32 protein-coding genes and 1 tRNA gene are annotated in these 41,603 nt (G+C 62.1%); 18 read left to right on the plus strand and 15 right to left on the minus strand.

Annotated elements, in window-relative coordinates:
* The 5 genes from VGO04_RS03345 to VGO04_RS03365 form a co-directional block, all read left to right on the plus strand.
* On the plus strand, positions 1 to 343 hold a 343-nt coding region (locus VGO04_RS03345), incomplete at its 5' end, for a carbohydrate ABC transporter permease (protein WP_327494539.1).
* A 28-nt stretch (positions 344 to 371) separates the two neighbouring features.
* A complete protein-coding gene (locus tag VGO04_RS03350; RefSeq protein WP_414650505.1) occupies positions 372 to 2,024 on the plus strand; it encodes an alpha-glucosidase family protein in 1,653 nt (550 codons plus the stop codon).
* A gap of 59 nt (positions 2,025 to 2,083) precedes the next feature.
* A complete protein-coding gene (locus VGO04_RS03355; protein ID WP_327494541.1) occupies positions 2,084 to 3,172 on the plus strand; it encodes a sn-glycerol-3-phosphate ABC transporter ATP-binding protein UgpC in 1,089 nt (362 codons plus the stop codon).
* Positions 3,173 to 3,460: 288 nt separating this feature from the next.
* On the plus strand, positions 3,461 to 3,871 hold the full coding sequence (locus VGO04_RS03360; protein WP_327494542.1) for a hypothetical protein: 411 nt from the start codon (positions 3,461 to 3,463) through the stop codon (positions 3,869 to 3,871).
* 76 nt (positions 3,872 to 3,947) lie between these two features.
* Positions 3,948 to 4,313, plus strand: coding sequence for a Gfa-like protein (locus VGO04_RS03365; RefSeq protein ID WP_327494543.1), 366 nt, complete (start codon positions 3,948 to 3,950; stop codon positions 4,311 to 4,313).
* A gap of 100 nt (positions 4,314 to 4,413) precedes the next feature.
* On the opposite strand, the gene edd is transcribed toward VGO04_RS03365, so the two are convergent.
* The 5 genes from edd to VGO04_RS03390 all read right to left on the minus strand — a co-directional run bounded on the left by edd (position 4,414) and on the right by VGO04_RS03390 (position 11,448).
* Positions 4,414 to 6,234, minus strand: a complete 1,821-nt coding sequence (gene edd / locus VGO04_RS03370) for a phosphogluconate dehydratase (RefSeq protein WP_327494544.1) — start codon at positions 6,232 to 6,234, stop codon at positions 4,414 to 4,416.
* Positions 6,235 to 6,430: 196 nt separating this feature from the next.
* Complete coding sequence (pgl, locus tag VGO04_RS03375) at positions 6,431 to 7,129, minus strand: 6-phosphogluconolactonase (protein WP_327494545.1); 699 nt, start codon at positions 7,127 to 7,129, stop codon at positions 6,431 to 6,433.
* Between the two features lie 8 nt (positions 7,130 to 7,137).
* On the minus strand, positions 7,138 to 8,613 hold the full coding sequence (zwf, locus tag VGO04_RS03380; RefSeq protein WP_327494546.1) for a glucose-6-phosphate dehydrogenase: 1,476 nt from the start codon (positions 8,611 to 8,613) through the stop codon (positions 7,138 to 7,140).
* A gap of 96 nt (positions 8,614 to 8,709) precedes the next feature.
* On the minus strand, positions 8,710 to 9,996 hold the full coding sequence (locus VGO04_RS03385; protein ID WP_327494547.1) for an FAD-binding oxidoreductase: 1,287 nt from the start codon (positions 9,994 to 9,996) through the stop codon (positions 8,710 to 8,712).
* Between the two features lie 15 nt (positions 9,997 to 10,011).
* Positions 10,012 to 11,448: a glutamine synthetase family protein gene (locus VGO04_RS03390; RefSeq protein ID WP_275022772.1), complete on the minus strand. Its 1,437-nt coding sequence runs from the start codon at positions 11,446 to 11,448 to the stop codon at positions 10,012 to 10,014.
* Between the two features lie 125 nt (positions 11,449 to 11,573).
* Here VGO04_RS03390 and VGO04_RS03395 point away from each other — a divergent pair, with 125 nt between their 5' ends.
* The 3 genes from VGO04_RS03395 (at position 11,574) to VGO04_RS03405 (ending at position 16,015) form a co-directional block, all read left to right on the plus strand.
* The gene (locus VGO04_RS03395) at positions 11,574 to 12,758 is read left to right on the plus strand and encodes an NAD(P)/FAD-dependent oxidoreductase (protein WP_327494548.1); all 1,185 of its coding nucleotides are present in this window, start codon (positions 11,574 to 11,576) and stop codon (positions 12,756 to 12,758) included.
* 234 nt (positions 12,759 to 12,992) lie between these two features.
* Positions 12,993 to 13,139 carry a hypothetical protein gene (locus VGO04_RS03400; RefSeq protein WP_327494549.1) on the plus strand — a complete coding sequence of 49 codons (147 nt, stop codon included), beginning with the start codon at positions 12,993 to 12,995 and terminating at the stop codon, positions 13,137 to 13,139.
* A gap of 350 nt (positions 13,140 to 13,489) precedes the next feature.
* Positions 13,490 to 16,015, plus strand: coding sequence for a HAMP domain-containing methyl-accepting chemotaxis protein (locus VGO04_RS03405; protein WP_327494550.1), 2,526 nt, complete (start codon positions 13,490 to 13,492; stop codon positions 16,013 to 16,015).
* Positions 16,016 to 16,111: 96 nt separating this feature from the next.
* On the opposite strand, the gene VGO04_RS03410 is transcribed toward VGO04_RS03405, so the two are convergent.
* Complete coding sequence (locus tag VGO04_RS03410) at positions 16,112 to 16,315, minus strand: hypothetical protein (protein WP_327494551.1); 204 nt, start codon at positions 16,313 to 16,315, stop codon at positions 16,112 to 16,114.
* 89 nt (positions 16,316 to 16,404) lie between these two features.
* Between VGO04_RS03410 and VGO04_RS03415 the strand changes: the two genes are divergently transcribed.
* Positions 16,405 to 17,286, plus strand: a complete 882-nt coding sequence (locus VGO04_RS03415) for a LysR family transcriptional regulator (RefSeq protein WP_327494552.1) — start codon at positions 16,405 to 16,407, stop codon at positions 17,284 to 17,286.
* 38 nt (positions 17,287 to 17,324) lie between these two features.
* Here VGO04_RS03415 and VGO04_RS03420 read toward each other — a convergent pair whose 3' ends face one another.
* From VGO04_RS03420 to aceA, 3 genes are all read right to left on the minus strand, one after another.
* Complete coding sequence (locus tag VGO04_RS03420) at positions 17,325 to 18,434, minus strand: helix-turn-helix transcriptional regulator (protein ID WP_327494553.1); 1,110 nt, start codon at positions 18,432 to 18,434, stop codon at positions 17,325 to 17,327.
* 271 nt (positions 18,435 to 18,705) lie between these two features.
* Positions 18,706 to 18,942, minus strand: coding sequence for a hypothetical protein (locus VGO04_RS03425; RefSeq protein WP_327494554.1), 237 nt, complete (start codon positions 18,940 to 18,942; stop codon positions 18,706 to 18,708).
* Between the two features lie 82 nt (positions 18,943 to 19,024).
* Positions 19,025 to 20,314, minus strand: coding sequence for an isocitrate lyase (gene aceA / locus VGO04_RS03430; RefSeq protein WP_327494555.1), 1,290 nt, complete (start codon positions 20,312 to 20,314; stop codon positions 19,025 to 19,027).
* A 229-nt stretch (positions 20,315 to 20,543) separates the two neighbouring features.
* Between aceA and VGO04_RS03435 the strand changes: the two genes are divergently transcribed.
* On the plus strand, positions 20,544 to 21,953 hold the full coding sequence (locus VGO04_RS03435) for a helix-turn-helix domain-containing protein (RefSeq protein ID WP_327494556.1): 1,410 nt from the start codon (positions 20,544 to 20,546) through the stop codon (positions 21,951 to 21,953).
* Here VGO04_RS03435 and VGO04_RS03440 read toward each other — a convergent pair.
* Entirely contained in the window at positions 21,947 to 22,915 is a 969-nt protein-coding gene (locus VGO04_RS03440; protein WP_327494557.1) for a fatty acid desaturase family protein, read from the minus strand. The genes VGO04_RS03435 and VGO04_RS03440 overlap by 7 nt on opposite strands.
* A gap of 59 nt (positions 22,916 to 22,974) precedes the next feature.
* Positions 22,975 to 23,166, minus strand: coding sequence for a hypothetical protein (locus VGO04_RS03445; protein ID WP_327494558.1), 192 nt, complete (start codon positions 23,164 to 23,166; stop codon positions 22,975 to 22,977).
* A gap of 84 nt (positions 23,167 to 23,250) precedes the next feature.
* Here VGO04_RS03445 and VGO04_RS03450 point away from each other — a divergent pair, with 84 nt between their 5' ends.
* The 4 genes from VGO04_RS03450 (at position 23,251) to VGO04_RS03465 (ending at position 27,327) form a co-directional block, all read left to right on the plus strand.
* Entirely contained in the window at positions 23,251 to 24,345 is a 1,095-nt protein-coding gene (locus tag VGO04_RS03450; protein ID WP_414650506.1) for a polyamine ABC transporter substrate-binding protein, read from the plus strand.
* 104 nt (positions 24,346 to 24,449) lie between these two features.
* Complete coding sequence (locus VGO04_RS03455; RefSeq protein ID WP_327494559.1) at positions 24,450 to 25,592, plus strand: ABC transporter ATP-binding protein; 1,143 nt, start codon at positions 24,450 to 24,452, stop codon at positions 25,590 to 25,592.
* Between the two features lie 4 nt (positions 25,593 to 25,596).
* Positions 25,597 to 26,508: an ABC transporter permease subunit gene (locus VGO04_RS03460; protein ID WP_327494560.1), complete on the plus strand. Its 912-nt coding sequence runs from the start codon at positions 25,597 to 25,599 to the stop codon at positions 26,506 to 26,508.
* Positions 26,509 to 26,511: 3 nt separating this feature from the next.
* A complete protein-coding gene (locus VGO04_RS03465; protein ID WP_327494561.1) occupies positions 26,512 to 27,327 on the plus strand; it encodes an ABC transporter permease subunit in 816 nt (271 codons plus the stop codon).
* 59 nt (positions 27,328 to 27,386) lie between these two features.
* Here the strand turns inward: VGO04_RS03465 and VGO04_RS03470 are convergent, their stop codons facing one another.
* Positions 27,387 to 29,213, minus strand: a complete 1,827-nt coding sequence (locus VGO04_RS03470) for an AsmA family protein (protein ID WP_327494562.1) — start codon at positions 29,211 to 29,213, stop codon at positions 27,387 to 27,389.
* A gap of 185 nt (positions 29,214 to 29,398) precedes the next feature.
* On the opposite strand from VGO04_RS03470, the gene VGO04_RS03475 reads away from it, so the two are divergent.
* Entirely contained in the window at positions 29,399 to 31,351 is a 1,953-nt protein-coding gene (locus VGO04_RS03475) for an acetoacetate--CoA ligase (protein ID WP_327494563.1), read from the plus strand.
* Positions 31,352 to 31,638: 287 nt separating this feature from the next.
* On the opposite strand, the gene VGO04_RS03480 is transcribed toward VGO04_RS03475, so the two are convergent.
* Positions 31,639 to 33,321 (minus strand): iron ABC transporter permease, encoded by a 1,683-nt coding sequence (locus tag VGO04_RS03480; RefSeq protein WP_327494564.1) that lies wholly within the window; start codon positions 33,319 to 33,321, stop codon positions 31,639 to 31,641.
* 90 nt (positions 33,322 to 33,411) lie between these two features.
* Entirely contained in the window at positions 33,412 to 37,026 is a 3,615-nt protein-coding gene (locus VGO04_RS03485; RefSeq protein WP_327494565.1) for an ATP-binding protein, read from the minus strand.
* A gap of 231 nt (positions 37,027 to 37,257) precedes the next feature.
* Between VGO04_RS03485 and VGO04_RS03490 the strand changes: the two genes are divergently transcribed.
* The 3 genes from VGO04_RS03490 (at position 37,258) to VGO04_RS03500 (ending at position 39,942) form a co-directional block, all read left to right on the plus strand.
* Entirely contained in the window at positions 37,258 to 37,707 is a 450-nt protein-coding gene (locus VGO04_RS03490; protein ID WP_327494566.1) for a phasin, read from the plus strand.
* A 187-nt stretch (positions 37,708 to 37,894) separates the two neighbouring features.
* Positions 37,895 to 37,971, plus strand: a tRNA-His gene (locus VGO04_RS03495).
* A gap of 207 nt (positions 37,972 to 38,178) precedes the next feature.
* On the plus strand, positions 38,179 to 39,942 hold the full coding sequence (locus tag VGO04_RS03500) for an adenylate/guanylate cyclase domain-containing protein (protein WP_327494567.1): 1,764 nt from the start codon (positions 38,179 to 38,181) through the stop codon (positions 39,940 to 39,942).
* A gap of 605 nt (positions 39,943 to 40,547) precedes the next feature.
* Here the strand turns inward: VGO04_RS03500 and VGO04_RS03505 are convergent.
* Positions 40,548 to 41,429, minus strand: a complete 882-nt coding sequence (locus VGO04_RS03505; RefSeq protein ID WP_327494568.1) for a LysR family transcriptional regulator — start codon at positions 41,427 to 41,429, stop codon at positions 40,548 to 40,550.
* Positions 41,430 to 41,603 lie beyond the last annotated feature (174 nt).

Here is a 41,603-nt window from a genome sequence, read left to right on the forward strand (position 1 = left end):
GCGCGAAATCATGGAATCCGCCCGCGTCGACGGCGCCAGCGATTTCGATATCTTCGTCAAGATCATCCTGCCGCTGTCCTTCCCGGCGCTCGCCTCCTTCGCGATCTTCCAGTTCCTGTGGACCTGGAACGACCTGCTGGTCGCGATCGTGTTCCTGGGCGCCGGCCCCGATGAGCTGGTCCTGACTGGCCGGCTCGTCAACCTGCTCGGCTCACGCGGCGGCAACTGGGAGATCCTGACGGCCTCCGCCTTCATTACCATCATCGTTCCGCTGATCGTCTTCTTCAGCCTGCAGCGCTATCTCGTGCGCGGCCTGCTGGCGGGTTCGGTCAAGGGCGGCTGACATCCAAGGACTTCCAGAGACAATGAGCATGACCGAAATGAGCACTTCCACATTGCAGGCCGATCGGGACTGGTGGCGCGGCGCGGTGATCTATCAGATCTATCCGCGCTCCTACCAGGACTCGAATGGCGACGGGATCGGCGACCTCAAGGGCATCGTTGCCCGGTTGCCGCATATCGCCGCCCTTGGTGCCGACGCAATCTGGATTTCGCCATTCTTCACCTCGCCGATGAAGGACTTCGGTTACGACGTCTCCAACTACACCGATGTCGACCCGATCTTCGGCACGCTTGCTGATTTCGATGCCGTCATCGCCGAGGCGCACCGCCTCGGCATCCGGGTGATGATCGACCTCGTCCTCTCGCACACCGCGGACCAGCATCCCTGGTTCGTCGAAAGCCGGTCGAGCAGGACGAATGCCAAGGCCGACTGGTATGTCTGGGCCGACTCCAAGCCCGATGGCACGCCGCCTAACAACTGGCTGTCGATCTTCGGCGGTTCGGCCTGGGCCTGGGATCCGACGCGACTGCAGTATTATCTGCACAACTTCCTGACCTCGCAGCCGGACCTCAACCTGCACAATCCGGAAGTCCAGGACGCACTGCTTGGCGTCGAGCGTTTCTGGCTGGAGCGCGGCGTCGACGGCTTCCGTCTCGACACGATCAACTTCTACTTCCACGACAAGCAGCTGCGCGACAATCCGGCGCTGGTGCCGGAGCGCCGCAACGCGCAGACGGCCCCTGCGGTCAACCCGTACAACTACCAGGAACATCTCTATGACAAGAACCAGCCGGAGAACCTGGAATTCCTGAAGCGCTTCCGCGCCGTCATGGACGAGTTCCCGGCAATCGCCGCAGTCGGCGAGGTGGGCGACAGCCAGCGTGGCCTGGAGATTGCCGGTGAATACACCTCCGGCGGCGACAAGATGCAGATGTGCTACGCCTTCGAATTCCTGGCGCCGGAGCCGCCGACGCCGGCGACAGTTGCCGAGGTTCTGCGCAATTTCCAGAAGGCGGCCCCCGAAGGCTGGGCCTGTTGGGCTTTCTCCAACCATGACGTCGTGCGCCATGTGAGCCGCTGGGGCGCCGGCGTTGCCGATCGCGACGCGCATGCCAAGCTGCTTGCAAGCCTGTTGATGTCGCTGCGCGGCTCGGTCTGCATCTACCAGGGCGAGGAACTGGCGCTGTCAGAAGCCGAGCTTGCCTATGAAGATCTGAAAGATCCCTATGGGATCCAGTTCTGGCCCGATTTCAAGGGCCGCGATGGCTGCCGCACGCCGATGGTTTGGGATGGTTCCGCAGTCAACGGCGGCTTCGGCAGTGCGAAGCCCTGGCTGCCGGTTCCCTCAGAACATCTGACACGCGCCGTGTCCGCACAACAGGGTAATGAGGCGTCGGTGCTCGAACACTACCGTCGCTTCCTGCATTTCCGCAAAGCGCATCCGGCTTTCGCCAAGGGCGAGATCGAGTTCGTAAGCACGGACGGACCCGTGCTCGCCTTTGTCAGGAGCCACGGCAACGAGAAGCTTTTCTGCCTGTTCAACATGAGTGGCGCGCCGGCGACGGCCACACTGCCGAACGAACCGATGGCAGCACTCGAAGGGCACGGCTTCAAAGCCGAGGTGAAGGACAGAACGGTCAGCATGCCTGCTTGGGGCGCTTATTTCGCGCGGCTGGTGTGAAGGTCGGCTGGCTCTGATGAGACGAAGAACTGACGGGAAGAACCGAAGGGGAGGGTGCAATGACAGGTCTGCTGCTTAAAGATATCCGCAAGTCCTACGGCGCGGTCGATGTCATCCACGGCATCAATCTCGACATCAAGCAGGGCGAGTTCATCGTCTTCGTCGGCCCGTCCGGCTGCGGAAAGTCGACGCTTCTGCGCATGATCGCGGGTCTGGAAGAAATCACCGGCGGCGACATGTTCATCGACGGCGAACGGGTCAACACCGTGCCGCCGTCGAAGCGCGGCATCGCCATGGTGTTCCAGTCCTACGCGCTCTACCCGCACATGACCGTCTACGACAACATGGCCTTCGGCATGCGCATCGCCAAGGAGACGAAGGAGGAGATCGATCGTCGCGTGCGCAACGCCGCCGATATCCTCCAGCTCACCAAGTATCTCGACCGGTTGCCGAAGGCGCTGTCCGGTGGCCAGCGCCAACGCGTCGCCATCGGCCGCGCGATCTGCCGTGACCCGAAGGTCTTCCTCTTCGACGAGCCGCTGTCGAACCTCGACGCCGCCCTTCGCGTCGCCACCCGCATCGAGATCGCCAAGCTCAGCGAACAGATGGCGGATACCACGATGATCTACGTCACCCACGACCAGGTGGAGGCGATGACGCTTGCCGACCGCATCGTGGTGCTGTCGCAGGGGCATATCGAGCAGGTCGGCGCCCCGCTCGAGCTTTACGAACGTCCGGCCAACCTCTTCGTCGCGCGCTTCATCGGCTCGCCGGCGATGAACATCATTCCCTCGACGATCACCGCCACCGGTGCGCAGACGACGGTAAAGCTGACCGGCGGCAAGAGCGTCACGCTCGATATCCCGACGGACGGATCGCAGAACGGCAAGACGGCGAGCTTCGGCGTTCGGCCCGAGGACCTGCAGACGACGACCGGTGAGGATTTCCTGTTCGAAGGTACGGTCGCCATCGTCGAGGCGCTCGGCGAAGTCACGCTGCTCTACATCGAAGGTCTGGTCGACAAGGAGCCGATCATCGCGAAGATCCCGGGCATCCTGCCGGTGCATCGCGGCGACAAGGTTCGCTTCACCGCCGACAAGGCGAAGCTGCACCTGTTCAACGCCGACGGGCGCAGCTATCGCGTCTAAAGCAACTCCAGGAAAAGTGCGAAGCGGTTTTCCGTCCGGAGTTGCGACTTAGGCGACCAAGTCCAGGAAAAGTGCGAAGCGGTTTTCCGTCCGGAGTTGCGACGTAGACGACCAAGTCCAGGAAAAGTGCGCAGCGATTTCCGTTTGGAATTGCGTAACCAAGAATCCTTTTCTTCACCTCGTCCCGCCCGGTTTTCCGGGCGGTTTTTCATCTCATCGCCGGATCGAACCGTCTGTTAAATCTCTGCCGCTAGTCTGTATCAAAAGGGGATATGGAAAGGCATTTCGATGAACGGGGCGGCACCTGTCTTGCAGCAGCACTTCCTGAATAAGGAAGAGTCCTTCATGTACGATCGCGAGACCAGTTTCGCGATGGAGGACACGCGGAATGAGGCGCGCATCGAGTATACCGAGAAGGGCATGACGCAGTTGAGCTCGCGCCGCTGCGAGATCATCAAGCTGTCGAAGAGCGGCGCCGTGCTCGGCATCCTCACCAAGTACCAGTTGCCGCAGAATTTCTATCTGGATATTCCAAGCGCGCGCATCCAGATGGTCGGCTGCCTGTTGAAGCGGGTGCATGCGAACAACATCGTCGAAGCGCGCTTCCTGCGGCTTTTGACCGACCGCGACCTCAACCGCATCTTCGTCTACAGCACCCACCCGAACCACCGCAACCGGACGCTCGACATCTATCGCTGAGACTGGAGCGCGGGCTTGACTGCGCCGCTGCTGCAAGGAATGGTTGCGTCCATTTCAGCAGACGAGGACCGGCACCATGCAGCGACCCTATCGGCTTTCCTGCCATTGCGGCGATATCGCTTTCGAGGTTGACGAGGAGCTCGCCGGTCTTGTCGACTGCAATTGCTCGACCTGCCGCCGTTCGGGTTTCCTGCATTGGAAGGTGGACGCAGCCAACGTAAAGCTGCTCACCGAGAAGCGTCGCCTCACCAGCTACATCTGGCGCGGTCTCAATGAGGGTCACCAGTTCTGCCCGACCTGCGGCGCGCCGGTGCTGCGTAGCGGCTATCCGGACAACAAGGTCTCGATCAATGCGCGCTGCATTGAGGGCGTTGATGTCTTCGCGCTTGAAATCGAGCGCTACGACGGCCGCAACGACATGTTCCCTGGCCCGTTGCCGTAAGCGGCCTCGTCGCAACACCGTTCGAATGGATCTAATGACAAACGCCGCTCCGAGGGAGCGGCGTTCTGTCTCTCGGGATCTCTGCGTGCGCAGAGGCTCTCTAGTGGAAGAGAACGCTCGCCCCGTGATCGGCCGCACCCGCGATTGCGCGGAACGGCGCAAACAGCTCTCGGCCCATGCCGAATTCGTTGTCCGAGAGATCGGCATGCGCCGGCACGCGCGTCTTCAGCGCGATCTCCTCGACCAGCACCTCGATCGTGCCAGCGACTGCGTCGATGCGGACGATATCGCCTTCCTGGATGCGAGCGATCGGGCCGCCGTCCTTGGCCTCCGGCGTCACGTGGATCGCCGCAGGCACCTTGCCCGATGCGCCCGACATGCGCCCGTCCGTCAGGATGGCGACGCGCTGGCCGCGGTCCTGCAGGATGCCGAGCACGGTCGTCAGCTTGTGCAGTTCGGGCATGCCATTCGCCTTCGGGCCCTGGAAGCGAACGACGGCGACGAAATCGCCCTCGAGCTTGCCGGCCTTGAAGGCAGCGTTCAGTTCGCTTTGGTCATGGAAGATCTTGGCCGGGGCCTCGATGATGTGGCGGTCCGGCTTGACGGCGGAAATCTTGATAACGGCCTTGCCGAGATTGCCGGTCAGCATTTTCAGGCCGCCCGTATGCTGGAACGGATGGTCGATGGTTGCGAGCACCTTCGGGTCCGCACTCTCCTTCGGCGTCGGCACGCGCTCGACGTTGCCATCGGCGCCGAGACGGACGTCGATCTTGTAGGCGTCAAGGCCCTGGCCGACGACGGTGCGGACATCGTCGTGCAGCAGGCCGCCGCGAAGCAGCTGGCTGATCAGGAAGCCCATGCCGCCGGCGGCGTGGAAGTGGTTTACGTCGGCAAGCCCGTTCGGATAGACGCGCGCAAGCAGCGGCACAATGTCCGAAAGCTCGGAAATGTCCTGCCAGGTGAGCACGATGCCGGCGGCACGCGCCATAGCGACAATGTGCATGGTGTGGTTGGTCGAACCGCCGGTCGCATGCAGGCCGACGACGCCGTTGACGATCGAGCGCTCGTCGATCATTTCGCCGGCCGGCGTGAACTCGTTGCCCATCGCGGTGATCGCGAGAGCCCGCTTGGCGGCTTCCTTGGTCAGCGCGTCGCGCAGCGGCGTGCCGGGATTGATGAAGGAGGCGCCGGGCAGGTGGAAGCCCATGATCTCCATCAGCATCTGGTTGGAATTGGCGGTGCCGTAGAAGGTGCAGGTGCCAGGGCCGTGATAGGATTTGGACTCTGCCTCGAGCAGTTCTTCGCGGCCGACCTTGCCTTCGGCAAACAGCTGGCGGACCCGCGCCTTCTCGTCGTTCGGCAGTCCCGTCGTCATCGGCCCTGCCGGAACGAAGATCGCAGGCAGGTGGCCGAAGGTGAGCGCTGCGATGACGAGGCCCGGTACGATCTTGTCGCAGACGCCGAGATAGACGGTCGAATCGAACATGTTGTGGGAGAGGCCGATGCCGGCGGACATGGCGATCAGGTCGCGGGAAAACAGCGACAGTTCCATGCCCGGCTGCCCCTGCGTGACGCCGTCGCACATCGCAGGCACGCCGCCGGCAACCTGCGCGACGCCGCCCGCCTCGCGCGCTGCCTCGCGGATCAGGGCCGGGTAGGTCTCGAATGGCTGGTGCGCCGAGAGCATGTCATTGTAGGAGGTAATGATGCCGAGATTAGCCACGCGGTCGCCGGCGAGCGCCACCTTCTCGGCGGGGGAACAGACGGCAAATCCGTGCGCAAGGTTGCCGCAGCCAAGCACGCTGCGGTGCGGACCGCTGGATGCTGCCCGGCGAACGCGATCGAGATAGGGCTCGCGGTGCGGTTTCGAGCGCTCGACGATGCGAGCGGTGATTGCGGCAATGCGGGAATCGGCGGACATGGTCAATCCTGTTCCGGAGTCCTCACGACTCCTCATCTTCATCCAGTCATCGGTCCGGAGCGCGGCGAGCTTGGGAGAGCGCAAGTCGCGTCCCGGCATGGTCTTGGAAACACTTGCGCGTTCCCGCGGGGCGCGCCACGGGTTGCAGGTGCTTCCAGCTTTCCGTCGGGCCTGTTCGGCCCGACATCACTGTAATCTAGGGCGCCCAGTAGATTTCAACCGGCGATGCGGCACGGCGCAGCATCGCACGGATCGGCATGTCCTTCTCGTCACCGGCCTCTTCGGCCTTGGCGAGAACGGTCTTCTTGCCTTCACCTTCGATGTGCAGCACCAGAAGCCGCGCATCCTGAAGGCTGGCGAAGGTGAGGGTCAGCCGGGTCTCGCCGGCGCCTTCCGCTTCCATCGTGATCACACCGCGCGGCGTCGCCGGATCGATCGCCCGCTCAAGCTGTGACCCGCCGGGGAAGAACGACGCCGTGTGCCCGTCCGTGCCCATGCCGAGGATCGCGACATCGAACGGTGAGCCGACAGCCGCGGTTTCGCGGCTGGCGATCTCCGCTGCGGCGTCGGCCGAGGGGGCAGAATGATAGAGCGGCAGGAATGTGGCCGCAGCCGCCTTGCCCTGAAGCAGGTTGGCGGCAACGAGGCCGTGATTGGAGCGGTCACTTTCCGGTGGCACGAAACGTTCGTCGACAAGCGTGATCGTCACCTTGTCCCAGGCGATGTCCCTGTTGGAGAGCGCCCGAAAGAAGGCCTTGGGCGTCGAGCCGCCGGACACGGCGATGCTCGCCGAACCGCGCGCCTTGATGCCGGCGGAAAGGGTGCGGCTGACGGCATCGGCGAGGCCCTCCGCCAGTGCTGCACCGTTTTCGAATGTATGAAGCGTTGTCGTCATCGGCGCACCTATATCGCATCGTTCCAGGTGCGGCCGTCCCGTTCGATCAACGCGATCGACTGGCTCGGGCCCCAGGTGCCGGCAGTATAGCCCTGGACCTGCTGCCCGGTTTCCTCCCAGGCTTTCAGGATCGGGTCGACCCATTTCCATGCTGCCTCGACTTCGTCGCGGCGCACGAACAGCGTCTGGTTGTTGCGCACGACGTCGAACAGCAGCCGCTCGTAAGCGTCCGCATTGCGCACGGCAAAGGCCTCGGCAAAGCTCATGTCCAGCGAAACGTTGCGCAGGCGCATGCCGCCGGGGCCCGGGTCCTTGATCATCAGCGACTGCTTCACGCCTTCGTTCGGCTGCAGGCGAATGACCAGCTGGTTGGCCGAGATGCGCCCGGCATTGTTGTCGAAGATCGAGTGCGGGATCTGCTTGAAGGTGATGACGATTTCCGACATGCGGCCGGCAAGGCGCTTGCCGGTGCGAATGTAGAAGGGCACGCCCGCCCAGCGCCAGTTGCTGACCTCGGCCTTGATCGCCACGAAGGTCTCGGTGTTGGAAACGCCGCCTTCAAGCTCTTCGAGGTAGCCTTTGACCGGGCCGCCGGCAGAGGCGCCTGCGCGGTACTGGCCGCGCACCGTCACCTGCTCGACGTTGGAGGATGTGATCGGCTTGAGCGCGCGCAGCACCTTCAGCTTCTCGTCGCGGACCGCTTCGGCGTCCATCGAGGTCGGCGCTTCCATGGCGACGAAGCAGACGAGCTGCAGGATATGGTTCTGCACCATGTCGCGAAGCGCGCCAGCCTTGTCGTAGTAGCCGGCGCGGTTTTCAAGCCCGACGGCTTCCGACACGGTGATCTGCACGTGGTCGATATGGGCGGAGTTCCACAGCGGCTCATAGAGCGCATTGGCAAACCGCAGCGCCATCAGGTTCTGCACCGTCTCCTTGCCGAGATAGTGGTCGATGCGGAAGATCTGCTCTTCGCGGAAGACCTTGCCGATGGTGTCATTGAGTTCGGTCGCGGACGCGAGGTCGCGGCCGATCGGCTTTTCGACGACGATGCGGGTGGTCTTGGTGATCAGCTTGTGGTCGCGGATCTTTTCGGAGATGTCACCGAAGATCGCCGGTCCGACCGCGAGATAGAAGGCGCGGATGCGCTCCTTGCCCTCTTCGAGCAGCTTCTTCAGCGTGTCCCAGCCCTGGTCGGACTTGGCATCGACGGAAACATAAAAGAGCCGTGCCGCGAACTTGGCGACTTCCTCTTCCTTGTATTCGTCGGCCTTGAGATGTTCTTTCAAGGCATCGACGGCGAACTTGCGATATTCCTCATGGCTGAGCGCTGCGCGCGACGCGCCGATGATGCGGGTCGGTTCGGTAATCTGGCCTTCCAGCTGCCGGTGATAGAGCGCTGGCAACAGCTTGCGCTCGGCAAGATCGCCGGTGCCCCCGAACACCACATAATCAAATGGTTCGACGGGAATGATCTGGCTGCTCATGGGATATCTCGATCTGTTCAGGTCACGGACACATATAATCTAATCGATTTAAACGCGCTAGGGTGCGGCGCAATAAAATGCCGCCGCAAGCGCTTATCAGAACCTGTCGCGTAATGCGTACCAGCTTAGGGCGAGGAAGAGAAGGGCGGAGCGGAACCGCGTGCCGCCTGGAAAAGCCGGGATTTTCAGGGCTTTCAACAGATCGAGCTCGGTATCCTTGCCAAGGACCAGGTCCGCATAAAGCTTGCCGCAATAGTTGGAAAGCATCACGCCGTGGCCGGAATAGCCGCCGATCGAGGTGACGCCCGGCATCACTTCGCGACAGAAGGGCGTGCGCGGCATGGTAATGCCGACCGAGCCGCCCCAGGCATGGGTGATCTCGACATTGGCGAGTTGCGGATAGATCTCGCTGATCTGCCGGCGGATATGGGTCGAGATATCCAGCGGATTGTCGGCCGTATAGGCTTCGCGGCCGCCAAAGAGCAGCCGCCCGTCCTTCGACTTGCGGAAGTAGCGCACGACGAAACGCGAATCGTCGACCGACTCGCCGCCGGGGATGACGTCGGGATGATCGGAAAGCACGCTCGTTGCGCCGATGAAGGAGCGGATCGGCATGACGTGGCTGGCGCTCACCGGCTCCAGATTGCCAATATAGGCGTTGCAGGCGACAAGCACGCGGTCGGCAGTGATCGTGCCACGGTCGGTGGTGATGACGATCCCGCCCGAATTCCGGTCGATCTTCAGGGCTTTCGTCTGCTCGAAGAGGTTGGCGCCGGCAATCGCGGCCTGTTTGGCAAGGCCGACCAGCAGCTTCATCGGGTGTATATGGCCGGTGCCAGTATCGCGAATGCCGAAATGGTAGTGGCTCGATCCGAGGCGACTTGCGGTCTCCTCGCGCTCCATGAACGAGAGATGCGGATAGCCGAAGCGTGTCGCCATCGCCTCGGCATGATCGCGATAGTCTTTCTCCAAGCTCTGTTTGTGGCCGACCGAAAGCTGGCCTGGCACGAACTCGATGTCGATCTCGTTAGCGCTGGCGAAGTCGAGCACATAGCGCTTGGCGTTCTCGGCCATGGTAAACAGCGCCTGCGCCCGTTCATGGCCGAGGCTTTCCTCCGTCTCTTCCGCCCATGCCCGCTGGCCCGTGCCGAACTGGCCGCCATTGCGGCCAGAGGCACCGTCGCCGAAGCGACAGGCGTCGATCAGGGTCACGTCGACGCCCTGTCTTGCGAGGTTCAGGGCGGCTTGCAGCCCGGTGTAGCCGCCGCCGATGATCGCGACGTCGGCTTTTCGCGATCCCGGCATGACCGGATACTCCGGTCGATCCGGAACGGTCGCCTCATACCAGGAGAAACCGGGCGAGATCGGGCTTTGCCAAGGCATGGAGAACCTCTGAGATCAGACGTTGAGAAGCAGGAATTCGCGTTCCCAGGGGCTGATGACCTGCATGAAGGTCTCGAACTCGCCACGTTTGACGCCGGCATAGATGGCGATGAACTCGGGGCTCAGCACGTCGGCAAGCGACGGTGCCGATTCCAAGAGCGCCACGGCTTCGAGCAGGCCGCGGGGCAGGTCGATCTCGCCCTCATTGGCCGTGTCCTCGGTCGGTGCCGTCGGTTCCCGCTGTTCGATAATGCCGAGATAGCCGCAGGCGAGCGAGGCCGCGAGCGCCAGATAGGGGTTGGCGTCCGAGCTCGGCAACCGGTTCTCGATGCGCCGGGCGACCGGCTCCGACACCGGAATGCGGAAGGCGGTCGTACGGTTGTCGTAACCCCAGGCGGTGTTGACCGGCGCCGACATGTCGGGCGTCAGCCGGCGGAAGGAGTTCACATAGGGCGCCATCATCACCAGCGTGCGCGGCACGTAGTGCTGCATGCCGCCGATGAAGTGGAAGAACTCCTTCGATGCCGATCCGTCGGGGTTTGAAAACAGGTTGCGGCCGGTGTTGATCTCGACCACCGACTGGTGGATGTGCATCGCCGAGCCGGGCTGGCCCTGCATGGGTTTCGCCATGAAGGTGGCGTAGATGCCATGTTTCAGCGCCGCCTCGCGGATGGTGCGCTTGAACAGGAACACCTGGTCGGCAAGCTCGATCGGATCGCCGTGGCGAAGGTTGATCTCGAGCTGCGCCGGGCCTTCCTCGTGGATCAGCGTGTCGATCTCGAGACCCTGCTTCTCGGAGAAGTGGTAGATGTCGTCGATCAGTTCGTCGAATTCGTTGATGCCGGCGATCGAATAGCCCTGGCCGCCGAGGATCGAGCGACCGGAGCGGCCTTTCGGCGGATGCAGGGGATAGTCGGGATCGTCATTGGTGGCAACGAGATAGAATTCGATCTCAGGGGCTACGACCGGCTTCCAGCCCTTCTGCTTGTAGAGATCGACCACGCGCTTCAGCACGTTGCGGGGCGTATAGCTGATCTGCTCGCCCTGCGAGCCGACGATGTCGCAGATCACCTGCGCCGTCGGGTCGGTCTCCCAGGGTACGACCGAGAGTGTCGAAAGGTCGGGAACGAGCTTGATGTCGCTGTCGCGGGAATCGTAGCGGAACTGGCCAGTCTCGTCGGGATACTCGCCCGAAATCGTGTGGCGGTAGACGGCCGATGGCAGCGCCAGGGACGTGTTGGAGGTGAACTTCGAGGTCGGCATCATCTTGCCGCGAGGGACACCTGCAAGGTCGGGCGTGATGCATTCGACGTCTTCGATGCCGCGGATCTTGAGCCAGTCCGTGGCTTCCTTCCAGGTCTTCACGCCGCGCAGGGAGTGGAGGGCGGGGGGTATTTTCGAAGTTTTGCTGATTTTCGTTGTTTGTTGGGCAGCACTTCTCTTTGAGGGCATAAATCACCGGTTTTGGCTTCGGATGACGCATCATAACCACAGATTGGCAATTGGCTAGATGGGCCTACCATTGACTTTCTCCTTTGCCACCGGACAAGGAAAGGCAAACGTGTCCGAGGTGTTTCGTGGCTGAGAAGAAAGATGTGGTGATCATTGGCGCCGGTGCGGCCGGCATGATGTGCGCCATCGAGGCAGGCAAACGCGGACGCCGTGTGGCTGTGCTCGACCACGCCAAGGCGCCTGGCGAAAAGATCCGCATCTCCGGCGGCGGCCGCTGCAACTTCACCAACATCCATGCGGGGCCGAAGAACTTCCTGTCGGCCAATCCGCATTTCTGCAAGTCGGCGCTTGCCCGCTACACGCCGCGCGATTTCCTTGCCCTGGTCGAAAAGCACGGCATTTCCTGGCACGAAAAGACGCTTGGCCAGCTGTTCTGCGACCATTCGGCCAAGGACATCATCAAGATGTTGCTAGCCGAAATGCGCGATGTGAATACTGAGCTGCGCCTGGAGACGTCGATCGAAAGCGTCGAGCGTCACGGGGCGGGCTTTCGCGTGACGACGGATGACGGGCCTGTCGATGCGCAGTCGCTGGTGATTGCCAGCGGCGGCAAGTCGATCCCGAAGATGGGGGCGACGGGATTTGCCTACCGGGTTGCCGAGCAGTTCGGGCTCGCCATGATCGAAACCCGACCGGGTCTCGTGCCACTGACGCTCGATCCGGCGCAACTCGAAACGGTCGGGGAACTGGCCGGCGTTGCAGCGGACGCTGAGGCCCGTTCGGGAAAGACAGCCTTCCGCGAGGCGGTGCTGATCACCCATCGCGGCCTGAGCGGTCCGGCGATCCTGCAGATCTCGTCCTTTTGGCGCGAGGGCGAGGAAATCGTGCTCCGGCTGATGCCTGATATCGACATTGCCTCGATCCTCAAGGATATCAGACGCAGCCATGGAAAGCAGGCGGTGCAGACGGCGCTTGGCGATATCCTGCCGCGCCGGCTCGCGCAGTTCTTCGCCGACGGGGCAAAGCTGACGGGCCGTCAGCTTGCCGATCTCTCGGACAAGGCGATCAATCAGCTTGCCGCCTCGATCCAGGCCTGGGCGATCAAGCCTGCCGGCTCGGAGGGCTACCGTACGGCCGAGGTTACGCTCGGCGGCGTCGACACGAACGGGCTCGATTCCAGGACGATGCAGGCAAAGACGGTTCCGGGTCTTTACTTCATCGGCGAATGTGTCGACGTCACCGGCTGGCTCGGCGGCTACAATTTTCAGTGGGCCTGGGCATCGGGCTTTGCGGCTGGGCAGGAAGCCTAGTCATCCCGGTTTTGGGTGGATGAACTTTAGCGATTGTTAACGGATATCACTCAACCTAATTCTGGTCGGCACAGCCGACAGTTGGTGCAGCCGGATTGTCGCGGAAACGGAAATCACACTGTTTCCATTTTTTTGACTTTCCTCCGCCACCGCATGGCTGCAATATGATGGTGACTGGCAAGCCGGTTCATCCGGGCCGATCGTTGCCGGTCGATGTGACAAGGACATGATGCCATGAACCAAACACGCCGCCGTCCCCGCGCTATAGCGATCGCCCGCACCGATGAAAGCCGTCAGCAGAAGGCGGTCATCACGCGTCTCGCTCTGATCGCTTTCTTTGCCGTTGCCGCGCTCGCGACCCTCCCGGCTCTCTGGTTCTGATCACAGGTGATCGGCCCGCAGTTGGCCGGTCCGTGGGCGCGAATGACGCGCCCACACGCTGCTTGCGAATTTCCGTCGCGGGCCTGAAGCTTATACAATTTTTAATCGTTCAAAATGAATATTGCGACCGAGTGAGTTCCGTCAGGACTTCGCTGCCGGGGAGGTGGCGCGGTCCCGCAATGATTGCTGACGGACTGGCGGCGTGCGCCGCATGACTTTTTCGAAAAACATCAGCCTGTTTGCGCATCGGGTGGCTCTCGATCGTTCGCACCTTCACGTCCGTCCGTGAACGCGAAAACTGAGCGAGCCGCCAGGGGAGGCGAATGCGAGCTGCGAGCCGAGGTGTTTTCATGTTCATCGATAGAATTCTTGCCCGTTTCAAGATCCAGACGAAGGTGCTGTTTTTCATCCTGCCCTTCGTCGTCAGCATCTGTGCCGTCGGCATCACCGGTCTCTATGCATCCGGCCTGCTTCAGGGCCGCATGGAGATTTCCAACAGCGTGCTTAGGACATTGAGCGGCTTCAAGGATGTCTACGCGGGCATGAATGCCTTCCTGCATTCGACGACCGAAGAAACGCGCGACGCGGTTCAGGCGACGATTTCCACCCAGAAGGACGTGCTCTCCGAGACGGCAGCGCAGGTCGCCGGCCAGAACGGCCAGGACGAACTGAAGGCGGCGATCGCTGCGACAACCGACATCGAGGCGCGCATCGGTGGTCTCTGGACGCTGCATGTCGGCGAGCAGGACCTGCGCACGGCCATGAACGCGAACCTCGACGCGCTGCTCATCGAGCGCGCCAAGATCAACGAGGAGTCGAATCGGCTGCAATATGCGGTGCGCAAGAGCGAGAATGCCGCCAAGACCATGCTGCGCGAAGCTGAAAAGCTGATGCGCGCAAGCCGCTTCTTCAACGAATTCGGTACCGAGGTCAGCAAGGCGATTACCGTTGACGACAAGCTGAAGGCGGTCAAGGAACGCTTTCCGATGATCGGTCGCACCGAGCGCGACATCTTCCGCCTCCTGCCCAAGGACGAGAAGTCGCTCGCCGAAACCATCACGTCGGCCTCGAGCGAGATCGGCGCTATCCTGAAGGCGCCGGCCGGCCCTGAAACGCTTGCAGGCATCTCCAAATACGTCGACCGCTTCCGCACAGCGAGCTTCCGCCTGGAAGCGGCATCCGTAGGCAAGATGCGCGACGCGACCCGGATTTTCGCCGAACTCGACGAACAGATCGTCACGACGGAATCGGTGCTCACCGCCACCCGCCGGCTGTCCTCCTCGATCACCGATATCCAGATTTCGGCCGCCACCTTCATGGGCGTGACGAACGAAGGCAACCGTCAGAAGCTGCTCGACAAGTCGCTCGCCGTCCAGCAGAACATGGCGACGCTGCGTGGCGTTGCCAGTGACGGCGCCTCCTTCGACAAGATCGCCGACACGCTGATGCCGATCCTGACTGCGATGAAGAAGGATGCAGCCGCCCTCGTCGAAATCACGGTCAAGCGGACTGCCGACTTCGATGCCGCCGGCCAATCCATCAATCAGATCTGGACCGATCTGACCGTGTTTGCCGAGCAGCAAAAGGTTGCCGCCGGCACTGAGCGTCAGGAAGCCAACCAGATCTCCGTCGCCGCCACCGTTGCCGGCGTGATCATTGCACTGCTTGCCGGTATCGCCCTGACGCTGACGCTCAAAAAGCCGATTGGCCAGATCACCGCGGCGATGCGCCGTCTCGCCGACGGCCGCCTCGACACCGCGATCGACGGTGACGCTCGCCGCGACGAAATCGGCGACATGGCGCGCGCCCTTGGCGTGTTCAAGGAGAACGCGCTTTCCAAGGTCCGCATCGAGGCCGAAAGTGAAGAACAGCGCAGCCGTGCTGAAGACGAACGCAGCCGCAACGACCAGGAGAAGCGCGAACTCGACCGCCAGATCGACCTGGCTGTCAGCGAACTGGCCGCCGGACTTGGCCGCCTGGCCCAGGGCGATCTCTCGCGCCAGATCGACATTCCGTTCCACGGTCGCCTCGAACAGCTGCGCCAGGACTTCAACGGTTCGCTGATCCGCCTGCAGGACACGCTGGCGCAGATCCGCGGCAACGCCCAGGCGATCCAGCGCAGCGGCGCCGACATGCATCATGCCGCAGATTCGCTTTCCAAGCGGACCGAGGCCCAGGCTGCATCGCTTGAAGAGACGGCCGCCGCCGTCGACCAGATCACCGTCACGGTGCGCTCGTCGGCTGAACGCGCCGGCGAAGCCAATCAGGCGGTGATCCAGACCAAGCGCAGCGCCGACAGCTCGGCGGCCGTGGTCACCAACGCGATCGCCGCCATGGGACGGATCGAGGACGCCTCACGCCAGATCGAGCAGATCATCGAGGTGATCGACGACATCGCCTTCCAGACCAACCTTCTGGCGCTCAACGCCGGCATTGAAGCGGCGCGTGCGGGCGAAGCCGGCAAGGGCTTTGCCGTCGTCGCCCAGGAAGTGCGCGAATTGGCGCAACGTTCCGCGGAAGCTGCGCGCGAGATCAAGGGCCTCATCAACAAGTCGACCAACGAGGTCAATGCCGGCTCGCATCTGGTCAAGGAGACGGGTGCCGTGCTCGCCTCGATCAGCCAGCAGATCGTGATCGTCAGCCAGCATGTGGAAATGATCGCGACCGCAAGCCGCGACCAGGCCGTGGCGCTGAACGAGGTCAACGGTTCCGTCAACCAGATGGACCAGATGACCCAGCAGAACGCGTCGATGGTGGAAGAGGCGACAGCGACAAGCAGCGCGCTCGCCCAGCAGGCCGACACGCTGATGATGCTGGTAGAGCAGTTCCGGCTGGAGCCGGAAGCGGACGACTACGGCAACTATCGGGCGGCTTAAGCCGCCTGACGGATCACCGGATGCGGGAACGAAGTCCCGCATCCGGTCAAGCGCACGGCAGGCCGATGCTTGGTGCGCGATATAACAAGGCTGGGGCTAATATTGCACCGCGTGGCCGCAGGGCTGCGCGGTGCATTTTTCATCCGCGGTCGGACGCCTTGCCCGGCTTGCGGCGATCGTCGCTGTCACGGCGCAAAGAATGCGTTTCAGCAGCCCCGGCGGCTTCGGATCGAAATCCTCGTCCCAGCGGCGGTTCTTCAGGGCCAGGTCGACGATAAAGACCATTGCCATCGTATCCATTGTGATGCTCCTCGTGTGATGGGCATCCCTTCTTTTATGCATCAAAGTCTGTTTTACATACACTCGATTTCCGCCTATGTTTTTCATTCATGAAAGACCTGGATTGGGATATTTATCGCTGTTTCATGAGCGTGGCGCGCACCGGCGGTCTCACCGGGGCCGCGCAGGCGCTCGGCTCGAGCCCGGCCACCATTGGCAGGCGGATGCTGGAGCTTGAGGAGCGCACGGGCCGAGCATTGTTTCTGCGCAGCCAGACCGGCTACCAGCTCACGGGCGAGGGCGAGCTTCTCTTCGATCAACTGCAGGAAATGGAAGCAGCGGCCCGACGGGTCGAAAGTTGGCGGCGCGAGGGCGAGGGGGCAACCATCCGCATTACCGTCGGTACCTGGATCGCCTGGTTGCTGGCTGAGAATTTTCCCGCACTTTGCAGCGAGAAGGACGGTTTCAGCCTGGCTTTGACCATCGGTGAAACACGCGCAAGCCTCGCCTACCGTGAGACGGATATCGGGATCCGCGCTTTCGAGCCGGAGGAAAGCTATCTGGCGGCAAGCCCCGTCGGCGACGTCGCCTATGCTGCCTATCGCCAAAGAAATGCACCGCCGGCCGCCAACGCCCGATGGGTGGCGGTCGCCGAGGAGGACGCAATCTCGGCCTATCTTCGCTGGCCCCGCGAGCAGGAGGAGGGGCGGGCGGAACGACGGATTGTCGCCACCGTCACGCGACCGCGCTCACTGCTCGATCTGGCGCGCGCCGGTGCCGGATGCGCGGTGCTTCCCTGTTTCGTCGGCGACCTCGATCCGTTGCTGGAGCGGGCCGGCGAAGAGATTGCAGCACTGCGGCATCGGCAATGGATCGTGATGAACAACGAGGACAGGCATCGCAGGGAGATACGCACGGTCGTCGATCGCATGACCAGGCTTCTGCGCAGTCACGCCGACGTCTTTGCCGGTAAGCGACCCCGCCGCGGCTAGAACGCGTTTCAGAAGACACTAGGTCGGGCGGCTTGTTCTCAGCGCATCAGAAGCTTGATCAGCGCGGCCTGCGAATTGACCCGGGTCTTGGCATAGACACTCTTCAGCTGCGTGCGGATCGTCTCGTAGCTGACGCAGTTGGCGCGCGACATTTCCTTCAACGTCAGCCCTGCGGCGATGCCCGACGCGATACGTATTTCCGCAGGCGTCAGCCCGTAGTGGTCCTTCAGATGGTCCAGGCGCTGTTCGCCGGCGACTGCACTGGCAGGTTCGATCAGCACGGCAACCGTCGGTCCTTCGAGCAGTTCGGTGAAGATGCTGGAGCCACGCCGGATCAGCGTAACGCGAAAGGCGTTGCCTTCGGAGGTCCTGACGATGCGGACCTGGGGCTGTGTGGCGCTGCCGATCGGCCAAGCCAGGAGCCCCAGCGCAACGCTGGCCTCCGCTTCGCCCATGAGCAGGCGCCCGTTGACGGTCACTCGGAACGGCGCGCCGCCTGCCGTCATCCGCGCGGCATTTTCGTTCATCGAGCGAATGCGCAGATTGTCACCGACATAGATGACGCCGACGCCGATCGTGTCGAGCAAAGTCCGGCCTTCATGCTGCTCGGCCATCATCAGGTCGCGTCGGCGCAGGAAGTCGAAGGCGCGTTTCAGGTGGGGAGCAAGGGCCGTATATTGATCTGCTGCCTGCTGGTTGAGGTCTTCGTCGGTGGACGACGTGCAGGTCGATATCAGCAGCGTGCGCGTCGGGCTGCGCACAATGGTCACGCCGACGGTGGTTTCGCAGTCGGTCTGGCGCTTGAGCCAGTCATGGTAGAATTCCGATTTGAGCAAGTCCTTGCGTGCGACGATGTCCTCGCCGGAGAGACCGCGCCCGACCGGCACAAGCACCGATTTCGGTATCCAGGGATTGATGGCTGCGAAATGGCTGTTGAACTGCTCGATCGCCTCTGGAGTAAAGCCCGAGACATAGGGCACGAATGACGCCGGCGACGCGAGATCGTGGTAATGCAGAGCGGAACGCCCGTTGGGCATCGTCGTTGCCAGCCGATCGAGGAAATCCTGCCAGCCGCAGTCTCCGAAGGCGGCGCCGTAGATCATGTCCGTCAATTCGGCCGTATCGGCAGCTTTCGTCGATCGATACATGCGTGCCTGTCCCTCAGGTAGCTTTGGCTAATATAGCCAGCTGCGGCCGATTCGAGCAACTTGAAATAGCAGGCGACGCGCTTTGGTTGTATACGATATTCGTCCGACAACGCAGAATGGCCGGCGTTTCTGCCGGCCATTTAAGGCTTTCGCGTCACGGTATCTGGTGGCCCAATTGCTCAGCCGGCAATCATAGATTGCAATTGCCGCTGCGACTGGATGGCTGGGACGAGCGAGATCAGCGCCATCGTCAGTGTCATTGCGGCGAGCGTCATGGTCTGCTTTGGGTCACGATGACCGGGATCAGGAGATCCCCCCAATTGCCCTCGCCATGGTGGCGCGCCGAGCGTACCAGCTCGACCGAAACGCCGGCATCAACGGCCTTCATGACGGACTGGTTGAGGCGGTGCAGGTCGTTGGCGACCATGCGGATCGCTGCCTGTTGGTCCGGGGTCATCGCCGAAGACTGTTCCTCGGCCCGTTCCTTGACGCGTGTCTGGACTGTCATTGGACTTCTCCTTGTGGTTCGAGGTTTGTTTTGAAGTGTTCGGGGAGCGCGGCGGGCAGGGATTGCCGCGCTCCCCTGCCGTTCACTCTGCGGCCGGGCGGAACTGGTCGTGCTCGGTCGATTCCTTCATGGCGGTCGTCGAAGATTGGCCGCCGGTGATGGCCAATGAAACGGCGTCGAAATAGCCGGTGCCGACTTCGCGCTGGTGCTTGGTCGCCGTGTAGCCGTTGACCTCGGCGGCAAATTCCGCCTCCTGCAGCTCCGAATAGGCGGCCATCTGGCGGGCCTTATAGCCGCGGGCAAGCTCGAACATGCCGAAGTTCAGCTGGTGGAAGCCGGCAAGCGTGATGAACTGGAACTTGTAGCCCATCGCGCCGAGTTCGCGCTGGAACTTGGCGATGGTCGCGTCGTCCAGGTTTTTCTTCCAGTTGAACGACGGCGAGCAATTGTAGGCGAGCAGCTTGCCCGGATGTGCCTTGTGCACGCCCTCGGCGAACTTGCGGGCCTGTTCCAGGTCCGGCTTGGAGGTTTCGCACCAGATGAGGTCGCAGTGCGGCGCATAGGCGACGGCGCGGGCGATGCAGGGCTCGATGCCATTCTTCACCTGGTAGAAGCCTTCGACCGTGCGGCCGGCATCATAGTCGACGAAGGGACGATCGCGCTCGTCGATATCGGACGTCAGAAGCTTGGCGGCTTCCGCATCGGTGCGGGCGATGACCAGCGTCGGCGTGCCCATGACGTCGGCGGCAAGGCGCGCCGCATTCAGGTTGCGGATATGGGCCGCGGTCGGGATCAGGACCTTGCCACCGAGATGGCCGCACTTCTTTTCGGACGCCAGCTGGTCCTCATAGTGGACGCCGGCAGCACCCGCCTCGATGAAGGCTTTCATGATCTCAAACGCGTTGAGCGGGCCGCCAAAGCCGGCTTCTGCGTCGGCAACGATCGGTGCGAACCAGGTGTCGACAGAAAGGCCCTTGCCTTCGGAGGTCTCGATCTGGTCGGCACGCTGGAGCGTGCGGTTGATGCGCTTGGCCAGTTCCGGTGCAGCGTTTGCCGGATAGAGCGACTGGTCCGGATACATTGCCGAGGCGGTGTTGGCATCGGCAGCGACCTGCCAGCCCGAGAGATAGATGGCTTTGAGGCCGGCGCGGACCATCTGCATGGCCTGGTTGCCCGAGAGCGCGCCGAGCGCGTTGACGAAGTCTTCCTCGTGAATGAGTTTCCACAAGCGGTTCGCGCCCATTTCGGCGAGCGAATAGCGGATCTCGACGGACCCACGCAGCCGCTTCACGGTCTCGGCGGTATAGGGGCGTTCGATACCGTCAAAGCGGCCCTGCGGTGCGCTCGGAACCAGCTTGTAAAAATCAGTCATTACATCCTCCTGTCAAAATTCGGACATCCATTCGACTTTCGTCTCGTGGTGCATTCTGTTGCGAGTTCATGTGACAGTTTTTACATTGCGCTGCGGAAGTCAGCCATTGAAAACAACAAAGCGAAGTGTTAAAAAGGGTTATCTTGTCTTGCCTTTGACAGGTCTGCGCAGTAAATTTGTAAATACTGTAAATGGTGGCGCGATCGCGGAATTGTAAAGGTAGTTACAAATGGCCGAGAACAAGATCTTCGCGGGTCCGCGCGTCCGGCGTATCCGCAACGGCCTGTCTTTGACGCAGACGGCCATGGCCGAAGCCCTCGGCATCTCGCCTTCCTATCTCAATCTGATCGAGCGCAACCAGCGGCCGCTGACGGTCCAGCTGCTGTTGAAGCTCGCCTCGGTCTATAAGGTCGATCTCGATGAGCTGCAGGGGGAAACCGGCGGCAGCCTCACGCAGCTGCGCGAGGTCTTCGCCGATCCGCTGCTGGCCGCCGAACTGCCGGGCGACCAGGAGCTGATCGAGGTTGCCGAGGCGGCCCCCAATGCGGCCGGCGGCGTCGTCAAGCTTTACCGCGCCTACCGCGAGCAGGCAGCGCGGCTGAAGGATCTTGCCGATCTGTTGGCGGGGCAGGGCCATATGGAGGCGCTGTCCGGCACGCGGCTGCCGATGGACGAGGTGCGGGAAACCTTCGAGGCGCGACCCAATTACTTCGCGGGCATCGAGACCGCCGCCGAGGCGTTCCACGAAACGCTTGCTCCAGGTGAGGATCTCCTGGCTGCGCTTAAGGGCTGGCTGAAGAAGGAGCACGGCCTCGTCGTGCGCAGCCTGCCGGTGCATGCGATGCCCAATCTGCGCCGGCGCTTCGACCGGCATTCCATGCGCCTGTTCATCTCCGAGCGGTTGTCGCCCTATGACCAGTTGCGCGAGATCGCCATGGAAGCGGTGTCGATCGCCTGCCACGAGGCTATCACCGCCGAACTCGGCACCTTCAGATTTTCAACCGCCGAGGCGCGCCGCATCGCCCGCTTCGAACTGGCGCGCTACGGCGCCCATGCGTTGATGATGCCCTATGCCGCCTTCGTCGCGGCCGCGCAGCGGGCGAATTACGATATCGATGTGCTGCGCGCCCGGTTCCAGGTTTCGTTCGAACAGGTGGCCAACCGTCTGACCATGTTGCAGCGGCCCGGTGCGCAAGGCGTTCCGTTCTTCCTGATGGAGATCGACAACGCCGGCCATCGCCTGCGACGCGCTGGCGCGTCAGGCTTCCCTCAGACGAAGTTCGGCGGCGGCTGTCCGAAGCTCAATATCCACGCCGCCTTCTCGATGCCGGGGCAGATCCTGGTCGAGCGTGTCGAAATGCCTGACGGCGCCGAGTTCCTGACCGTGGCGCGCACGCTCGATGGACCACAGGCCGGCTTTCACGAACGGGTGCGTCGCACCGCGCTGCTGGTCGCTTGCGAGGCGTCCTTTGCCGGCGATGTCATTTATGGTTCCGCGGCGCAGTCAGCGATCGCGGTCGGTGCTGCCTGTCGTCTGTGCGAGCGCCAGGGGTGTCTTGCGCGCGCCGAGCCGCCCGTCACCCGTCCGCTCGGGCTCGACGAAATGGCGACCGGGCTCAGTGTGTTCGATTTTCAGTAGCTGACGGGGTGCTGGTTCGGCAGCAAAGGCGCGTCCGGCGCGAAACATTCGGCCGGGAGCCCAGTGGTGTAGCCGCGGGTGATGTGGGCCTTGTCCGCATAGGCCTTGTTGCGCATCAATATCGCATGCAGTTCCGGCAGGTTATAGAACGGCACACCCGGATAGAGGTGATGCTCCAGATGGTAGTTGATGTTGTGGGGCGCGAAGAACAGCTTCTCCCACTGATGCGGATAGACCGTGCGTGAACTCGTCAATTCATCGCCGTAATCCATGCTGCCAAAGTGCTCCGCGACGCTGCGCACATAAAGAAAGAGGCAGAAGAAGGTGAGGAATGGCGCAACCCAATAGAGCGCCACTTCCTGCCATAGGCCGAGGAGCGTGATGATAGTGCCCGCCGTCAGGTAAAAACCGAGGCGCACCAGCTTGTATTGTAGCGTCGAGCGGTCGTTTTTGCCCATGCGCTTGGCCATATGCAGCAAGTCGCGCAGTGAATTGACCGCGACGAGATAGCCAAGCAACTGCGTGATGCCACGGGCAAGCTTCTGCGGAAAGGTGAACTGCGCCATGCCGAGCTTTGCCGCCCAGTCCGGATCCTCGTCGGTGTTGGCGTGCTGGTGGTGGGCGAGATGGTTCTGGCGATAGCCGTCGACGGTCGCAAGCACCGGCCATGCGAGCAGCAGATCGCTCATCCAATCGCTAAGCCTGCGATTGCGAATGATGCGATAGTGCGCGGCTTCGTGGACCATGCAGCCGAGCGCATGCATGCGTCCGGCAATGAGCACGACGGCAAGCAGATAGACGATCGGATTGCCGGCATACTCGCTGAACCCGATCGCTGCTGCGATCACCGCCCAATCGAAGGCGATGGCCATGAGGGCCTTTCGAGGCTCAAGCACCGAGAGGCGCTTCAACTCCTTGGGATCGATCCTGCGGTTTTTCCCGCTGACGACCTGCTCACCCATGACAACACCCGGACACTGATACACAACCGCCGCGAAAATCGCATGGCGATCATGGTTAATCAACCGTGAATGGTGATCTGTCCACGGGCTGCGGCGGCGTGGCCAACGGCGATGGTGAGGCGGGTCGACAGGCGGCGGGCTCCTGGACTGGCGCCATAAGTGCCCGTTTTTCCTCGACTTGTGAAAATCGTGAGGCAGACGTGACGGCGCGTCGCATTGGCATGAAAGCGCTTGAGGTTATCAACAAACATGCCTAACCTCCGGCCCTGAGCGAAGCGTATTGCACGGAGTTCCGGCGTGCCGGACCCGAAATGAAAAACCAAGAGGGGAGTTGTATGTCCAAGCTCATCGTCACAACCCTGGCGGCAGCCGTGCTGGCCGGCTCGACCATGCTGGCCTCGGCGCAGGAGCGCGTGGTCAACGTCTATAACTGGTCGGATTACATCGACAGCAGCATTCTGGAAGACTTCACCAAGGAAACCGGCATCAAGGTCGTCTACGACGTCTTCGATTCCAACGAGATCCTGGAGACCAAACTGCTTGCAGGCGGTTCCGGCTACGACGTCGTCGTGCCGACGGCGACCTTCCTGCAGCGCCAGATTGCTGCCGGCGTGTTCCAGAAGCTCGACAAGTCGAAGCTGCCGAACCTGTCCAACATGTGGGACGTCATCACAGAACGCACGGCCAAGTACGATCCGGGCAACGAGTACGCCATCGACTACATGTGGGGAACGACCGGGATCGGCTACAACGTCGAAAAGATGAAGGCGATCCTCGGCACCGATGAAAAGCCGAACTGGGACGTGCTGTTCAAGCCGGAGCTGGCGGCCAAGTTCAAGGATTGCGGCATCCACGTCCTCGATTCCCCAACCGATGTCATGCCGTCCGCGCTTGCCTATCTCGGTCTCAATCCGGACAGTCACGACGCCGCAGATCTCGAAAAGGCCGCTGAGCTTCTCTCGAGTGTCCGCCCCTACGTGCGCAAGTTCCACTCGTCGGAATATATCAATGCGCTCGCCAATGGCGACATCTGCCTCGCGCTCGGCTTCTCCGGCGACGTCTTCCAGGCGCGCGACCGCGCGGCCGAGGCCAAGGCCGGTGTAACCGTCGACTATGCGATCCCGTCCCAGGGCGCCCAGATGTGGTTCGACATGCTGGCGATCCCTGCCGATGCGCAGCATGTCGAGGAGGCGCATGCGTTCCTCAACTACATGATGAAGCCCGAGGTCGTGGCCAAGGCGTCCAACTACGTCTTCTATGCCAATGGCAACAAGGCCTCACAGCAGTTTCTGGACAAGGCGGTGCTCGAAGACAGCGCCATCTACCCCTCGGACGCGGTGATGCGGAAATTGTTCACCGTGACGCCCTTCGAGGCGAAACAACAGAGGGTGTTGACCCGACTCTGGACCAAGGTCGTCACCGGCCAGTAAGAGCGGAAAACGAATTGCCCGGACCTCAAAATCCGGGCAATTTTCTTAAGGGGGCACCGGGGAAAACGAGAGTGCCCATCGGCTATATCATTCGGGGATAGATGATGAAGTCACTCGGCAGTATCAGGCGGTCCTTTGCCCCTTGGGCGGATCCTGCTTCCAAGCCATTCATTTCCTTCAAGAACGTGACCAAGAGGTTCGGCGACTTCACCGCTGTCGACGACCTGTCGCTGGACATCTACACACGCGAGTTCTTTGCGCTTCTGGGTGCTTCGGGCTGCGGAAAGTCGACGCTTCTGCGCATGCTTGCCGGCTTCGAACAGCCGACTTCAGGCGAGATCATTCTTGACGGTCAGAGCCTTGCGGGCATTCCGCCCTATCGCCGACCCGTCAACATGATGTTCCAGTCCTACGCGCTCTTCCCGCACATGACGGTGGAGAACAACATCGCCTTCGGCCTCAAGCAGGACGGCATGCCGAAGGCGGACATCGCCGCGCGCGTCCAGCAGATGCTGAAGCTCGTCAAGCTTGAAAAATTCTCCCAGCGCAAGCCGCACCAGCTTTCGGGCGGTCAGCGCCAGCGTGTTGCCCTTGCTCGCTCGCTTGCCAAGCGACCGAAGGTGTTGCTGCTCGACGAGCCGCTCGGTGCGCTCGACAAGAAGCTGCGCGAGGAAACCCAGTTCGAGCTGATGGACCTGCAGCAGGAGCTCGGCCTCACCTTCGTCGTCGTCACCCACGACCAGGAGGAGGCGATGACGATGGCCGACCGCATCGCGGTCATGAGCCACGGCAAGGTCATCCAGGTCGCGACCCCGGCCGAGATCTATGAGGCGCCGAATTCTCGCTTCGTTGCGGACTTCATCGGCGACGTGAACATCTTCGAAGGAGCCGTAGCCGGGACCGAAGGCGGCTATGTCCGCCTTGAAGGCACCAACGGGTTCCCGATCCGCATGGCGTCTCCCGAAACACCGGCGACCGGCGCGAAATCGGCAGTCGCCATCCGCCCGGAAAAGATCCGGGTCAGCCGCCAGCCGCCGGCACACGCCCCCGTGAACGCCGTCGAAGGCGAGATCTGGGACATCGGCTATCTCGGCGACATGACCGTTTTCCACGTTCGTCTGAAGGACGGACGGGTGATCAAGGCGTCGTCGCTGAACGCGGTGCGCGCCGTCGAGGATCCGCTCGGCTATGACCAGGAAGTCTGGATTTCCTTCGGCGAAGACGCCGGCGTCGTTCTGAAGGATTGAGATCATGTCCCGTCTCGCTTCCGCCGTCTTCAGCCGCCTCGTCATCATCATCCCCTATGCCTGGCTGCTGTTTTTCTTCCTGATCCCCTTCTTCATCGTCTTCCGCATCTCGCTGTCGCAGACGGCGGTGGCGATGCCGCCCTATACGCCGGTCTTCGATCTCGTCGGCGGCCTGTCGGGCATCATCGAGAACGTGAAGGAGTTCAGCTTCGACAATTACGTCTGGCTGACCGAGGACGTCCTCTACTTCAACGCCTATGTGTCGAGCGTCATGATTGCGGCGATCTCGACCGTCCTGACGCTGCTGATCGCATATCCCGTCGCCTACGGCATGGCGAAGGCGCCGAAGACCATCCGACCGACGCTGCTGATGCTGGTGATCCTGCCGTTCTGGACAAGCTTCCTGATCCGCGTCTATGCCTGGATCGCGATCCTGAAGCCCGAGGGACTGCTCAACCAGTTTCTTCTTTCGATCGGTGTGATCGATCAGCCGCTGATCATCCTCAACACCAATTGGGCGATCTATATCGGCATCGTCTATTCCTACCTGCCGTTCATGGTGCTGCCGATCTACTCATCGCTGGAAAAGATGGACCACACCCTGACGGAAGCCGCGCTTGATCTTGGCTGCACGCCATTTACCGCTTTCTGGCGGGTGACGTTCCCGCTGTCGTTAGCGGGTGTCGTTGCCGGTTGCCTGCTCGTCTTCATCCCCGCCGTCGGCGAGTTCGTTATCCCGGATCTGCTCGGTGGCTCCGAAACATTGATGATCGGCAAGACGCTCTGGAACGAATTCAACGCCAACCGCGACTGGCCGGTGTCTTCGGCGGTGGCCACGATCCTGCTTCTGATCCTGGTGCTGCCGATCGTCTATTTCCAGAACGCACAGGCCAAAGCCGACAGCGAGGGGAGGTAGGACATGGGCAACTGGTCACGCTTCAACATCGCTTCGATCGTGCTCGGCTTTGGCTTCCTCTACCTGCCGATCGTGCTTCTGGTGATCTTTTCCTTCAACGAGTCGAAACTGGTCACGGTCTGGGCCGGTTTTTCGACCAAGTGGTACACGCAGCTCTGGCACAATCAGGCGCTGCTCGATGCCGCCTGGGTGACGATCCGTGTCGCGCTGATCTCGGCGACCTGCGCCACCGTGCTTGGAACGCTCGCTGCTCTGGCGCTCGTTCGCTTCACGCGCTTTCGCGGTCGCATGCTGTTTTCCGGCATGGTCTATGCGCCGCTGGTCATGCCCGAGGTGATCACCGGCCTGTCGCTGCTATTGCTCTTCGTCGCGATCGGTCTCGACCGCGGCTTCTGGACGATCACCCTGGCGCACATCACCTTTACCATGTGCTTCGTCGCGGTCGTCGTGCAGTCGCGGCTTTTAAGCTTCGACCAATCGATCGAGGAGGCGGCGCTCGATCTCGGGGCGACGCCGGTCAGGACCTTCTTTGCCATCACGCTGCCGGTAATCGCGCCAGCGGTGTTTTCCGGCTGGGTTCTCGCCTTCACCTTGTCGCTGGACGACCTCGTGATTTCGAGCTTCACCACCGGACCGGGCGCCACCACGCTGCCGATGAAGATCTACAGCCAGGTGCGGCTCGGGGTGACGCCTGAGATCAACGCGATCTGCACGATCCTGATCGGCATCGTCGCGATCGGCGTGGTCGTTGCTTCCATCGTCACCAAACAGCGCGAGGCGCAACGCGAACGCGACGAGCGGGCGGCTTTCGCCCAGTGACCGGGCGGTTAGATGCTGGTTCTAAAAGGACGGCCGGTGTTGTCACACACCGGCCGTTTTCAGTTCGGTTCGCCGAGAACCGAAAGGGGTGAGATCACTGCGTTCGGCCAGGAGCCGCCGACGAAGAAGCGCAGTCTTTGGTCCGCATTCAGAGCGTCGGTGTAGGTGCCGGCCAGCGCCAGGCTGCCGGTGCGATAGGGGATGACGCCGTTGACGGAGAGATTTCCTGACTGCCCGGTGAACAGCGCCCGGTTCAGTCGCGCCGATCCCTGTTCAAAGGTCGCCTCGATGTCGGCGGTCTGAAACGCGAAGCTGCCATCGCTTGCCTGCGCCAGCGAGAAGAACTCTCCGGCGCGCACCAGGTCCGCGAAGGCCTTGGGATCGAAGCCGAAAAGGCTGCCATTGGCGAGGGACAGCCGGATGCGACCGGAGGCATCGGCCGCCTGTTTCGCCCAGAAGGGGTGGGCTGTCGTCAGGTCGAAGTTGACATTGCCCCGGCCATTGGGAACAGGCCCGCTAAAGCCCAGGCCGGAAAGAGCCGAGGCAAGGTCGGCGTTTTTCAAGACCAGCTCCAGCTTGCCGCCATTTGCCAGGCCAGCTTCGGAGACGGAGATCCGACCGCTGAGCCTGCCGTTGGCGTAGGTGCTGTCGGCGATGTCGATGGAGGCGCGGCCATGATCGATGATGACGCCGGCGGCAAGATCCGACAACCGCACCGGACCGACGACGGCCTCCTGCGCCGACAGTCGGATGTCGGCGCGCACGCTGCGGGCAAAGGCGTCGCTCACGCGCTGAATGATTTCGTCGCGCTCGGATGACAGCTGTTCGATGAGCGGCTGCAGCCCGTTGAGGTCGATATGGTCGAAGGCGAGCGTGCCTTCCAGTCGAGGTACGCCGTTGGGTGGTGACGCGATATCGAGAATGCCCGTGGCCGTGGCGTCGCCGAGCGTCATTTGCAGCTCGTCGAGCTTCAGCGAGGCGTCATTGCTCGTCACGTTGGCGCCAAGACTGAAACTCTTGTCCGGCAGCGTGGGGTCCGCCGTCCCCTGATACCATGTGGCAAGGGCCTGCAAGGATACCGTCGAAATCTGCAGCCGCCCCGTCACGATTGGCGTCTGGGAGATGTTGCCGGTGCCTTCGAACGAAAGGTTGAGCGGAGTCGAAGTCAGCGATGTCTTCAGCGCGGCGTTCCGACCGGCAAGCAGAGTGAGCGGTTCGTTGCAGTCGAGCGTCCAGTTCACCAATTGCCCGCCAAGGCTGCCCGAGAGCTGAGCGCTCAGGTGATCGGAGAAGTTGGGCCACTTGATGGTGCCGGATATGCCGGAGAATTCCTGTGTCCGGTTGGTGACCAGATCGATGATCTGCAAGCGCCCGTTCTCGACCGTGACATCGCCGAACGGGGTGTCATCGTCGTCGTCAATCGACGATCCGGGCACACTTAACCAATGCGGACGCTGCCAGTTGAGTGTGCCATCCGTCTGGCGCTGTAGCGTGACGACAGGCTCGATCAGCTGCATGTCCTTGAGCTTCGGCGTGCCGGTGAAGGCCGACAGAAGGCTGAAAGAGGCGGTGATGCGGCCGATATGTGCAAGCTTGCGCGACGTCCCATCGGCGGTTTCGATCGTCGCTGCGCGGAGCGTCAGGGTCGGTTCGGGCCAGAAACTGATCTCGGGATCACTCGCGATGCGGCTTTTCCCACCCGACCAGGCGTCGAGCATGTGTTCGACGGTTGGGCGCACGTCAGCGGTCGATATCAGCAACGGGAGTGCGGCGTTGTAACCGGCTGCAAGGCCGACGCCGATTGCCGCCGGCCAGAGGAAGTGGCGGCGGCTCAGTCGCGACCATGGGCGTGCGTCGCGCATCATATGCAGGAAATTCCGTGTCATGTCCGCCTGGTCGCCGTCGCTTGGATCACGTTTGTTGGATAGGCCTTCGGTCCTCAGAAATCAAATGCGACGGACAGGAAACAGACAGGTAAATGTCGTCGGCTCGACGCCGAGGCGATTGTGGATGCTGTTTATTTTGCGATGCAGCATGGTATAGAGGGCATGGAGCAGGAGTGGAGGAAAGCATGCAAGCAGAGCAGCCGTTGTGGGTCCCAGGTCCGGATATCCTTGCGCATAGCCCGATGGCCGAGTTCATGGCCTGGTGCAGCAACCGTTTCGGCCAGACCTTCGCGGACTATGACGCGTTCCATGCCTGGTCGGTTACCGAGCGGGGCAACTTCTGGACCGCCGTCTGGGACCACTGCGGGGTGATCGGTGAGCGCGGCGAGACGGCGCTCGTCAACGGCGACCGCATGCTCGATGCCCGGTTCTTCCCGGACGCAAAGCTGAATTTCGCCGAGAACCTGCTGCGCGAGACCGGTGACGGCGACGCGCTGGTGTTCCGTGGCGAAGACAAGGTCAGCTATCGTTTGTCATGGAACGATCTGCGCGCACTGGTGTCGCGGCTGCAGCAGGCGCTGAAGGCTGCGGGCATCGGCAAGGGCGACCGTGTCGCCGCCATGATGCCGAACATGCCGGAAACCATCGCGCTGATGCTGGCGACGGCCTCGATCGGGGCGATCTGGTCGTCCTGTTCGCCCGACTTCGGCGACCAGGGCGTTCTCGACCGGTTCGGCCAGATCGCGCCCAAGCTGTTCATCGCCTGCGACGGCTATTGGTACAATGGCAAACGCCAGGACGTCGATGCCAAGGTGCGCGCGGTTTCCAAGGCGCTTGCGGTGCCGGCGCTGGTTGTTCCCTATGCCGGCGACAGCGCGGCCCTGGCAGCGTCGATCGCAGGCGGCGTGACCTTCCAGGATTTCATCGCGCCCTTCGAGGCGAAGGCCCTGACCTTCGAGCGCCTCCCCTTCAGCCATCCGCTTTACGTGTTGTTCTCATCGGGCACGACCGGTGTTCCCAAATGCATCGTCCATTCGGCCGGCGGCACATTGCTGCAGCATCTGAAGGAGCATCGGTTCCATTGCGGCCTGCGGCGCGGCGAGAAGCTGTTCTATTTCACCACCTGCGGCTGGATGATGTGGAACTGGCTGGTCTCGGGCCTCGCGGTCGGAGCAACGCTCTGCCTGTTTGATGGTTCGCCCTTCTACCCCGATGGCAACGTGCTCTTCGACTTCGCGGCCGCTGAGAAATTTGCCGTGTTCGGCACCTCGGCGAAATACATCGATGCCGTGCGCAAGGGCGGCTTTGAGCCGAAGAAGACGCATGATCTGTCGAGCCTCAGGCTCCTCACCTCGACCGGCTCGCCCTTGTCGCCCGAGGGCTTCTCCTTCGTTTACGAAGGCATCAAGTCGGACGTCCAGCTGGCATCGATTTCGGGCGGCACCGACATCGTCTCCTGCTTTGTTCTCGGCAATCCCCTGAAGCCTGTCTGGCGCGGCGAGATCCAGGGGCCGGGTCTCGGGCTCGCAATCGATGTGTGGAGCGACGAGGGGCAATCTGTGCGCGGCGAAAAAGGCGAGCTCGTCTGCACAAAGGCGTTCCCGTCCATGCCGGTGATGTTCTGGAACGACCCGGAAGGTGCCAAGTATCGCGCCGCCTATTTCGAGCGCTTCGACAATATCTGGTGCCATGGCGACTTTGCCGAATGGACCGAACACGGCGGCATCATCATTCACGGCCGCTCGGATGCGACCTTGAACCCCGGCGGCGTACGCATCGGCACGGCCGAGATCTACAACCAGGTCGAACTGATGGAGGAGGTTGCCGAGGCGCTCTGCATCGGTCAGGACTGGGAAGACGACGTGCGCGTCATCCTGTTCGTGCGCCTTGCGTCCGGTGTCGTGCTGACCGACGATCTGACGAAGGCGATCAAGAACAAAATTCGCATCGGGGCGTCGCCGCGCCATGTGCCGGCGAAGGTGATCGCGGTTGCCGACATTCCCCGCACGAAGTCCGGCAAGATCGTCGAGCTTGCGGTTCGCGATGTGGTGCACGGTCGTCCGGTGAAGAACAAGGAGGCGCTCGCCAACCCCGAAGCCCTTGATCTTTACGCCGGGCTCGATGCCCTTAAAAATTGAGGGTACGTTAACGGGTTCGCGCAATTGGAATTAACCAAGCCTTCAGACTTGCTGAAAAATCCCTAAAATTGCGGATGGGCCAGGTAAGGTCTTGTTAAGGAATGGGGGCGCATGGTCAAGTCAACTTGAGGCCGGTCGATGTTGGATCGGCGTTCGGCAGAGATGTCCTCGCGGACATGATGTCGTTACTTCTCGAGCGCTTGTTGGTTTAGCATTCAACTATCGAGGTGGCCTCCCAGCCACCTTTTTTTTGTGCGTTGGAGCCGGGCTTAGGCGCCACATCGCGGTCAGGACCGGCGTTCGAGCGATCGCGACACGAGAATGACCGGGATCATGCCGGCAATCACGATAATCATCGCGGCAACCGAGGCATCCTCGACTTTCGCCCTTGAGGCATCTTCATACACGAGCGTCGCCAGCGTGTTGAAATTGAAGGGCCTGAGCATGATCGTCGCCGAAAGCTCCTTCATGGTTTCGATGAACACGAGCAGGGCGGCGGTCAGCACCGCCGGGCGCATCATCGGCAGGAGCACGGTGCGCAGGGTCTGCCCGCCGGTGCGCCCAAGCGCGCGCGCCGCCATGTCGAGATGCGGCGACAGTTTCTGGAAGCCAGCCTCGAGCGTGCCCTCCGCCATGGTGAGAAAGCGCACGCTGCAGGCGTAGATGATTGCAAAGCCGGTTCCGGTCATCATCAGACCGGTGGAGATGCCGAAGGCATCCCGCATGCTGGCATCGATCATGTTGTCGAGGGCTGCGAGCGGAAAGAGCACGCCGATCGCAAGCACGGTGCCGGGCACGCCATAGCCGAAGGAGGCGAGCCGCCCGGCGATATCGGTCACCCGCGAGCGCCCCGTGCGGGCGGCGTAGGCAAGCACGAAGCCGAGCAGCACCGTAAACAGGGCAGTTGCACCTGAAACCAGGATGCTATGAAAGAGGGCGTTGAGGAGCCGCGCTTCGGCGAACATGTCGAGCCGCTTGAGCGCGAAATTGCCGAGGATCACGAAGGGGACCGCGAAACCGGAGAGAACGGGCAACAGGCAGGCAAGCGTTGCCGCCCACTTCTTCCAGCCGGAAAGCGAGAGTCTTGCGGCGTCGTGGACGGCGGACGTCGTCTTCTGGCTCGCGAAGCGCTGGCGCCGCCGCGCCGCCCGCTCGATCATCATCAGCCCGATGACGAAGACCAGCATGATGCAGGCGATCTGTGCGGCACCTGCAAGGCTGCCGCGGTTGAGCCAGGTGTCGAAGATCGAGAAGGTAAGGGTCTGCACGCCGAGGAATTCGACCGCGCCGATGTCGTTCAGCGTTTCCATTGCAACGAGCGTCAGCCCGATCATGATTGCCGGCCGCGCCATCGGGATCTGGATGCGCAGAAACACCTTGAGCGGTCCGGCACCGAGCGTGCGGGCGACGTCAGCCGCGGCGCGCCCCTGCATCAGGAACATCGAACGGCAGGCAAGGTAGATATAGGGATAGAGAACCGAGCTCAGCACCAGCACGGCGCCGCCGAGCGAACGGATATCCGGAAACCAGTAGTCGCGGCTTGTCTTGAAGCCAAAGATCGCGCGGATCAGTCCTTGCACCGGCCCGGTAAAGGTGAAGAGTTCGCCGAACGCATAGGCCGCCAGATAGGCGGGGATGGCGAGCGGTAGCACCAGGGCGGCGGACAGGAAGCGGCGCAGAGGAAACTCACAGCTTGCCACCAGCCAGGCGGTCAGGATGCCGACGACGGCGGTCACCGCACCCGTGAGCACGATGAGAAGAAGCGTCCGGCCGGTTGCGCGGGGGATGACGTTTTCCATCAGATGCGGCCAGTCGGCGCCGCCGCCCGAAATCGCCAGCCAGGCAATTGCAATGATCGGCATGAGCACGATTACCGAGGTCAATCCGGCCCAGATCGCCAGTAGGGGATGCGATAGACCGGTTCCCGCACGCGCGTAGCGGCGCTTGATGCTCTGAGACGTGGACTGCAATCGATCTCTTCCGAAGCGGGACGCGGAAATGGCGAGCCGGGGCCAGCAAACTGGCCACCGCAAGTCAACATTTCCTTACAGCATCCGGCCTCAGTTCGCCAAGACGCGTTGTGAGGGGAAGGAGATTTCCACCAGCGTGCCTTCGTTCGGCGCCGAGGTGATCGCGAAGTTTGCCCGGTTGGCCTCTGCCATTGCCTTGGTCAAGGGCAGGCCGAGGCCGGTGCCGTCGCCGCGCTTGCGTGCGCCTGTCGTCACCTGCCGGAAGGGTTTCATCGCCTGTTCCAGTTCGCCGCGCGTCATGCCGACGCCGGTGTCGCGTATGCGCAGGATGACGCTGCCGTTGGCCTCGTAGGAGGTCGAAACCACGATCTGGCCGCCCGACGGCGTGAAGCGGATGGCGTTTGCCAGGATGTTGAGGGCGATCTGCTTGATCGACCTGCCGTCGGCAACGACATTGGGCACCGCTCCCGAGAGCGAGGTGCGGATGATGACGCGCTGGCTGTTGGCCTGCGGCTGCACGAGCGAGACGGCCTCGGAAACCGCGTCGTTGATCTCGACGGCGCCGAAATCAAGCTCCATTTCGCCCGCTTCGATCTTCGAGATGTCGAGCAGGTCGTTGACGATATCGAGCACATGACGGCCAGAGCGGCCGATGTCGCCGGCATATTCGATGTAGCGCGGATGCCCGACCGGGCCGAAATGCTCGCTCGCCATCATGTCGGAGAAGCCGATGATGGCGTTGAGCGGCGTGCGGATCTCGTGGCTGACGCGGGCGAGGAACTCCGTCTTGTGGGCGTTTGCCGTTTCGGCCGCGCGCTTGGCGTTGCGCAGTTCTTCCTCGGTGCGCTTCCACTGGGTGATATCGCGGATCACGGCGCAGAAGCCGTTGGAGGCCGAAAGCCGGCCGATGGTCATGAACAGCGGAAGGAAGCCGCCGCTCGCCTCGCGCCCGATGACCTCGCGCCCGTCATTCAGGACGCTGGCGACGCCATGTCCGGAAAGACCGTGCAGGTAGTCGATGACCGCCTTCTGGCTTTCATGCGCAAACAGGGCCGCAAACGGTTTGCCGCGGATTTCGCCCTCGTCATAGTTGAACAGGGCGCTTGCCGACCGGTTCATCGAACGGATGTCGCCGTCGTGCCCGAGAACGACGACGCCATCGGTCGCCGTTTCCAGGATGGACTTGAGCTCGTCGATCTCGGTCTTCAGGCGTTCGGTCTGCTCGCCGCCTGAGGGCGCCTGATCGTCGTTGGCGGGTTGAATGCCGGCAACGCCAGCTGGCGTCAGGGCCAGCATCAGCGCGCTCTTTCCGTCCCAGCGGATCGAGTGCAGGCGAGCGGTAACCGGCCGCATCTGACCATCCCTGCGGATCAGCGTCATCGTGCCGTCAGCTTCCTGGTCGGTTGCCTCCTCGCCATTGGCAAACAGCGCATCGATGCCGCCTTCCCGGGCAAAATCATCGAGGTCGCCGTAGGCGGTGAGCCGAAGGAATTCCGGGTTGGCATGCAGCAGCTGCTCGCCACGGTGGACCAGCATGCCGATCGGCAGGCTGTCGAGGATCTCGCCGGTCAGACCGATATCGGCGGTTCGAACCGGAGCGTCTGTTTCTATTGTCGAAAGGGCACCTGGTTCGGCGGGCGCTTCCGCTTCGCGTCCATCTGTCCCAACGGGCTCAGCCGGCAAGACATTTTCGATCTCGCGCTCGTCGGACAGAGGTTGCGACGGCGTCAGGTCTTCGTTCTGCCTCGCTGCTTCTTCTCTCGCCTCGGTCGGCGATTTTTCCTCGGCTGACGTGCCGAAATTCTCGCCGAGCTGCCTCGCGATCTCGCGAAACGCCGCCTGTTCCCCACGGGTCAATCCGCTTGCGCGGTGCTGATCGAGCGCGACGATCTTGTCGGGCGTCCGTGGCTCAACGGTTTCGACGATGCGCAGCACGGGGCGCTCGCCCTGGAAGGGGTCCGCAACTGGCGCGGCGTCCTGGACATTGCTTTCGTCGGCGGAAACGCCCTCCGGTTCTTCCGGGACCCTTGAGAAGAGGGTGTGTTCTTCCGATCCGTCGCTGCCGCTGGCTGTGGCGACAGGTTCTGCCGCTGGCTCCGGCGATTGCCGTTCGTTGCCGGCTGGTTCGATCGAAGCCCGGTTCTCAACCGGCGTGTCCTCGCGCGCAGCGCCCTCAGGCGTGGCCTCGACCCGGTCGGGCGTCATCTCATCTGCGCCGAGTGCCAGGCCGTTGGCGTTCTCGTCTTCGACGGAATCGGCAAGGCGCACGATGCCAAAGCCGCGGAAGCCGTCGAATTCGCGCGAGCGGGAATAGGTGGGCAGTGCGGCGAGATCGACCGGAACCTTGAGGCTCGTGCCCTCGACGGGCCAGAAAATCGTCTTGCCGGACCAGGTGTCGCGGCGCTGCAGCAGCGAATTGATCTTGCCGTCGGGGTCGAGGCCGTAACGGGCGGCGACGTCTGCAAAGGTCGCGCCGATCACGTCGGCGGAACGCGGACCGACTGCTGTTGCAAACTCCTCGGAGATTTCGCTGAACCGGCCTTCCGCGTCGATCTTCCAGACGAAACGGACAGCGCGCGCGCCCGGTGCGAAGACGAAGCTGGGCTGTTCCACGGCGGCCACTTCAGTGCTGTCGACCTGGGCAGAGTTGGGGAGTGCCGCATCGGGGGACACGTCGCCTGCATCCGGCGCTGTCTCCGTTGTCGGCGCATGATCGTCCTGATCCTGCTCCGACGGATCGGCGGCCGTCGCGACAACTGGTTCGGCCTCCTGCGGTGCTGAGACCTGATCAGCATCGATGCCGTCCGCGGTGTGGATCTCGGCTTCGCTGTCGAACTGCGGCTCGGCGTCCTCCGTCCGGTCCTCGTCGGTCGTTTCGATGTCAGCGGCGGGCGCGGCGTCCTCTGCCGCTTCAGCCTGCACCTCGTCGATGTCCGGTGCAGCGGCCGTCTCGGCGCCCGACACAACGGCTTCGGCGACGGGCGTCTCGGCCAGGGGCGTCTCGGCCGTGACGACCGGTTCTTCCGGATCGAGCGTACCGAGAATCGTTTCGACCGCAAACAGCAGGTAGAGAGACGGATCGTTGGCGATCTTGCCGACGGCCGCCGGCAGATGTCCCCGTCTTGTGGCAACCGGTCGCTTGATCAGCCAGTCATGATCGCGGTCGACGGCGTCGACGAGCTGTTTTCGCGTTTCGTCCGACATGCCGAGATCGGCGAAGCCCGGCGACTGAGCGATGATGCCGCCGTCGCCACTCAGAACGGCCATATGGGTATCCGGACCGTCAAGACCGGCGATCATCCGCGCGGCGCGATCCTCGATCGAAAGCGGCGCGCCCGTATGCGGCGCCGTAAACAGCACGGCATCCTCATCCGGCCGGACGCGGATCATTTCCACCGCCACGTTGAGCGCGGTGCCCCGGAAGCCCGAGAACTTGCGGATCGAAAGCTGGCGGCGGTCGCCGGCCCGTGCGAGTTGTCCGGCTGCGGCGCGCAGCTGGCGCAGCGACAAATCGTTCTGCTCCGGCCCTGCATCGATGAAATCGTAGACAGAGGCCGCGCCAAAGAATGCGGCGCCTTGGTCATTGGCCCAGAGAATACGCTCGAAATCCCGTGAAAACAGGATCGCCGCATCGCCGCGTGCGAAATGCTCTCGCACCCGCGCATGCACGGCGATATCGATGAAGGGATACTGTCTCGCGGGCATGAATGGGCCTATTGACGGATCACTTGCGGGTTAACACTCTATTAATACCCGGCCGGCCCGTGAGGGTCCAGCGAGGCCCGAGGCTTCGCCACCGCTTTCAATGCGAAAGGTTAATGCCGGGGTTTTTGTGCACTGCACAATTTTATTGCAATGCACAAGGATATCGGTTATAGAGTGCGCATCAATCAACGGCGCCTCAAAAGAGGGCCTGACACCAAGGAGCGCATAAAAATGGCTACCAAGAAGACCGACGACGTATTCTCGCTTTCCTCGTTCGACCCGGCGAAGTTCACCGACAGCTTCCGCGATTTCGCGGAAAAGGGTGCCGTCCAGTCGAAGGAAGCCTATGCCAAGATGAAGACGGCCGCCGAAGAAGCGACGAAGACGGTCGAAGCGACGCTGGAAAGCGCCCAGACCGGCACCGTGGAACTCGGCCTCAAGGCGATCGACGCGCTGCGCACCAACGCTGAAAACTCGCTGTCGCACATGGAAGCGCTGCTTGGCGTAAAGTCGCTCTCCGAATTTGTCGAACTGCAGACGAGCTTCGTGCGCAAGCAGGCTGAACTTGCCGTCGAGCAGGCCAAGTCGATGCAGGAAGCGACCAAGAAGGTTGCCGAAAACGTCGTAAAGCCTGGCAAGGACGCCGCCGAAAAGGCGATGTCGTCCTTCAAGAAGGTCTAACGCCGGCGCCTGCGTCGGCCGATCGGCGGCAGCAGCCTGTTGCCGCCTCGATCCGACCTTCTGTCGAAATCCAAAAGACCGGGTGGCTTGCCATCCGGTCTTTTTGCAGGATAATCTCAAGTTAAGGCTTGCAAAGCGACGGAAGTCTCCGTATGTGAGCCGCCAAGCGACACACGTCGCCCGCAGTGCGGTTGTAGCTCAGTTGGTTAGAGCGCAGGTTTGTGGCACCTGAGGTCAGTGGTTCAACTCCACTCAACCGTACCATTCTCTCCCAGTCCGTTTGATTTCAAGTAATTCTTGCGTGTTCAGCCGTTCGAGTTGACAGTGCCTGATCAATTGCAGAGGCGGCGAGCCACATGCGCGCTCGCCATTCCCTGATCTGCCATCAAGCCGAATGGACAGAGGCGGCGGACCCCGGTAAAATTTCCTCATTCGACTTGAAGTGTGGCGTTCCGGGAAGGGGCCATGTTCATGGCCAACGAATCCATCACGCGGCGGCTTGCCGCCATTCTGGCTGCGGATGTCGTCGGCTATAGCCGGCTGATGGAGCGCGACGAGAAAGCCACCTACACGCAACTGATGACGCGCTGGAGCCAGGTGCTGGAGCCGCTCGTCGAAATCCATCAGGGCCGCATCTTCAAGACGACGGGTGATGGGGTGTTCGTCGAGTTCTCCAGTGCCGTCAACGCGGTGGAATGCGCCGCGGCCTTGCAGCGGGCCATGGCCGCCGCCAATGCCGACGTTCCCTCGGGCGAAGCGATCGTGTTGCGCGTCGGCGTCAACATGGGCGACATCATGGTCGCCGACAACGACCTTTACGGCGACGGCGTGAATGTCGCGGCTCGGATCGAAACACTTGCCAGCCCCGGAGGCGTGGCGGTCTCCGATGGCGTCCATGAATATGTGCGCGGCCGAACGGATATCGCGTTCGTCGACAGTGGTCTGCACGAGGTCAAGAACATCGAGCGCCCGGTCCACATCTGGAGCTGGTCGCCGAGCGAAGCCGCCGATCTGCCGGCGGAGATTGCGGCCGACGCCCCACCGCAGCTCCCGACCCGTCCGTCGATCGCCGTGCTGCCCTTCGACAACATGTCCGGCGACCCTGAGCAGGGCTATTTTGCCGACGGCATCACCGAAGACATCATCACCGATCTTTCGAAGGTGTCTGGACTTTTCGTCATCGCCCGCAATTCCTCCTTTGCCTACAAGGGCAAGTCGCCCGATATCCGCAAGGTGAGCCGGGAACTCGGCGTTCGCTATGTGCTTGAAGGCAGCGTGCGCCGCGCTGCAAACCGCATTCGCATCAACGCCCAGATGATCGACGGCACCACCGGCGGTCATCTCTGGGCCGAGCGCTACGATCGGGGTATCGAGGATATCTTCGAGGTGCAGGATGAAGTGACACGCACCATCGTCACCGCGCTCAAGGTGAAGCTGACAGCCGGGGAAGCGGAACGACGCGAAGTCCGCGGCAAGGTCAATCCGGAGGCCTATGATCTGCTCGTCCGTTCCCGTCAGGCGATCCTGCGGTTCGACATGCAGTCATCCGCCGAGGCGCGCAGCATGCTCGAGCGTGCCATCGCCATCGACCCGGGGCTCGCAGCCGCCTACGCCTCACTCTCGATCATTGCGTTGACCGACTACATCAATCGGTGGAACGGCGGGACATTCGACAATGTCTCGCGCGCCCTCGAGCTCGCCGAGAAGGCGATCGCCACCGACGAGAACGAGGCCCATGGCCATCATGCCCTTTCTCTCGCGCTCTGCTGGGGGCGGCGATACGACGAGGCGGAGCGCGCAGCCCAGCGCATGCTCAAGCTCGATCCGAATTCCGCCGGCGGTCACACCGCGCTCGGCTCGATCCGAGATTTCCAGAGCCTGTTCGAGGAGGCGCTGCCCTATTACACACGCGCCAACAGGCTCGATCCGCAGTTCGACCTTTCTCTGCATTTTCTCGGGCGGACCCTGCTTAATCTCGGCCGTTTCGACGAAGCCGAAATCGCCTTCAAGCGCCGGCTGGCGCTCGCCCCGAGGTCGGACATGACGCGCTTCTATCTCGCCTGCCTCTACGGCCGCACCGGGCATCACGAGGAGGCACGGCGCTATTGGCACGAGGTCTTCGAGGTCAATCCGAATTTCTCGATAGACCATTTCAGGCGAGCCATGCCCTACAAAGATCCAGGCGTTCTGGCGCGGCTGGTGGACGGGCTTCGCGAGGCCGGAATTTCTCTCTGAGCTGCTCGCACGTGTCCTTTGATCGTAGCGGATAAATATCGTGCACAGCAATTCGAAGCACGTTGGCGACCTTGCGCGTCTGATCAGCGCGTAACGCTACAGTTCTTTGCGTCACGACAAGATCGGCGGGGAGAGCACTTCGGCAAAGCGCCCGTCCATCAGCATTTTATCCAGGCGGTCGAAGGAAATCTGCGCGCCCCAGTCCGAGATTTCTTAAATGAAGTCAATTGATCTAGCCGAAGCAGCTTGAAACGAGATGGGAAAGCCAATTTGTAGCAGTGTCTACGTCACCGCAAACCTCCGCCTCAACAAACATGATATAGAATATCACGAAATACAAAGACGTAATTGCGATGAGAGTAATAAATAGCAAGGCTATAGTCTTGGTGTTTTCCATGATTAAAATCCCCGACTATACTGAATGATAGCGTATATGCTTCGTGCTCGCGATATGCACTTGGATATATTTTGTGATAAAAATAATGTTGCGGCACATCAGGCGGGCGGGGCAGTCGAAAGCGCCAAACGGTCGGCCAGGCGCGCGCAGGCCGCGTTAATTCAGGTGTGATCGAAGGGGATGCGCGGCCGGCATATTGAGTTTCCGATCAGACGAAAATCTGATGTTCGGCTGCTACGAGCTCCTGGAGGAACGTGACCACGGTGCGCACGCGTACGAGGTCGCGGGCGCTTTCGTGATAGGTGGTCCAATAGGCCCGGCGGATCGTGGTGTCCGGCAGGATGCGCTTCAGTTCCGGTGCGTGGCGGGCGATATAGTTGTGTAGGATGCCGATGCCGGCGCTGGAGCGCACCGCCTCGGTCTGGCCGGTGGCGCTCGATATCTCGAAGGAAGCATCCCAGCTGCGCATGATTTCGGCGGAAAAATTCAGCGACGGCGTGAAGATCAGATCCTCGACATAGCCGATGCGGCGGTGCCCTCGAAGGTCATCGATCGTTTGCGGCGTTCCGTGATTGTCCAAGTAGTCCGACGAGGCATAGAGGCCGAGCGTGTAGTCGGTGAGCTTCGAGGAGACGAGGCGCCCCTGTTCCGGCCGCTCGATCGTGATGGCGATATCGGCCTCGCGCTGCGACAGCGAGAAGGAGCGCGGCACTGGCACCAGCTGCAGCTTCAGCTCCGGATATCGGGCCGTCAGCCTCCCGAGGCGCGGTGCGAGAAACGAAACGCCGAAGCCGTCAGGCGCGCCGATCCTGACGGTGCCGGCGATTGCCGTGTCGATCCGGCCGATCTGCGATTGCGCCGCCAGCATCTCCGTTTCCATGCGCTCCGATGCCGCCAGAAAGATTTCTCCCTCGGCGGTCAGTTCGCAACCGTTCGGACGACGCACGAGCAATCGCGTCTTCATTGCCTCCTCAAGAGCGGTCACCCTCCGGCTGAGCGTCGCGTGGTTGACGCCCAGCCGCTTCGACGCGGCCAGGATCTGCCCTGTGCGCGCCACGGCTAGAAACATTCTGACATCGTCCCAGTTCATAGTGCGAACCCTCGAACAAAACCGTTGGACTTCAATTTTTGCACAACGGTTGCTGAATATCGGAAATTGATTTGTTGAAATCGTAGTGCGATCATGCCGCCACAATCAAGGTCTGGAGGAACCATTCATGTACGAACTGGGTCATTTCATCGATGGCAAGCGCGTCGCCGGCAA

The sequence above is a fragment of the Ensifer sp. genome (assembly GCF_035999185.1).
Classification (GTDB): domain Bacteria; phylum Pseudomonadota; class Alphaproteobacteria; order Rhizobiales; family Rhizobiaceae; genus Ensifer.

Bases quoted from the DNA above. Each gene is read 5' to 3' on its own strand.
- VGO04_RS03475 (WP_327494563.1), top strand. From the start codon at position 29,399: ATGCAAGCAGAGCAGCCGTTGTGGGTCCCAGGTCCGGATATCCTTGCG.
- VGO04_RS03400 (WP_327494549.1), top strand. From the start codon at position 12,993: ATGAACCAAACACGCCGCCGTCCCCGCGCTATAGCGATCGCCCGCACC.
- zwf (WP_327494546.1), bottom strand. From the start codon at position 8,613: ATGAGCAGCCAGATCATTCCCGTCGAACCATTTGATTATGTGGTGTTC.
- VGO04_RS03465 (WP_327494561.1), top strand. From the start codon at position 26,512: ATGGGCAACTGGTCACGCTTCAACATCGCTTCGATCGTGCTCGGCTTT.
- edd (WP_327494544.1), bottom strand. From the start codon at position 6,234: ATGTCCGCCGATTCCCGCATTGCCGCAATCACCGCTCGCATCGTCGAG.
- VGO04_RS03445 (WP_327494558.1), bottom strand. From the start codon at position 23,166: ATGTTTGTTGATAACCTCAAGCGCTTTCATGCCAATGCGACGCGCCGT.
- VGO04_RS03470 (WP_327494562.1), bottom strand. From the start codon at position 29,213: ATGACACGGAATTTCCTGCATATGATGCGCGACGCACGCCCATGGTCG.
- VGO04_RS03435 (WP_327494556.1), top strand. From the start codon at position 20,544: ATGGCCGAGAACAAGATCTTCGCGGGTCCGCGCGTCCGGCGTATCCGC.
- VGO04_RS03460 (WP_327494560.1), top strand. From the start codon at position 25,597: ATGTCCCGTCTCGCTTCCGCCGTCTTCAGCCGCCTCGTCATCATCATC.
- VGO04_RS03365 (WP_327494543.1), top strand. From the start codon at position 3,948: ATGCAGCGACCCTATCGGCTTTCCTGCCATTGCGGCGATATCGCTTTC.
- VGO04_RS03505 (WP_327494568.1), bottom strand. From the start codon at position 41,429: ATGAACTGGGACGATGTCAGAATGTTTCTAGCCGTGGCGCGCACAGGG.
- VGO04_RS03455 (WP_327494559.1), top strand. From the start codon at position 24,450: ATGAAGTCACTCGGCAGTATCAGGCGGTCCTTTGCCCCTTGGGCGGAT.
- VGO04_RS03440 (WP_327494557.1), bottom strand. From the start codon at position 22,915: ATGGGTGAGCAGGTCGTCAGCGGGAAAAACCGCAGGATCGATCCCAAG.
- VGO04_RS03360 (WP_327494542.1), top strand. From the start codon at position 3,461: ATGAACGGGGCGGCACCTGTCTTGCAGCAGCACTTCCTGAATAAGGAA.
- VGO04_RS03410 (WP_327494551.1), bottom strand. From the start codon at position 16,315: ATGGATACGATGGCAATGGTCTTTATCGTCGACCTGGCCCTGAAGAAC.
- VGO04_RS03355 (WP_327494541.1), top strand. From the start codon at position 2,084: ATGACAGGTCTGCTGCTTAAAGATATCCGCAAGTCCTACGGCGCGGTC.
- VGO04_RS03420 (WP_327494553.1), bottom strand. From the start codon at position 18,434: ATGTATCGATCGACGAAAGCTGCCGATACGGCCGAATTGACGGACATG.
- pgl (WP_327494545.1), bottom strand. From the start codon at position 7,129: ATGACGACAACGCTTCATACATTCGAAAACGGTGCAGCACTGGCGGAG.
- VGO04_RS03485 (WP_327494565.1), bottom strand. From the start codon at position 37,026: ATGCCCGCGAGACAGTATCCCTTCATCGATATCGCCGTGCATGCGCGG.
- VGO04_RS03415 (WP_327494552.1), top strand. From the start codon at position 16,405: ATGAAAGACCTGGATTGGGATATTTATCGCTGTTTCATGAGCGTGGCG.
- aceA (WP_327494555.1), bottom strand. From the start codon at position 20,314: ATGACTGATTTTTACAAGCTGGTTCCGAGCGCACCGCAGGGCCGCTTT.
- VGO04_RS03390 (WP_275022772.1), bottom strand. From the start codon at position 11,448: ATGCCCTCAAAGAGAAGTGCTGCCCAACAAACAACGAAAATCAGCAAA.
- VGO04_RS03385 (WP_327494547.1), bottom strand. From the start codon at position 9,996: ATGCCTTGGCAAAGCCCGATCTCGCCCGGTTTCTCCTGGTATGAGGCG.
- VGO04_RS03350 (WP_414650505.1), top strand. From the start codon at position 372: ATGACCGAAATGAGCACTTCCACATTGCAGGCCGATCGGGACTGGTGG.
- VGO04_RS03490 (WP_327494566.1), top strand. From the start codon at position 37,258: ATGGCTACCAAGAAGACCGACGACGTATTCTCGCTTTCCTCGTTCGAC.
- VGO04_RS03500 (WP_327494567.1), top strand. From the start codon at position 38,179: ATGGCCAACGAATCCATCACGCGGCGGCTTGCCGCCATTCTGGCTGCG.
- VGO04_RS03405 (WP_327494550.1), top strand. From the start codon at position 13,490: ATGTTCATCGATAGAATTCTTGCCCGTTTCAAGATCCAGACGAAGGTG.
- VGO04_RS03425 (WP_327494554.1), bottom strand. From the start codon at position 18,942: ATGACAGTCCAGACACGCGTCAAGGAACGGGCCGAGGAACAGTCTTCG.
- VGO04_RS03450 (WP_414650506.1), top strand. From the start codon at position 23,251: ATGTCCAAGCTCATCGTCACAACCCTGGCGGCAGCCGTGCTGGCCGGC.